This is a genomic window from Nocardiopsis tropica (genome assembly GCF_042660575.1).
GTDB lineage: Bacteria > Actinomycetota > Actinomycetes > Streptosporangiales > Streptosporangiaceae > Nocardiopsis > Nocardiopsis tropica.
Genome location: NZ_JBHSUF010000006.1, coordinates 228,563 through 286,233, shown reverse-complemented (window position 1 = coordinate 286,233; position 57,671 = coordinate 228,563). Strand labels below are relative to the sequence as shown.

General features: G+C 72.6%; 43 protein-coding genes (2 of these 43 running past the window's edge). 24 read left to right on the top strand and 19 right to left on the bottom strand.

All coding sequences use genetic code 11. The features are described 5' to 3' along the window. From ACFQBR_RS12200 to ACFQBR_RS12190, 3 genes are all read left to right on the top strand, one after another. On the top strand, nucleotides 1-263 hold the 3' portion of the coding sequence (locus ACFQBR_RS12200) for a hypothetical protein (RefSeq protein ID WP_267948651.1). It extends 238 nt beyond the left edge of the window; the window shows 263 of its 501 coding nt (coding positions 239-501); its start codon lies beyond the left edge, outside the window; the stop codon is at nucleotides 261-263. 198 nt (nucleotides 264-461) lie between these two features. Beyond that, nucleotides 462-1,748, top strand: a complete 1,287-nt coding sequence (locus tag ACFQBR_RS12195; RefSeq protein WP_344182930.1) for a sugar ABC transporter substrate-binding protein — start codon at nucleotides 462-464, stop codon at nucleotides 1,746-1,748. Nucleotides 1,749-1,856: 108 nt separating this feature from the next. Beyond that, nucleotides 1,857-2,762 (top strand): carbohydrate ABC transporter permease, encoded by a 906-nt coding sequence (locus ACFQBR_RS12190; protein ID WP_267950284.1) that lies wholly within the window; start codon nucleotides 1,857-1,859, stop codon nucleotides 2,760-2,762. Between the two features lie 38 nt (nucleotides 2,763-2,800). On the opposite strand, the gene ACFQBR_RS12185 is transcribed toward ACFQBR_RS12190, so the two are convergent. Next, a complete protein-coding gene (locus tag ACFQBR_RS12185) occupies nucleotides 2,801-3,088 on the bottom strand; it encodes a hypothetical protein (protein WP_267948653.1) in 288 nt (95 codons plus the stop codon). 297 nt (nucleotides 3,089-3,385) lie between these two features. Here ACFQBR_RS12185 and ACFQBR_RS12180 point away from each other — a divergent pair, with 297 nt between their 5' ends. Continuing rightward, nucleotides 3,386-4,168: a carbohydrate ABC transporter permease gene (locus ACFQBR_RS12180; RefSeq protein ID WP_267950285.1), complete on the top strand. Its 783-nt coding sequence runs from the start codon at nucleotides 3,386-3,388 to the stop codon at nucleotides 4,166-4,168. Nucleotides 4,169-4,246: 78 nt separating this feature from the next. On the opposite strand, the gene ACFQBR_RS12175 is transcribed toward ACFQBR_RS12180, so the two are convergent. Beyond that, nucleotides 4,247-5,824, bottom strand: a complete 1,578-nt coding sequence (locus ACFQBR_RS12175) for a long-chain-fatty-acid--CoA ligase (RefSeq protein ID WP_344182928.1) — start codon at nucleotides 5,822-5,824, stop codon at nucleotides 4,247-4,249. Between the two features lie 310 nt (nucleotides 5,825-6,134). On the opposite strand from ACFQBR_RS12175, the gene leuS reads away from it, so the two are divergent. The 3 genes from leuS (at nucleotide 6,135) to ACFQBR_RS12160 (ending at nucleotide 9,973) form a co-directional block, all read left to right on the top strand. Next, nucleotides 6,135-8,630 (top strand): leucine--tRNA ligase, encoded by a 2,496-nt coding sequence (gene leuS / locus ACFQBR_RS12170; protein WP_344182926.1) that lies wholly within the window; start codon nucleotides 6,135-6,137, stop codon nucleotides 8,628-8,630. A gap of 81 nt (nucleotides 8,631-8,711) precedes the next feature. Beyond that, nucleotides 8,712-9,302: a hypothetical protein gene (locus ACFQBR_RS12165; RefSeq protein WP_378553268.1), complete on the top strand. Its 591-nt coding sequence runs from the start codon at nucleotides 8,712-8,714 to the stop codon at nucleotides 9,300-9,302. Nucleotides 9,303-9,346: 44 nt separating this feature from the next. Continuing rightward, nucleotides 9,347-9,973 (top strand): hypothetical protein, encoded by a 627-nt coding sequence (locus tag ACFQBR_RS12160; RefSeq protein WP_344182939.1) that lies wholly within the window; start codon nucleotides 9,347-9,349, stop codon nucleotides 9,971-9,973. Nucleotides 9,974-10,013: 40 nt separating this feature from the next. On the opposite strand, the gene ACFQBR_RS12155 is transcribed toward ACFQBR_RS12160, so the two are convergent. Both ACFQBR_RS12155 and lexA read right to left on the bottom strand, forming a co-directional pair. Next, nucleotides 10,014-11,111, bottom strand: a complete 1,098-nt coding sequence (locus ACFQBR_RS12155) for an alpha/beta hydrolase family protein (protein ID WP_344182922.1) — start codon at nucleotides 11,109-11,111, stop codon at nucleotides 10,014-10,016. Between the two features lie 230 nt (nucleotides 11,112-11,341). Then, nucleotides 11,342-12,061, bottom strand: coding sequence for a transcriptional repressor LexA (gene lexA, locus ACFQBR_RS12150; protein WP_344182920.1), 720 nt, complete (start codon nucleotides 12,059-12,061; stop codon nucleotides 11,342-11,344). Between the two features lie 656 nt (nucleotides 12,062-12,717). Here lexA and nrdR point away from each other — a divergent pair. Then, the gene (nrdR, locus tag ACFQBR_RS12145; protein WP_267948659.1) at nucleotides 12,718-13,221 is read left to right on the top strand and encodes a transcriptional regulator NrdR; all 504 of its coding nucleotides are present in this window, start codon (nucleotides 12,718-12,720) and stop codon (nucleotides 13,219-13,221) included. Between the two features lie 154 nt (nucleotides 13,222-13,375). Then, a complete protein-coding gene (locus ACFQBR_RS12140) occupies nucleotides 13,376-16,210 on the top strand; it encodes a vitamin B12-dependent ribonucleotide reductase (RefSeq protein WP_344182918.1) in 2,835 nt (944 codons plus the stop codon). 119 nt (nucleotides 16,211-16,329) lie between these two features. Here the strand turns inward: ACFQBR_RS12140 and ACFQBR_RS12135 are convergent, their stop codons facing one another. Then, complete coding sequence (locus tag ACFQBR_RS12135) at nucleotides 16,330-16,635, bottom strand: hypothetical protein (protein WP_352983522.1); 306 nt, start codon at nucleotides 16,633-16,635, stop codon at nucleotides 16,330-16,332. Between the two features lie 314 nt (nucleotides 16,636-16,949). Here ACFQBR_RS12135 and ACFQBR_RS12130 point away from each other — a divergent pair, with 314 nt between their 5' ends. Both ACFQBR_RS12130 and ACFQBR_RS12125 read left to right on the top strand, forming a co-directional pair. Beyond that, complete coding sequence (locus tag ACFQBR_RS12130) at nucleotides 16,950-18,737, top strand: SPFH domain-containing protein (RefSeq protein WP_344182914.1); 1,788 nt, start codon at nucleotides 16,950-16,952, stop codon at nucleotides 18,735-18,737. Continuing rightward, complete coding sequence (locus ACFQBR_RS12125; RefSeq protein WP_344182912.1) at nucleotides 18,738-20,204, top strand: SPFH domain-containing protein; 1,467 nt, start codon at nucleotides 18,738-18,740, stop codon at nucleotides 20,202-20,204. Nucleotides 20,205-20,331: 127 nt separating this feature from the next. Here the strand turns inward: ACFQBR_RS12125 and ACFQBR_RS12120 are convergent, their stop codons facing one another. From ACFQBR_RS12120 to ACFQBR_RS12110, 3 genes are all read right to left on the bottom strand, one after another. Continuing rightward, nucleotides 20,332-20,523, bottom strand: coding sequence for a hypothetical protein (locus ACFQBR_RS12120; protein ID WP_330161659.1), 192 nt, complete (start codon nucleotides 20,521-20,523; stop codon nucleotides 20,332-20,334). Between the two features lie 243 nt (nucleotides 20,524-20,766). Then, nucleotides 20,767-21,423, bottom strand: coding sequence for a hypothetical protein (locus tag ACFQBR_RS12115; protein ID WP_267948665.1), 657 nt, complete (start codon nucleotides 21,421-21,423; stop codon nucleotides 20,767-20,769). A 74-nt stretch (nucleotides 21,424-21,497) separates the two neighbouring features. Continuing rightward, the gene (locus tag ACFQBR_RS12110; protein WP_267948666.1) at nucleotides 21,498-22,070 is read right to left on the bottom strand and encodes a DoxX family protein; all 573 of its coding nucleotides are present in this window, start codon (nucleotides 22,068-22,070) and stop codon (nucleotides 21,498-21,500) included. A gap of 505 nt (nucleotides 22,071-22,575) precedes the next feature. Here ACFQBR_RS12110 and ACFQBR_RS12105 point away from each other — a divergent pair. The 4 genes from ACFQBR_RS12105 (at nucleotide 22,576) to ACFQBR_RS12090 (ending at nucleotide 27,810) form a co-directional block, all read left to right on the top strand. Next, entirely contained in the window at nucleotides 22,576-23,274 is a 699-nt protein-coding gene (locus tag ACFQBR_RS12105) for a ribonuclease HII (protein WP_267948667.1), read from the top strand. A 206-nt stretch (nucleotides 23,275-23,480) separates the two neighbouring features. Next, the gene (locus tag ACFQBR_RS12100) at nucleotides 23,481-25,952 is read left to right on the top strand and encodes an AAA family ATPase (protein WP_352983518.1); all 2,472 of its coding nucleotides are present in this window, start codon (nucleotides 23,481-23,483) and stop codon (nucleotides 25,950-25,952) included. A 283-nt stretch (nucleotides 25,953-26,235) separates the two neighbouring features. Then, nucleotides 26,236-26,967, top strand: a complete 732-nt coding sequence (locus ACFQBR_RS12095; RefSeq protein ID WP_344182907.1) for a nucleotidyltransferase family protein — start codon at nucleotides 26,236-26,238, stop codon at nucleotides 26,965-26,967. Nucleotides 26,968-27,012: 45 nt separating this feature from the next. Then, nucleotides 27,013-27,810, top strand: coding sequence for a tyrosine-protein phosphatase (locus ACFQBR_RS12090; RefSeq protein ID WP_344182905.1), 798 nt, complete (start codon nucleotides 27,013-27,015; stop codon nucleotides 27,808-27,810). Nucleotides 27,811-27,851: 41 nt separating this feature from the next. Here the strand turns inward: ACFQBR_RS12090 and ACFQBR_RS12085 are convergent, their stop codons facing one another. Both ACFQBR_RS12085 and ACFQBR_RS12080 read right to left on the bottom strand, forming a co-directional pair. Then, the gene (locus tag ACFQBR_RS12085) at nucleotides 27,852-29,468 is read right to left on the bottom strand and encodes a hypothetical protein (RefSeq protein WP_344182937.1); all 1,617 of its coding nucleotides are present in this window, start codon (nucleotides 29,466-29,468) and stop codon (nucleotides 27,852-27,854) included. Nucleotides 29,469-29,689: 221 nt separating this feature from the next. Further along, the gene (locus ACFQBR_RS12080) at nucleotides 29,690-29,977 is read right to left on the bottom strand and encodes a three-helix bundle dimerization domain-containing protein (protein WP_344182903.1); all 288 of its coding nucleotides are present in this window, start codon (nucleotides 29,975-29,977) and stop codon (nucleotides 29,690-29,692) included. 570 nt (nucleotides 29,978-30,547) lie between these two features. Here ACFQBR_RS12080 and ACFQBR_RS12075 point away from each other — a divergent pair. Further along, a complete protein-coding gene (locus ACFQBR_RS12075; RefSeq protein ID WP_267948672.1) occupies nucleotides 30,548-32,599 on the top strand; it encodes a SpoIIE family protein phosphatase in 2,052 nt (683 codons plus the stop codon). Between the two features lie 238 nt (nucleotides 32,600-32,837). Next, nucleotides 32,838-34,535 carry an RNA polymerase sigma factor gene (locus ACFQBR_RS12070; RefSeq protein ID WP_378553255.1) on the top strand — a complete coding sequence of 566 codons (1,698 nt, stop codon included), beginning with the start codon at nucleotides 32,838-32,840 and terminating at the stop codon, nucleotides 34,533-34,535. A gap of 303 nt (nucleotides 34,536-34,838) precedes the next feature. On the opposite strand, the gene yaaA is transcribed toward ACFQBR_RS12070, so the two are convergent. Beyond that, nucleotides 34,839-35,636: a peroxide stress protein YaaA gene (yaaA, locus tag ACFQBR_RS12065; RefSeq protein WP_344186090.1), complete on the bottom strand. Its 798-nt coding sequence runs from the start codon at nucleotides 35,634-35,636 to the stop codon at nucleotides 34,839-34,841. Between the two features lie 281 nt (nucleotides 35,637-35,917). Between yaaA and ACFQBR_RS12060 the strand changes: the two genes are divergently transcribed. After that, nucleotides 35,918-36,607 (top strand): GNAT family N-acetyltransferase, encoded by a 690-nt coding sequence (locus ACFQBR_RS12060; protein WP_344186089.1) that lies wholly within the window; start codon nucleotides 35,918-35,920, stop codon nucleotides 36,605-36,607. 87 nt (nucleotides 36,608-36,694) lie between these two features. Here ACFQBR_RS12060 and ACFQBR_RS12055 read toward each other — a convergent pair whose 3' ends face one another. After that, entirely contained in the window at nucleotides 36,695-36,919 is a 225-nt protein-coding gene (locus ACFQBR_RS12055; RefSeq protein WP_267948676.1) for a DUF7455 domain-containing protein, read from the bottom strand. Between the two features lie 471 nt (nucleotides 36,920-37,390). Here ACFQBR_RS12055 and ACFQBR_RS12050 point away from each other — a divergent pair, with 471 nt between their 5' ends. After that, nucleotides 37,391-39,496: a DNA gyrase/topoisomerase IV subunit B gene (locus ACFQBR_RS12050; RefSeq protein ID WP_267948677.1), complete on the top strand. Its 2,106-nt coding sequence runs from the start codon at nucleotides 37,391-37,393 to the stop codon at nucleotides 39,494-39,496. Between the two features lie 68 nt (nucleotides 39,497-39,564). Here ACFQBR_RS12050 and cds1 read toward each other — a convergent pair whose 3' ends face one another. From cds1 to ACFQBR_RS12025, 5 genes are all read right to left on the bottom strand, one after another. Beyond that, nucleotides 39,565-40,707: an L-cysteine desulfhydrase Cds1 gene (cds1, locus tag ACFQBR_RS12045; protein ID WP_344186088.1), complete on the bottom strand. Its 1,143-nt coding sequence runs from the start codon at nucleotides 40,705-40,707 to the stop codon at nucleotides 39,565-39,567. Between the two features lie 192 nt (nucleotides 40,708-40,899). Further along, nucleotides 40,900-41,226 (bottom strand): tetratricopeptide repeat protein, encoded by a 327-nt coding sequence (locus tag ACFQBR_RS12040; protein WP_267948679.1) that lies wholly within the window; start codon nucleotides 41,224-41,226, stop codon nucleotides 40,900-40,902. Nucleotides 41,227-41,449: 223 nt separating this feature from the next. Continuing rightward, the gene (locus ACFQBR_RS12035) at nucleotides 41,450-41,980 is read right to left on the bottom strand and encodes a beta-class carbonic anhydrase (protein ID WP_267948680.1); all 531 of its coding nucleotides are present in this window, start codon (nucleotides 41,978-41,980) and stop codon (nucleotides 41,450-41,452) included. Nucleotides 41,981-42,062: 82 nt separating this feature from the next. Next, complete coding sequence (locus ACFQBR_RS12030; protein ID WP_267948681.1) at nucleotides 42,063-44,543, bottom strand: DNA gyrase/topoisomerase IV subunit A; 2,481 nt, start codon at nucleotides 44,541-44,543, stop codon at nucleotides 42,063-42,065. A gap of 279 nt (nucleotides 44,544-44,822) precedes the next feature. Next, nucleotides 44,823-47,717, bottom strand: coding sequence for a glycosyl hydrolase (locus tag ACFQBR_RS12025; protein WP_378553248.1), 2,895 nt, complete (start codon nucleotides 47,715-47,717; stop codon nucleotides 44,823-44,825). A 294-nt stretch (nucleotides 47,718-48,011) separates the two neighbouring features. Between ACFQBR_RS12025 and ACFQBR_RS12020 the strand changes: the two genes are divergently transcribed. Continuing rightward, nucleotides 48,012-50,177, top strand: coding sequence for a RecQ family ATP-dependent DNA helicase (locus ACFQBR_RS12020; protein ID WP_344184646.1), 2,166 nt, complete (start codon nucleotides 48,012-48,014; stop codon nucleotides 50,175-50,177). A gap of 102 nt (nucleotides 50,178-50,279) precedes the next feature. Here ACFQBR_RS12020 and ACFQBR_RS12015 read toward each other — a convergent pair whose 3' ends face one another. Then, nucleotides 50,280-51,215, bottom strand: coding sequence for a carbohydrate kinase family protein (locus tag ACFQBR_RS12015; protein ID WP_267950288.1), 936 nt, complete (start codon nucleotides 51,213-51,215; stop codon nucleotides 50,280-50,282). 320 nt (nucleotides 51,216-51,535) lie between these two features. Here ACFQBR_RS12015 and ACFQBR_RS12010 point away from each other — a divergent pair, with 320 nt between their 5' ends. The 4 genes from ACFQBR_RS12010 to ACFQBR_RS11995 all read left to right on the top strand — a co-directional run bounded on the left by ACFQBR_RS12010 (nucleotide 51,536) and on the right by ACFQBR_RS11995 (nucleotide 56,864). Next, entirely contained in the window at nucleotides 51,536-54,256 is a 2,721-nt protein-coding gene (locus tag ACFQBR_RS12010) for a bifunctional acetate--CoA ligase family protein/GNAT family N-acetyltransferase (protein WP_344184645.1), read from the top strand. Between the two features lie 86 nt (nucleotides 54,257-54,342). Then, nucleotides 54,343-54,918: a DUF5998 family protein gene (locus tag ACFQBR_RS12005; RefSeq protein ID WP_267950289.1), complete on the top strand. Its 576-nt coding sequence runs from the start codon at nucleotides 54,343-54,345 to the stop codon at nucleotides 54,916-54,918. A 355-nt stretch (nucleotides 54,919-55,273) separates the two neighbouring features. Continuing rightward, nucleotides 55,274-56,095: an enoyl-CoA hydratase-related protein gene (locus tag ACFQBR_RS12000; protein WP_267948685.1), complete on the top strand. Its 822-nt coding sequence runs from the start codon at nucleotides 55,274-55,276 to the stop codon at nucleotides 56,093-56,095. Between the two features lie 115 nt (nucleotides 56,096-56,210). Beyond that, nucleotides 56,211-56,864, top strand: coding sequence for an MBL fold metallo-hydrolase (locus ACFQBR_RS11995; protein WP_267948686.1), 654 nt, complete (start codon nucleotides 56,211-56,213; stop codon nucleotides 56,862-56,864). A gap of 61 nt (nucleotides 56,865-56,925) precedes the next feature. Here the strand turns inward: ACFQBR_RS11995 and ACFQBR_RS11990 are convergent, their stop codons facing one another. Continuing rightward, on the bottom strand, nucleotides 56,926-57,671 hold the end of the coding sequence (locus tag ACFQBR_RS11990; protein WP_378553242.1) for a CHAT domain-containing protein. Its footprint extends 1,363 nt past the window's final position; only the last 746 of its 2,109 coding nucleotides appear in the window; its start codon lies off the right edge, out of view; it ends in the stop codon at nucleotides 56,926-56,928.

The following is a 57,671-nucleotide window of genomic DNA, read 5'->3' as shown; positions in this document are numbered from 1 at the left end:
TGGTGTGGAAGCCCGCCGACTCCCGCGAGGCCGTCGCCCGTACCGTCGCCGAGATGCTCCCGCCCGAACTGGAGTTCGCGGTCGCCACCGCGTGGGAGGCCCACTCGGTCGGCGAGGAGGAGGCCGCCGAGCGCTTCACCCGGGGCGACCCCATGGTCTACGTCCACATGCTCGCGGCGTTCGGGGCCGCCATCGGCCTGGCCGTCTACAAGCGCGCCGAACTCCTGTCCGTCCTGCGCCAGGTCACCGGCCTGGCGGAGTAGGGCGGCGACACGCGGGTCCGGGACCCCGGTGACGGAGGGGTCGGGCGTGCCCCGGGGCGCGCGGTGAGCCGGTTCCCGGGCCCCGACCCCTAACGGGTCAGACACAAATCACAGTGGTTTACTTCACTGGAGGCCGTTCTTTACGTAGGTTTCCTACCAACCCTCAGGGGACCCTCGAAAGGAACGGGAGGCGTGCCGATGGCCCGCAGACGAACCCACAAGTACGTTCCACTCCCCGCCGCCGCGGTGGCGCTGGTCCTGGCCGCCACGGCGTGCGGTTCCGGCGGGGGCGGTGACGGCTCCGCCGCCGACGGGCTCACGGTGTGGATCATGCAGGGCACCAACCCCGACGAGACCGGGTTCTTCGAGGAGGCCAACGCCGCGTTCACCGAGGAGACCGGTGTCGAGGTCGACGTCGAGTTCATCCCGTGGCAGGACGCCCAGAACAAGATCTCCACGGCCATCGCCGGAGGGACCACGCCCGACGTGGTCGAGCTCGGCAACACGCTCACCCCCGGGTTCGCCGACGCCGGGGCGCTGCACGACCTGTCCGGGTACGACATCGACACCGACCAGTACATCCCCGGCCTCATGGAGATGGGCCGGCTCGGCGACGGCGTGTACGGCGTTCCCTGGTACGCCTCCATCCGCTCCGTGGTCTACCGCTCGGACATCTTCGAGGAGCACGGCCTGGAGGTGCCGGAGAACTGGGAGGAGCTGCGCGAGACCGCGACGGCCCTCGCCGAGGCGGAGGACGGCATGATCGCCTTCCCCGTGCCCGGCGACGCCCAGTACTCGGTCATGCCCTGGATCTGGGGCGGCGGCGGTGAGATCGCCGTCGAGCAGCCGGACGGCACCTGGGTGTCGGAGATCGACACCCCCGAGGGCCGGGCGGGGATCGAGTTCTTCACCGGCCTGGCCCTGGAGGACGGCACCTCCACCACGGGCGCGGTCAACTGGACCGAGATCGAGGTCATGGAGTCGATCGCCAACGAGGAGGCGGCGATGGCCATCCTCGGCAGCGCCAACCCGAAGGCCATCCTGGAGAGCAACCCCGAGCTGGAGGGCAGGATCGACTCCTTCACCCTCCCCGGCCAGGAGGAGGGGTACATGCCCTCCTTCGCCGGCGGCTCCCTGCTCTCGGTATTCGAGGGCACCGGCAACGAGGAGGCGGCCTGGCAGTACGTCCAGCACCTCACCGGCGACGAGTTCTCCATGCGGTGGTCCGAGGAGACCGGGTTCTTCCCCGGCGTCACCGCGAAGGTCGAGGAGTTCTCCGAGTCGGCCGACCCGATCCTGGGGCCGTTCGCGGTCCAGCTCAACGAGGCGAGCCGCGGCGTTCCGGTGACCCCGGCCTGGACCCAGGTCGAGGCCGAGAAGCTCCTGGTCGGCATGCAGCAGTCCATCCTCAACGGCGAGGCATCGGTGGACGAGGCCACCGCGGACACCGCCGCGGAGATCGAGCGCATCCTCAACGGGGGTTAGGCAGTGGGAACACCGGTCGGGCTGGGAACCAGTGGACCGGGGCAGGGCGTCCGCCGCCCCTCCGGACCGTCCCCGAGGCGGTCCGGGGCCGGGCGGCGGCCCCCGCTCCTGGGCCGGCGCGCACGGAGGACCCTCCTCCCGTGGGTGCTGCTCGCCCCCGCGCTGACGGTCATCGGGCTGCTCCTGCTGTTCCCGCTCGGCCGGATCCTGTGGCTCTCCTTCCGCGACTTCAAGCTGCGCAACCTGATGTCCGGCGAGTCCGACTTCATCGGCCTGGACAACTACGTCGCGCTGCTGACCGACCCCTACCTGTGGCAGGTCGCCATGGTGAACACGGTCGTGTTCGCCGTGGTCGCGGTCCTCACCACGATCGTCGTCGGCACGCTCGTGGCACTGCTGCTGTCGACGCTGTCTACGGTCCCCCGGCTCGTCGTGGTCTCCTGCATCATGGTCGCCTGGGCCATGCCCGCCGTCAGCGGGACCTACGTCTGGGTCTGGATCTTCGACGTCGACAACGGCGTCGTCGCCCAGGCGCTGACCTCCCTCGGGCTGCTCGACCCCTCGGGGCACAACTGGTTCGCCGACCGGCTGTTCTTCTACGCCATCGTCACCCTCAACGTGGTGCACGGCGGTTTCCCGTTCGTGGCGGTCACCGTCCTGGCCGGACTGCTCACCGTCCCCGCCGAACTCCACGAGGCGGCCCGGATCGACGGGGCCGGCGCCTGGAAGCGCTTCTGGCACGTCACGTTCCCGGTGCTGCGGCCCGTGTTCGCGGTGGTCACGGTGCTGTCGACGATCTGGGACTTCAAGGTGTTCGCGCAGATCTACCTGATGCCCGGCGGCGACGTGGGCGGCTCGGACATGCTCAACCTCGGCGTGTGGTCCTACGTGAGGTCCTTCGGCCACAACGACTACGGGCTGGGCGCGGCCATCGCCGTCCTGCTCACCCTGCTGCTGCTGGTGGTCACGGTGTTCTACCTCAGGGCGCTGTTCCGAGAGGACGGGCTGAGGTGACCGGGCGCGGCTGCGGGGCGCGCACGGGGGACCGCGGCTCAGTGGACGCCCGACACCAGCTTGTCCCGCACCCGGCGCCAGTCCACGGAGGCCAGGGAGCGCCGGTTGAGGTCCTCCCGGACCGCGGACATGGTGCGCAGGTCGTACTCGTCGAGCGGGCGCCCGTCGTCGTTGTCCTGGTTGACCAGGTTGTCCACGTACGCGAACAGCAGCCGGCCGCCCGTGTCGGCGAGGGCGTGCCGGACCGCCCTGTCGCGGAACCGCGCGTCGTGCGGGATCCAGCTGATGACGACCTCGGTGGGGGAGGGGCCCGGGGAGTCGTGCACGGCGCTACCCCGCCGCTTCCGGCGGTCCCGACCATCCTGGCGACACGGCCCTCACCCCTCCTCGCCCGCCGGGGCCGGACAGGCGTCCCGCACCGGGCAGAGGTGGATTCTAACGGCCCGTCCCGGCCGCCGGACAACCCGATCCCGCCCTACGGGCGCCGCTGACGAGGAGGACCGTTGGGCACGACCGCACACGTATCGGCCGCCACCGACCGCGACTGGGAGGAACGGGTCCGCCGGGCCAGGCGCAGGGGCGGCGCAGTTCGCTCAGGCCGCCTCCTGGCCAAGGGCGCCGCGGTGGGCGCGCTGCTGCTGTTCACCCTGTTCCCGGTGTACTTCATGCTGACGAGCGCGTTCTCGGACCGGAGCACCTCGGGCACCGGGGCGCTGCTGCCGACCGCGCCGACCCTGGACAACTTCGCCTACGTCCTGACCGAGGGCAACTTCGACACGTACATGGCCAACTCGCTGGCGGTCGCCTGCATCACGGTGGTGGGCGCGTGCGTGCTGTCGCTGCTGGCCGCGGTGGCGGTGGCCCGGTTCCGCTTCCGGTTCCGCACCGCCGTGCTGGTCATGATCCTCATCGTGCAGATGGTGCCGCTGGAGGCGCTGGTCATCCCGCTCTTCCTCCAGGTGCGCGACCTCCAGATGCTCAACACCCTGCTCGGCCTCGGCATCGTGTACGTGGCCCTGTCCCTGCCGCTGGCGGTGTGGATGATGCGGGGCTTCGTCGCGGCCGTGCCCGTGGAGGTGGAGGAGGCCGCCTACATCGACGGCGCCTCCTGGCTCCAGATGTTCTGGAGGGTCCTGTTCCCGCTCGTCGCGCCCGGCCTGGTGGCGACCGCGATCTTCTCGTTCATCGTGGCCTGGAACGAGTTCGTGCTCGCCCTGACCTTCATGACCCAGAGCGAGAACTACACCGTCGCGGTCGGCCTGCGCCAGTTCTTCGGCCAGTACGCCAACGAGTGGGGGCACGTGATGGCCGCGTCCACCCTCATCACCCTCCCGGTCATGGTCTTCTTCATCCTCGTCCAGCGCTTCCTGGTCTCGGGCCTGGTCCAGGGCGCGGTCAAGGGGTAGGGGCGGGGCCGGCCCCGGGAGGACCGGTCCCGCGCTCCCGGCGGCCGTCCCCGCGCGCACGCTCGGGGACGGCGCGTGTCAGCCGCGCAGCTCGCGTTTGAGGATCTTCCCGGTGGACGTCATCGGCAGCTCGGTGCGGAACTCGACCTCGCGCGGGTACTTGTAGCCCGCCAGGCGCTCCTTGGACCAGGAGACGAGTTCGTCGGCGGTGAGGTCGGAGCCCTCCTTGGGGATCACGAACGCCTTGACCTCCTCGCCGTGGGTGTCGTGCGGGACGCCGACGACCGCGGCGAGGCTGACCGCGTCGTGGGTCATCAGGACCTCCTCGACCTCGCGCGGGTACACGTTGTACCCGCCGCGGATGATCATGTCCTTGGAGCGGTCGATGATGAAGTAGAAGCCCTCCTCGTCCCGGCGGGCGATGTCGCCGGTACGGAACCATCCGTCCCGGATGACCTCGGCGTTCACCTCGGGACGGTTGTGGTAGCCCTTCATCACCAGGTGGCCGCGGACGGCGATCTCCCCGACCGGCTCCCTGTCCTCCTCCTGGACGACCTCGTTCCAGTCCGGGTCGATCAGCTTCATCTCCACACCCCACACCGGGCGGCCGATCGAACCGGTCTTGGCCTTGACCCGGGGGTTGTTGAAGGAGGCGACCGGCGAGGTCTCGGACAGGCCGTAGCCCTCCTTGATGCCGACGCCGAACACCTTGGTGAAGTCCTCGGCGAGCCGGCCGGGCAGGGCGGCGCCGCCGGAGACGGCGTCGACCATGTTCGCGGCGATGCCCTCGAGGTCGTACTCGCCGGCCCCGGCGCCCTGGACCGCGTTGAGCAGGCCCCAGTACATGGTGGGCACGCCCGCGAACCCGGTGACGCCCTCCTTCTCCATGAGGCGCAGGGCCTCGCCCCCGTCGAAGCGCGGCATGAGGACCATGGTCCCGTGGCGGTACAGGCAGGCGTTCAGCATGACCGTCTGGCCGAAGATGTGGAACAGAGGGAGGACCACCAGGGAGACGTCGCGGCCCTCCGGGTGCGCGTTCACCAGCTTGGCCGAGCCGATGGCGTTCATCATCAGGTTGTTGTGGCTCAGCTCGGCGCCCTTGGGCTTGCCGGTCGTGCCGCTCGTGTAGATGATGACCGCCGTGTCCTCGGCGCTCGTCTGCACGCTCTCGAACTCGCCGGACCGGCCCTCCAGCGCCTTCCAGAAGGTCTCGGCGCCGTCGATGGTGGACTCGGTGGCGCCCGGCACGGCGGGGAGGTCCACGTAGATGTCGCAGCCGTCCGTCTGCTGGAAGGCCTCGTGGGCGCGCGGGCCCAGCGGCAGTTCCGGGGTGCCGGTGAACGCGAACAGCGCCTTGGCCCCGGAGTCCTCCAGGTGGTAGGCGATCTCACGGGGGGTCAACAGCACGTTCAGGGGGACGACCACCGCGCCCGCCTTGAGGGCGCCGAAGTAGACGAACGGGAAGTAGGGCACGTTCGGACTGGCGAGTGCGACCCGGTCGCCGGGTCTGATCCCCCGGGAGACGAGGAGGTCGGCCACCTGGTTGGCGATCATGTCGGTGAGGGCGTAGTTCAGGCGCAGGTCCCCGAAGACCAGGCACTCCTTCTCGGGCGCCGAGCGGGCGCCGTCCTCCAGAAGCACGGACAGGTTGAACATGGGGGCCTCCCGCAGGCAGGTGAATCCGGTGGATCCGGATAAGTCAGGACACGCACGAAGGGAGCCGGTGTGACCGGGATCGCGTGTTCTGTGCCACTTTCACGGCAGAGTAACAAACCGAACAGTCGGTGTGGAGAGGACGCGGGTCCGTAATCTCACCGATCTTTTCGCTACGCTCCGTCACGGTTCCCGGCTCCCGGGCGGGCGGGGGCCGTCCGCGGTCCGAGGGGCGCGAACGCGTCCTGCGCCCGACCCGCCAACCGCTAACCTGTGGGAAGTACACCCGGACGCGGCTAAGGAACCTTCAGCGATGACAGCGGTAGACGGCGACCAGACGACGGGCGACACCTACGACGCCCGCGCCCTCCAGGACAAATGGCAGGCGCGCTGGGCCGCCGAGCTCCCGTTCCAGGCCGAGGAGGATCCCGAGGACACCCGTCCGCGCTCCTACATCGTCGACATGTTCGCCTACCCCTCCGGCGACCTGCACATGGGTCACGCGGAGGCGTACGCCATCGGCGACGTCATCGGCCGCTACCGCTTCCAGCGCGGCGACAACGTCCTGCACCCCGTCGGCTGGGACTCCTTCGGGCTGCCCGCCGAGAACGCGGCGATCAAGAACGACTCGCACCCGGCCGAGTGGACCTACGCCAACATCGAGACCCAGGCGGCCTCGTTCCGGCGCTACGGCATCGGCGTGGACTGGTCGCGCCGCCTGCACACCTCGGACCCCGAGTACTACAAGTGGAACCAGTGGCTGTTCACCCGCTTCTTCGAGCGCGGGCTGGCCTACCGCAAGGACGGCCAGGTCAACTGGTGCCCCAAGGACCAGACGGTGCTCGCCAACGAGCAGGTCGTCCAGGGCAGGTGCGAGCGCTGCGGCTCCGACGTCGTCCGCCGCAGCCTGAACCAGTGGTACTTCAAGATCACCGACTACGCCCAGCGCCTGCTGGACGACATGGACCAGCTCGACGGAGGCCGCTGGCCCGACGAGATCCTGGCCATGCAGCGCAACTGGATCGGCCGCTCCACCGGCGCCGACGTGCACTTCCGGATCGAGGGCCGCGACGAGCCGGTCACGGTGTTCACCACGCGCCCGGACACCCTCTACGGCGCCACGTTCTTCGTGGTGGCCGCCGACGCGGACCTGGCGGAGGAGCTGTGCGCCCCCGAGCAGCGGGAGGCCTTCGACGCCTACCGCGCCGAGGTCGCCAAGCTCTCCGACATCGAGCGCCAGGCCACCGAGCGCCCCAAGACCGGTGTCTTCCTGGGCCGCTACGCCGTCAACCCCGTCAACGGCGAGCGCATGCCCGTCTGGGCCGCCGACTACGTCCTGGCCGACTACGGCCACGGCGCCATCATGGCGGTGCCCGCGCACGACCAGCGCGACCTCGACTTCGCCCTGGCCTTCGACCTGCCGGTCAGGGTCGTGGTGGAGACCGGGGAGCCCGACCCGGCGGAGACCGGCGTGGCCACCGCGGGCGAGGGCACGCTGCGCGACTCCGGTCCGCTGGACGGCCTGGCCAAGGCCGAGGCGATCGAGCGCATCATCGGGGTGCTCGCCGAGCGCGGCACCGGCGAGGGCACGGTCAACTACCGGCTGCGCGACTGGCTGCTGTCCCGCCAGCGCTACTGGGGCACGCCCATCCCGATCGTCCACTGCCCCTCGTGCGGCGAGGTCGCGGTCCCCGACGACCAGCTGCCCGTCACCCTCCCCGAGCTGAAGGGCGCCGAGCTGGCGCCCAAGGGCGTGTCGCCCCTGGCCTCGGCCGAGGAGTGGGTCAACGTGGACTGCCCGTCCTGCGCGGGCCCCGCCCTGCGGGACACCGACACCATGGACACCTTCGTGGACTCGTCCTGGTACTTCCTGCGCTACTGCTCGCCCCGCCTGGACACCGCCCCGTTCGACGTCGAGGCGGTCGACAAGTGGGGGCCGGTCGACCACTACATCGGCGGCAAGGAGCACGCGACGCTCCACCTGATGTACGCCCGCTTCTTCACCAAGGTCCTGCACGACCTGGGCATGGTGTCCTTCACCGAGCCCTTCCGCCACCTGACCAACCAGGGACAGGTCATCAACCAGGGCCGGGCGATGTCCAAGTCCCTGGGCAACGGCGTCGACCTGGGCAAGGAGATCGACGCCTACGGCGTGGACGCCGTCCGGCTGACCATGCTCTTCGCCTCCCCCCCGGAGGAGGACGTCGACTGGGCCGACGTGTCCGCCGTCGCGGCGCAGAAGTTCCTCAACCGCGCCTACCGGGTGATGAGCGAGGCGGGAGCGGCCAGCGAGCCCGGCGCCGACCCCGCCGGGGGCGACACCGCCCTGCGCAGGGTCACGCACCGCACCATCGACCAGATCACGAACCTGGTCGAGTCGCGGCGGTTCAACGTGGCCATCGCCCGCACCATGGAGCTGGTCTCGGCGACCCGCAAGGCCATCGACTCCGGCCCCGGGGCGGGCGACCCCGCGGTGCGCGAGGCCGCCGAGTTCGTGGCCGTCGCCCTGTCCCTGTTCGCGCCCTACGTGGCGGAGGAGGGCTGGGAGAAGCTGGGCCACGTGGGCACCGTCGCCGTCGGCCACTGGCCCGAGGCGGACCCCGGCCTCCTGGTGCAGGAGACCGTGACCTGTGTCGTGCAGGTGCAGAGCAAGGTCCGTGACAAGCTGTCCGTGGCGCCCGACATCGACCCCGCCGAGCTGGAGAAGCTGGCGCTGGCGTCGGAGCGGGCACAGGGCTTCATCGGCGACAAGCAGATCCGCAAGGTCATCGTGCGCGCGCCGAAGCTGGTGAACATCGTCGTCGGCTGACCGGAACGGGACGGCGGCCGCCGGGCGCGGCCGCCGTCCCCCGCGGTCGGCTCGGTGACCGACAGGGAGGCGGGTGGCCGGGTGGGTCCCCTCGTGCGGGTGGCCGTGATCGGTGCGGGCGCGGTGGTGCTGTCCGCGGCCGCCGTCGGCGGCGGGCTGTGGCTGTCCGGGAACGACCCGGACGTCCCCGAGAGCGGTGACGTTCACGCCGCGGCGACCGGCTGCGACGCCGTCACCGGCGAACTCCTCGCGGAGCGCCTGCCCGGGGCGGTCGCGCAGCCCCGGGAGCAGGGCCCCCTGGAGGGCGGCGACAACCTCGTGTGCGCGTGGTCCTCGCCCGGGGCCCCCGGCGGCGACGGGGGAGCACTGCGCGTCGACGTGTCGGCGCTCTTCACCGACGCCACGGGAGAGGAACCGGTGACCGGGGCCGACCGCGCCGCGGAGGCGTACACGGCACTGCTGCCCGTGCGCGCCGAGGAGGTGGACCTGCCGACGGGCGAGGGCGCGGTGTGGCACGGGCAGGTGCCCGGCACCGCCGAACTCGCCTTCCACAGCGACAACCTGTTCGTGCGCGTGTCCTACGCGGGCCTGACCGGGCAGGAGCCGGTCGACCCCGAGGACGCGGCCGACCTGGCCGCCGAGTTCGCCGGACGGATCGGGGAGTCCCTGTGAGCCCGCAGTACCCCGCCCAGCCCCCGTACGGCCCTCCTCCCGAGGTGGTGCCGTCGGCGCAGCCGCAGAGCAGGGGCTGCGCGACGGCGGGAGTGGTCGCCGCCGGCCTGGCCCTGCTCCTGCTCGCGGCCGGCGCGATCTGGTACGTCGTCACGCGGGACTCCCCGGAGACGGGCGAGTACGAGTCGGCCCCCGGGTGCGCCGCCGTCGCGACGGAGACGCTGGACGCGCTGGTGCCGGGGCACGAACTGGAGCTGGAGGAGCCGGTCGGCGGTCCGGAGGACCCGGCCGGGTCCGGGTGGCAGTGCCGCTGGGCCACCCCGGAGGGCCCGGGAGAGGCGGTTCCGGCCACGGCGACGCTGGTGATGGTGGCCGCTCCCAACCCGGGCGGGGTGACGACCGCCGCCGACAATCTGCGCGCGACCACGGAACAGCACGACACCACCGGGCTGGACGGTGTCGGCGAGGAGGCGGTGCGCTGGACCCGCGGGGCGCCGTTCACGGTCGGCTGCGTGGGGACGCGGGTCTCCAACCTGTACCTGGAGTCCTGCTACAGCGTGGCGTCCCGCTACGACGCGACCGAGCCGGCCGACGAGGAGCGTATCGTCGCCGACGCGGAGGAGCTCGCCCTGGCGGTGGTCGGGGCCCTCCCGGAGTCGATCCCCGAGTGACGGGCCGGCGCCCCCCGGGCGCCCCCGACGGCCGGGAGCCCTACCAGGCGGTGTCGAGGAACTCCTCCAGCGCCGGGGCGACCCCCTCGGCGAAGGGTCTGTCCGAGTCCAGGACCGCCGCTCCGGGCTCGTCCTCGAAGGCTCGGAGGATGTGGTCGGTACCGGGCAGGTCCACGCGTTCGGCGCCGTCCAGACCCGTCATGAGCCGGTCCACGTCCTCCCGAGAGACCTGGGCGTCGTCCTCCCCCCACAGGACCAGGACCGGTGTGCCCTCGGGCAGGTCGCGACCGAGTTCGACGGGGTCGAGGCCGTCCATGAACGCGAGGAAGTCGGCGTTCCACGGTGTGTAGACGCCGAACCGGTCGCTCTCCTGCGACGTGAGGTCGCGTCCTCCCCTGACCGCGGCCCGCCCGGCGCGCATGTCCGAGAGGAGCTGCACCGCCTCCGCCTCCTCGATCTGGCCCGCCCCCTCCGCCATGCGGACCTGCTCGGTGACCTGGCGGTCGAGGAGGTCCAGGTAGCGCGTGCCCGGAGGGGCGGTCAGCACCAGCGCGGGCGAGGGGTGCCCGGAGCCGATGAGCTCGTGGGCGCGCAGGGCGTAGAGGGCGCCCTCGCTGTGGCCGACGACGACCACGCGCCCCGGGTCCACCTCGGGCTGCGCGACGAGCTCCTCGTACGCCGCCACGACCTGCCGGTCGAAGACCCCGGGGTCCACAGGGGCGATCGTCCGGACGCCCCCGGGGCCGGTCTCCTCCCCGGTCTGCGGGTCCGGGCCGCTGCCGAACTTGTCGTAGCGCAGCGAGGCCACGCCGGCTTCGGCGAGTACGCGGGAGAGGTTGCGGTTGGTGTCGGCGTCGGGCCGCGCGGGCGCGTTGCCGTCGCGGTCGGTGGGACCGCTGCCGGAGATGATGAGTGCGCCGGGGACCCTCCCGGACGCGTCGTGCGGTGTGCGGAAGCTCGCGGAGACCTCGTGCCCGCCGCCCTCGAAGGCGAGTTCGCGCTCGACCCCGCCGGCACCGGGGGGCTCGGCGCCGCCTGTGTCGGCCGGGGCGCAGGCGGCGGAGAGCAGGACCGCGAGGGCACCGCCGACCAGTGCGGCGCGCGGTCGGGCGGAGGGGGAGGAGAGTGGTGTGGACACGGTTCCAGCCTAGCGGCCCCGCCCGGCGGGCCCCCGTCGTCCACAGGCCCTCCCGCGACCGTGAGCCTGCCGGGCGGCCCATGCCCGGGAGGCCGGGGATGCGCCGAGGTTCCCGCGACCGCGCGCGTGCCGAGCGGCCCCGGCCGCCGGGCGCCCGCGCGCACGGCACGGCGCCCCCGGGCCGTCGCAGGACGGCGCCGGGGGCGCGGGGCAGTGGGGCCGGACCGGGGTCAGACGCGTCGCATGACCGCGACGACCTTGCCCAGGACGGTGGCGGCGTCACCGTTGATCGGCTCGTAGGCCTCGTTGCGCGGCATCAGCCAGACGTGGCCGTCCTCCTCGCGGCGCAGGACCTTGACGGTCGCCTCGTCGTCCAGCAGGGCCGCCACGATGTCACCGTTGTTGGCGTCCTGCTGCTGGCGGACCACGACCAGGTCGCCGTCGGTGATGGCGGCGTCGATCATCGAGTCGCCGACCACGGTGAGCATGAACAGGCGGCCCTCCCCGACCAGCTGGCGGGGCAGCGCGAGCACGTCCTCCACCGACTCCTCGGCCAGGATGGGCCCGCCGGCGGCGATGCGGCCGACCAGGGGCACGGCCGCGGCGCGCGAGGGGTCGATGTCCTCGGGGGTCACGGTCCGGCCGGCGGAGCGGCCGGGCGAGCGCAGCTCCACCGCCCGGGGCCTGTTCTGGTCCCGGTGCAGGTAGCCCTTGCGCTGGAGGACCTTGAGCTGGTGCGCCACGCTGGAAGGGCTGGAGAGGCCGACCGCTTCCCCGATTTCCCTTATCGACGGGGGGAAGCCCCGCTCGCGCACATACCGCTGGATGCAGTTCAGGACGCTCTGCTGTCGGGCGGTGAGTTTGGGGGCTTCGGGCGTGGATCCCCCCGTGTTCCCCACTGCGGTGAGAACGGCGGTGGAATCTGCGGTTCCGGGATTCTCCTCCGGCACGGCCGGGCCTCCTCGGCATTCGGTTCGGTCAGGGCCTGATTGCGTGACTGGCCACCACCGGTCCGCAACCGCGCCGACCTGGGGTCCGCGTGATGGCGAAACCAGCGTGAAATCACAGTCAACATTAGACGTTGCGCACGGTGATATCAAACAAGCGTTCGATGGCTCGGTCCATTGTCCCGCGTGTTTTCGCGGTCAATTTCCGGCCTCTACCGACGTGTGTACACGTGTTCACGTGGTGTTGTCCCCGGAATGCGCGAACACGTCTCCCCGAGGGCGGTTCCGGGGGATGTGGGACTGGTCTCCCGGATCCCGGGGGCGATGCCGGAACCCCCTCGTGGGACGTGCTTCCGGGCGCGGCGGGCCGCCGGTCGCAGCGGGCGCCGGGGGCCTCCGCCGCTATTCTTGTCGACGGAGCCGGACGCCCCCGGGGCGGCCCGGCGCCCCCGCGCCCCCCTGTCCGCCCCCCTGCCTCCGCCGCGGGTCCCGTCGCGTGTCCGCGTGCGGGACACGCGGGCCGCGGAGTTGCGGGCCACCCCTTGGTGCGCCTAAGTTCGACCACAACATCTGGTGCTCTCGCGGGATGGATTGCCCAGGAGTTGTGGTTTAGTAGAGATACAGGGTGTCGATTCGGTGAGGGAAGCAGGTGAACCAGGATGCACTGTCCGTTCTGCCGCCATCCGGACACCAGGGTGATCGACAGCAGGTCCACCGACGACGGCGCGGCCATCAGGCGCCGCCGGTCCTGCCCGGTGTGCGAGCGCAGGTTCACCACGCAGGAGACCGTCCTGCTGATGGTCGCCAAGCGCTCCGGGGTCACCGAGCCCTTCAGCCGTACCAAGATCATCGCCGGGGTGCGCCGGGCCTGCCAGGGCCGCCCCGTCTCCGAGGACGCGCTCGCCAAGCTCGGCCAGCAGGTCGAGGAGGAGATCCGCGGACGCGGCGTCGCCGAGGTGCCGGCCCACGAGATCGGCCTGGCCATCCTCGGCCCGATGCGTGACCTGGACGAGGTGGCCTACCTGCACTTCGCCAGCGTCTACCGCGGATTCGAGAGCCTCGCCGACTTCGAGGCCGAGATCGCCAGCCTGCGGCAGGACCGGGAGGACGGCGACGGCGGCGCGGCCGGCCCCCTCCCCGAGAGCAGCACCACCACCGGGTAGCGCCCCCGCGGCCGGGAGAGGGCCGCGGGCGGGGCACCGCAGGGGCCGGCCGGACACCGCGGGACACGTCCTCCCGTGACCGGCCGTCCCGTATTCCAAGGACGCCGTGCACGGTTGGGCAGGCCGTGCCCACGAGGTAGGGGGAGAATCCACGATGACGGAAACCGCCAGCGGTTCCACGGGGCGCAAGGGCAAGGGGAGCCGCAAGGGCCTGAAGATCAAGCGGGTCTTCACGACCCCCGGGACGCACCCGTACGACTCCCTGGAGTGGGAGCGCCGCGACGTCGTCATGACCAACTGGCGTGACGGCACGGTCAACTTCGAGCAGCGCGGCGTGGAGTTCCCCGCCTCCTGGTCCATGAACGCCACCCAGATCGTGGCGAGCAAGTACTTCCGCGGAGCCGTCGGCACCCCCGAGCGCGAGTGGAGCCTCAAGCAGCTCATCGACCGCGTCGTCGGCGTCTACACCGCGACCGGCGTCGAGCACGGCTACTTCGCCGGCGACGAGGACGCGGAGATCTTCGACCACGAGCTCAAGCACGCCCTCGCCAACCAGCTGTTCAGCTTCAACTCGCCGGTGTGGTTCAACGTCGGGACGGCCTCGGCGCAGCAGGTCAGCGCGTGCTTCATCCTCTCCGTCGACGACACCATGGAGTCGATCCTCGACTGGTACAAGGAAGAGGGGATCATCTTCAAGGGCGGGTCCGGCGCGGGTGTGAACCTCTCCCGCATCCGCTCCAGCAAGGAGCTGCTGTCCTCGGGCGGCACGGCCTCCGGACCCGTGTCCTTCATGCGCGGAGCCGACGCCTCGGCCGGGACCATCAAGTCCGGCGGAGCCACCCGCCGGGCCGCCAAGATGGTCGTCCTGGACGTCGACCACCCCGACATCGAGGAGTTCGTCGAGACCAAGGCCCGCGAGGAGCACAAGATCCGCGCCCTGCGCGACGCCGGCTTCGACGTGGACCTGGGCGGCGCCGACATGTTCAGCGTCCAGTACCAGAACGCCAACAACTCCGTCCGCGTCTCCGACGCGTTCATGCGCGCCGTCGACACCGGCTCCGAGTTCGGCCTCACCTCCCGCACCACCGGCGAGGTCGTCGCCACCGTGGACGCCAAGGACCTCTTCACCCGGATGGCCAGGGCCGCCTGGGAGTGCGCCGACCCCGGCATCCAGTACGACGGCACCATCCAGGACTGGCACACCAACCCCGAGACCGGGCGGATCAGCGCCAGCAACCCGTGCAGCGAGTACCTGTCCCTGGACGACTCGTCCTGCAACCTGGCCTCGATCAACCTGCTGAAGTTCCTGCGCGAGGACGACACCTTCGACGTCGAGGGCTTCACCAGGCTCACCGAGCTGGTCATCACGGCGATGGACATCTCCATCACCTTCGCCGACTTCCCGACCGAGAAGATCGGTGAGACGACCCGCTCCTACCGCCAGCTCGGCATCGGCTACGCCAACCTGGGCGCCCTCCTCATGGCCACCGGCCACGCCTACGACTCCGACGGCGGCCGTGCCGTCGCCGCCGCCGTCACCTCGCTGATGACCGGCACCGCCTACCGCCGCAGCGCGGAGCTGGCCGGGGTGGTCGGCCCCTACGACGGCTACAAGCGCAACGAGCAGGCCCACAAGCGCGTCATGCGCAAGCACGCCGCCGCCAACGACGACCTGCGCACGGTGACCTCCCTGGAGGAGTCCGTCCACGCCGCGGCCACCCGCGAGTGGGCCGAGTGCCTCAGGGTCGGGGAGCGCAACGGCTGGCGCAACGCCCAGGCGAGCCTGCTCGCGCCCACCGGCACCATCGGCTTCATGATGGACTGCGACACCACCGGCATCGAGCCCGACTTCTCGCTGGTCAAGTTCAAGAAGCTGGTCGGCGGCGGTTCGATGCAGATCGTCAACCAGGCCATCCCGCGCGCGCTCGCGAACCTGGGCTACCAGGACGAGCAGGCCGAGGCGATCGTCGAGTACGTCGCCGGGAACGGCCACGTCGTGGACGCCCCCTCCCTGCGTCCCGAGCACTACGAGGTGTTCGACTGCGCGATGGGCCGCCGCTACATCAAGCCCATGGGCCACGTGCGGATGATGGCCGCCGTGCAGCCGTTCCTGTCCGGCGCGATCTCCAAGACGGTGAACGTGCCGGAGGACGCCACGGTCGAGGACTTCGAGCACATCTACTTCCAGGGCTGGAAGCTGGGCCTGAAGGCGCTCGCCGTCTACCGCGACAACTGCAAGGTCGGCCAGCCGCTGTCGACGGGCGCGTCGGAGAAGGAGGAGGCGGAGCCCGAGGTGCGGACCGTCGAGGTGGCCCGCCCGGTCCGCCGCCGCCTGCCCAAGAAGCGTCCGAGCGAGACCACCTCGTTCTCCGTGGGCGGCGCCGAGGGGTACATCACGGCGGGCTCCTACCCGGACGACGGCCTGGGCGAGGTCTTCATGAAGCTCGGCAAGCAGGGTTCGACCCTGGCCGGGGTCATGGACGCGTTCTCCATCGCGATCTCCATCGCCCTCCAGTACGGGGTGCCGCTGGAGACCTACGTGGACAAGTTCACCAACATGCGGTTCGACCCGGCGGGCATGACCGACGACCCGGACATCCGCATGGCCCAGTCGGTGGTGGACTACATCTTCCGCCGCCTGGCCCTGGACCACCTGCCCTACGAGGAGCGCGCGGCCCTGGGCGTCCTGTCGGCCTCCGAGCGCCAGGCGCAGCTCGCGGGCGAGGACCCGGCCCAGGTCGCCGCCCAGGTGGAGTCCTACGCCCAGTCCGCCGCCACCCACGGGGCGGAGGCGCCCGGGACCCCGGCCGCGCCCGCTCCGCAGGCGTCCCCGGCGGAGCCCGCCGAGGTGCACTCCACGGCGGACCTGCTGGCCGGCCAGGGGTTCGTCGCCGACGCGCCGCTGTGCGTCACCTGCGGCACCAGGATGCGGCCCTCCGGCAGCTGCTACGCCTGCGAGGGCTGCGGCTCCACCAGCGGTTGCAGCTGATCGCACGACGGCCCCGAGCGGGGCCGGGACACGCCCGCCGGGGGCGGGGGCCGTACGGCCCCCGCCCCCGGCGGCGATTCCGGAGGGGCCCGCCCTCCGGCCCGGCGGCGGCCGGGGCCTCAGCCGCGGTCGCGGTCGCCCGCGGCGACGGCGACCGCCGCGGTGGCGGCGGTCACGCCGAGCACGGCGGGCCACGAGCCGACCTTCCGGGCCAGCGGGTGCGCCAGGCCGAACGCTCCCACGTACACCGCGGTGAGCGCCACCGCTGTTCCCACGCCGGACCGGCGGCGCCACGTCTCGAACGCCGCGGCGCCGAAACCGGCCAGCACCGCCCCGCCCAGCGGCCGGTTGCCGGTGGCGCGGGCCACCGAGTACCCGCCGACCAGACCCGCGGTGGTGAGAACGGCGCTGGGCACTGCTGGCATCGTGCTTCCTTCCCTCGTCCCGGCCGGAGCCGGCGCGGTGCGTGCGGGACCGACGTTATCCCCGCGCCCGTGGGCGCGCCACGCGGCGCGCATGCGTCGGGGGAGGGGAGCGGCGTTGACCTGGGAGGTGACAGGAGGGCCCGCCCGTCACACTCCGGACACGAGGGCTGGGTTTCGGGCATAGCTCATGACAGGGTTGATGCTGTCCCCTAACGCCTCGCAGCGCACGGAACCGGTCCCGACCTGGAACCGGACCGCGGTACGCGGCGTCGAAGCGGATAGTTCCCCGACCCCTGACCAAGGAGTTCCCGCCTATGTCGTTCGCGCAGACCGTGCGCGGCGCGGCCGGCGCCGTCGCCCAAGGGGGCGATCCGCGCCAGGCCGTGTCCGACGCGCTCCACCAGGCCTCCTCGCAGGTCACCGAGGGCAGTGGCCTCGACCCCCGCGACTTCGTCGCCGCCCGAGAACAGGGCGACTCCGTGGGCACCCGGATCGAGCAGAAGAGCACCTCGCTCAACAACGCGGGCGAGGCGCTCAACCGCAGCTACTACGAGCGCGGCAGCGGCGGCCCGGTCCACGTCATCTGCACGATGGTGATCCCCAAGGGCCGCACCCTCGTGACGATGCTCCCCGCGATCCTGCTCCTCGTCCTGGGGGTCCTCGGCGCCTTCACCGTGCTCCTCCCGCAGGCCATCGCTGGCGGAAACCCGCTGATCAACCCGTTCTTCGGCCTCCACTACTGGATCATCACCCTCGCGATCGCCGCGTTCATGTGGTGGCGCCAGGGCATGGTGATGGTGCCGGAGGGCTGCGAGGCGATCGTCACCCGGTTCGGCAAGATGGAGAACATCTACCAGCCCGGCCGGGTCACGCTCCTCAACCCCTGGAAGCGCGTCTCCTACATCGTCAACACCACCCGGGAGTACCCCTTCAACGCGCCGATCCGCTCGGCCCCCACCAAGAGCGGCGTGCAGGCCTCCATCGACCTGTTCGTGCAGTTCAGGATCAAGAACGCCACCGACTTCGTCTACACGCTGGGCGGGGTGAACGGCTTCCAGGAGAAGCTCAACAACGCGATCAGCGAGACCACCCGGAGCCTCGTCTACGAGCAGGAGGCCTCGGCGATCTACGACATGGTCGGCGACAACACGCAGAGCCTCGTGGAGCAGCTCAACCGGCAGTTCAGCGGGATCGTCGAGCTGACCAGCGCCAACATCACCCACGCCGAGCCCTCCAACCAGGAGTACCGGATGGACCTGGCGGCGCCGGAGATGGTCCGCGTGGCCAAGGACGCCTACACGTTCGAGTACGAGCTCCAGCTGCGCAAGGAGCAGAACGAGGGCGACCTGAACAAGGAGCTCGCGACCCTCAACGAGACCCTCTCCGCGATCCAGGCCGACATCGCGCAGTACCAGGCGCAGATGGACACCGCGCTGGAGCGGGAGACCAACAGGGCGCGGGCCACCGCCCGCCAGCGCTTCGTCGAGGCCGAGTCCGAGGCCAACGCCAACGCCGCGCTCCTCCAGGCGCAGGCCCTGGACATCCGCGCGGTCAGCGCGGCCGAGGCCCCCGAGATCCTCAACTACCGCTTCCGGGAGAACCTCCTGGACAAGCTGGAGTCGGTCGCCGACAGCCTCCCGCAGGTCCTGCGGATCGGCTCGGGCGACGCCGCCAGCGTCGACTACCTGCGCATCGCGCAGGAGATCATCGGCCAGGCCGACACCGCCCTGTTCTCCCAGGAGGACATGGAGGCCATCCGCTCCCGGCTGGGCGACATCCGGGGCCGCATCGTCGAGCGCCAGCAGGAGATCGACGCGCTCCTCGCGGAGGACGGTGACGCCGCGGGCCGGCCGGCCGGGGAGGACCCGGGCGAGGACCTGGTGGAGGAGATCCGCCAGTCCGTCTCCGAGCAGGCCATCGACGAGCGCCTCGCCGAGGCGCCCCGGCAGCCCCGGGGGGACGGGGAGGCGGACGCCTTCACCGCACCGTCCGACGCCCCGGCGCCCTCCGGCGGACCGCGCCACGACCCCGAGCACCCGCCCCCGCCCCCGTGGTCGCAGCACGGTCCGCAGGGGTCCGGCCCGAACCAGGGAGGTCAGTAGATGAGCCAGTCCGTGAACGCCGGCAGCGGCTCCAGCATCAAGGAGTCCCTCGCCTCCTGGGGCGACCTGGCAGGCCTGCTGCGCGGCGGCGACCAGGGCGCGATCGTCCCGGTCGTCATACCGCGCGACAACCGGGGCCTGCGCTGGACGGTCCTGCTCTGGTTCGGCTTCTTCGCCCTGTGCTCGGCGCTGATGATGACCCTCAACGCCTTCGTCGGCGGGGTCGCGGCCGGTGTCGCCTACAGCGTCCTGTCCGTCCCGACGCTGATCGTCGGCGTGCTCAGCATCGCCGCCGCCGGGCTGTGGTGGTGGCGCGGCTCGATCATCGAGATCGAGGAGGGCACCCACGGCATCCTCACCAGGTACGGCGCGATCGTGCGGCCGATCGGCCCGGGCCGCCACTACCTGTGGCACCCCTGGTCGCGCGTGGACTTCGTGGTGGACACCCGGACGGAGATCCCCTACACGGCTCCGGTCCTGGCCTGCCCCACGCGCGAGAACGTGCCGCTGAAGTCGATCGAGTTCTTCCTCAAGTTCCAGATCACCGACCCGATCCGGTTCGTGACGATCATCGGCGCCAGCAACTTCGACCTGGTCCTGTCCAGCGCGGTGCAGGACGCCATCCGCCAGCGCAGCCGCCAGGTCAACACCGAGTCGGCCTACGACCTGCGCGGCTCCAACGTCGAGGACATGCGCCGCCTCCTCAACGGCCAGCTGGAGAAGTACGGTGTGCGGATCACCGGCTGCAACATCCCCGACGTGCAGCTGCCCAACCAGTACCAGCAGCACCTGGCCACCCGCGAGCGGGTCGCCAAGGAGCTGGTGGCCTACGAGCAGGAGTGGGAGCTGACGCGCAAGCGCCGCATCGACACCCTGCTGATGGACATCGAGCGCTCCAAGAAGACCCGCGACGCGAAGATCGTCGAGGTCAACGCCTCCCTCAACAAGGCGCGCAAGGACGTGGCGCAGATGCTGGAGGAGCAGGTGACCGAGGCCCAGCGGGTGCGCTACGAGATCGAGACGCGCGGCCGGGCCGACCTGGTCGCCGCGGAGAACGAGGCCAAGGCGCAGCAGCGCCTCGCCACTGCCTACCGGGACAACCGGGCCGTGCTGGAGTACGAGCTGGCGCGCCGCCGACTGGACGTCGGCGCGGTCCTGGCCGAGCGGGCCCCGCGCCCGGTCGTCGTGCAGACCGAGGCGGGCTCCGGTGACGGTTCGGCGCTGTCGACGCTGATCACCGCGCAGCTGCTGCCCCAGGTGCTGAACGGCGCGGGGTCCCCGCGCACGCCGCTGGGCCCGTCTTCGGACGCCGCGCGAGAGGCGATGGAATCGGCCCAGGGGGCGGTCGCCGCCGCGGCGGAGCGCCAGCAGCAGATGGCGGACGAGTACCAGCGCCGGCAGGAGGGCGCGATGCGCCGGCAGTTCGAGAACGGCGAGGGCTACGGCGGCCAGGGCCGCCGGGGCTAGCCCCGGCCGTACCGCCGACCCGGGTGGGGAACCCGGGGACGGAGGCGGAAGCAGGGGAGGACCCGCGCCCGGGGCGCGGGTCCTCCTCGTGCGTGCGGGGCCCGGACGGGGCCGCGGCGGTCCGGGCTCAGCCCGCGAGGGTGAGGTCGGCGTAGCCCGCATCGATGTCGATCCCGTGGCGGGCCGCGATCTCCACCAGCCCCTGGATCTCGCCCGCCTGCGCGCTGGCCAGGTCGTCGTCGCCGACGGCGTGCGCCCGGTGCAGCGCGGTGACGGAATCGTGGATACGCAGGTGAAGGGTGAGCATGAACTCGCGCATGAAGCATCTCCTCGGTGTTGGCGACGCTGCCACGGGAGGAGCCGCGCTCCTCTCCGGGGGGATGCCCCCTGTGTACACGGTGAGGGTGAGAGCAGTGTTGGAACGGCACAGGGGGCGGCAAAGAACGGGGTGGGAACACCTCGGACCGCCGGGCGGAGCCGGACATCCCGGGCGGGGGACGACGGCGCCCCGGGCCCCCGGGAGCCGGGGGCGCCGGGGCGCCGCGGGTGCGGATGGAGCGGGTCAGTGGTCGACCCACACGTACCAGTCGCCGGAGACGTGCTCGTAGATCTTCGACCCCTGCCCGGGGACGAAGACCCCCTCGGGCACCTCGCCCGTGCTGTAGGCCAGGCCGGAGGGGCCGAAGAGCCCCGAGCCCTCGACCGCGAAGTGCGTGATGTCCTCGGAGACCGAGATGCTGCGCAGCGAGTACAGGCCCACCTGCTCGCCGTTGAGGGGGATGGTGGTGGGATCCTCCGCCTCCTGCCGCAGGGCCAGCAGGTCCTCGGAGGACGCCTGGATCCGCGCCTGGAGCGGGAGGTCGGCCGCGGACACGCCGATCGCCGCCGCGGCGATCAGTGGCGCGGAGATCCAGCGGAGCCAGTAGTGGCGGATCATCGGCCGGGCGACGGCCAGGGCGATTCCCAGGCGCAGGGCGCCCATCCCTGCGAGCAGGAGCCCGCCGACCAGGCCGACGAGGAACGTCGGCAGGTGCCCGGCGGGGACGCTGTCCTCGAACAGCAGGAGGAGGCCGACCACTCCGCAGGCGGGGATGTAGAGCCGGCCGGGCGGGCGCGAGGCCCAGCTGATCATGCGCTGGCCGAGCGTCGGCTTGCCGGCGATCTCGATCAGTTTGGCCACGGACCCGTCAGGGGTCGGGCCGGGAGCTGCGGCGGACATGGCGTTCTCCCCCACCGAATCCGTGTGGAGACGCGAGCCCGCGGCACGATGGAGAGGGGCCGGGCGGGGCCGCGTCACAGGCGATACGGCCGTCGTAGCGCGGCCTGTCCCACAGGATAGAGCAGTGGCGGCGCGTGTTCGGGGCGGCGCGGGGAATCGGCGGTGGATTTCCTCGGTGTTACCGGGTGTTTGCGGTCGTGTCCCCGGCGCCTCCCGACCGCTTTCGGAGCCAGGACGAGATAGTCCCAGGACCACCGGCCGGCGCTGACGGCCATCAGCAGGCACACCGCTGTGACCAGGGACGTCGTGGCCCATGAGGAGAACGGGGACAGGTCGGGGGAGCCCGCCGTGAGGGTGCCGAGCACCGCCGCCCCGGCGAGCACCGGGCCGGTGAGCCATGTGAGCAGACCCACGGCGAAGGCGAGTGAGAGGGAGACGAGGAGCGCGGGGACGATCTGCGCGCCGAAGGACACCCCGGGCATCCCCGAGGCGGACAGGTGCTCGGCCACCGCCTCCTCCCGCCCCCGCAGCGCGAGGCCGTACTCGGCGAACATCCCTCCCACCCCCACCCGGGTGAGGGCGGCGACGACGTCGTAGAGGCGTCCTCGGGGGATCCGCGGCCGGGGGTACGGCTTGGCGCGCTGCATGTCCATTCCTCCCGGGCGACCCGGTACGGCAGTCCTCACAAGCGGAAACTACCTAAAGTAATCACTCATGACTCGTTGTGACGTACGGCGAGTCGTGCAAAGAACGCCGGAGGCGGACCGGGCCGCCCCGGCCACGGAGCCGATCGCCCCGGGACCAGCCCCGCCCCGTGCCCGCGCACGCGGGTGGAGCACGGCAGCAGGGAAGACCCGGACCCGCGAGAGGGCCCCGAGCCCGCGCACCCGGGGGGAGCACGAGCCGGCGTTTGACAACGGGGTCTCCCCGTCTCCCCGAGCCCGCGCACGCGGGTGGAGCGCCGGTTCGCGCGGTGGGGAGGCGCCCGGGGAGGACGCGGCGCCGCCGGCGGCCCCGCCCCCGGGAGCTCCCGACGGCCCGCGGGGCCCCGTGCCCTCCGCGGTCGCCGCCGCGCCGACGGCCGCCCTGCCGCTGTCCGCCCCCTCCCGGGAACGGGCACGAAGGGGTCCCCTCCCGTCCTAGGCTGGGAGGGTGCCGACGACTTCCAGGACAGCCACGCCGCCCGCCGCCCCCACGTTCGACGTCGAGAACGAGCTCCGCTCGCTCGGGGCGCGGGTGGTCGCCGGTGTGGACGAGGTGGGCCGGGGCGCCTGGGCCGGGCCCCTCCTCGTCTGCGCCGCCGTCCCGGGCGAGGGGGAACCGCCCGCCGGGCTGACCGACTCCAAGCGCCTCACCCCCAAACGCCGCCGGGAGCTCGCCGAGCAGCTCCGGCCCTGGGTCGCCGACCACGCCTTCGGATGGTCCGCGCCCGAGGAGATCGACGAGTGCGGCATGACCGAGGCCCTCCACCGGGCCTCCCGCCGGGCCCTGGACGCCCTCGCGCCGCGCCCGGACGCCGTCGTCCTCGACGGCGTCCACGACTTCATCGGCCGCCCCTGGAGGGTCCGCACCCAGGTCAAGGGCGACCTCACCTGCGTCAGCGTCGCCGCCGCCGCGATCCTGGCCAAGGTCTGCCGCGACGACCTCATGGCGGAACTCGCCGCCGACCACCCCGGGTACGGGTTCGAGAGGGCCGCCGGGTACCCCTCGCCCGTGCACCGGGCCGCGCTCGCCGAGTCCGGGCCCACCCCCCACCACCGCATGAGCTGGGCCTACCTGGACGACCTGCCCCGATGGAAGCACCTGCGCCGGATCCGCCCCGCCCCGGGGGGACAGATCCCCCTCCTCTGAGACCGCCAGACCGGGCGGAACCACCCCGCGGCGAGGGTCCGCGGGCCCGGCCCGCCGCACACGACACGCCGCCCCGCACTGGACATCCGCCCCACTTGGGGCAAGGCTTTGGCTGTGGACGTCGGTCCCCCCGACGCCGACCGGCCCCTCCCTCCACGGCCAGGAGAGCCGACCGCCCACGGACCCCCACGCAGGAAGGGGCACGGATGACGCGCGAGATGCGCTCCACCGCCGCCGCGGAGCCGGGACGCGCCTCGGGGCTCGACCGCATGCGCGCGCTCTACCACGGCGTGCCCCTCCCCAGGAGGCTCGTGGCGGCGCTGGTCCTCGTCACGGTCGTCGCCGTCACCGCCCTGGTCACCGGCTTCGCCGTCCCGGGGGCGGTCGGCACGACCCTCGTCCTGCTGATGGCGTTCGCCGCGCTCATGCGCTCCCTCGACTCCTTCGTCACCGTCCTGGTGTGCGTCGTGTGGCTGGCGGTGACCGTGCCCCTCTTCCAGATCCCCCTCACCGGCGAACCCGTCACCCTGCTCGTGCTGCCGCTGCCGCTGCTCGTCGTGCTCGCCGCCGGGCGGGCCAGGGAGTTCCCCGTCTGGCACACCGCCCTGCTCTCCCTCACCGCGGGGCTGATCGCCGGGTTCTCGGTGGCCCTGGCGGGGATGGTCGTCGACCCCTTCTCCGCGTCCTGGGGCGTCGTCGCGCTGTACGCCGCCGCGGGCGCGTGCCTGCTCTGGCGCCTCTCCGCCTCCCGCCAGATCACCCGGGAGAGCGAGGCCAACCGGCGGGAGGCGGCCTCGTCCATGCCCGTGTCCCGCTCCGACCGCCCCCGCCGGGCCGACGGACCGGAGCGCAGGGGCCGTCCGCAGCCGCTGCGCGGCCGCTCGGACGCCGGCGCCGGCACGGCCCGGCCGACCGGGGGCGGCGCCCCCGACGACGAACCGGTCCCCGTCGACCAGGCCCTGGCCGAGCTGGAGGACATGATCGGCCTCGACCCGGTCAAACAGCAGGTGCGCGGCATCGCGGCCTCCATCGAGGCGGCCCGGCTGCGCGCGGACGCCGGGTTCCCCGTCGAGCGCCCGCTGCGCCACCTGGTCTTCTCCGGGCCGCCCGGCACGGGCAAGACCAGCGTCGCCCGCACCCTGGCCACGATCTTCCACTCCTTCGGCCTGCTGCCCACCTCCCGGGTGGTCGAGGCCCAGCGCGCCGACCTGGTCGGGGAGTACCTGGGCGCCACCGCCATCAAGACCAACGAGCTCATCGACCGCTCCCTCGGCGGCGTCCTGTTCATCGACGAGGCGTACTCGCTGGTCAACGAGGGGGACGGTCAGTCGGACCGGTTCGGCAACGAGGCGGTGCAGACCCTCCTCAAGAGGGCGGAGGACGACCGCGACCAGCTCGTCGTGGTCCTCGCCGGGTACGAGAAGGAGATGGACGCCTTCCTGGCCTCCAACCCCGGCCTGGCCTCGCGCTTCGCCACCCGGATCAGCTTTCCCAGCTATTCCGCCGACGAGCTGTTCCGCATCGCCGAGTCCCTCGTCCACCAGCGCGGCGACACCCTCGAGGCCGACGCGGCGCGCGCCCTCAGGCGAAGATTCGACCAGGTGGTCCAGCGGGAGGTGGTCGACGACCTGGGCAACGGCCGCTTCGCCCGCTCCGTGGTGGAGAAGGCCGCCCAGGCCCGCGACGTGCGCGTGGTTACCACCGGGGTGGACGGGGACACGCCCGCGCCGCGCCCCGAGGCGGAGGACCTCATCACGGTCCGCGCCGCCGACGTCGAGGCGGCCCATGCCGAGCTGACCTCACGCCTGCCGGGGTTCGGGGCCGCTCCCGGGATCGACGAGGCACTGGCCGAACTGGACGCCATGATCGGGCTGGAACCGGTCAAGCAGCAGGTCCGCTCCATCGTGGCCCAGCTGAGGGTGGCCAAGCTCCGCGAGGAGCAGGGCCTGCTCAACCAGGCGCCCATGCGGCACTTCGTGTTCTCGGGGCCGCCCGGCACGGGCAAGACCACGGTCGCCCGGGTGCTCGGCCGGGTGTTCTCCGCCCTCGGCCTGCTCGGGCGCGCCGACGTGGTCGAGGCCCAGCGGGCGGACCTGGTCGGCGAGCACCTGGGGGCGACCGCCGTCAAGACCAACCGTCTGGTGGACCGCGCCCTGGGAGGGGTGCTGTTCGTGGACGAGGCGTACTCCCTCGTCAACCCCGGCTACAGCGGCGGGGACGCGTTCGGGGCCGAGGCCATCCAGACCCTGCTCAAGCGCGCCGAGGACGACCGCTCGCGGCTCGTGGTGGTGCTCGCCGGCTACCCGGCCGAGATGGAGCGCTTCCTGGCCTCCAACGCCGGCCTCTCCTCCCGTTTCAACGTGCGGGTGCGCTTCCCCTCCTACAGCGCGGACGAGCTCACCGAGATCGCCGAGGCGGTGGCGGCCCGCACGGGCGACACCTTCGACGACACCGCCCGCGAGGACCTGCGCAGCATCTTCGGGCACGTGTGCGGGGCCGGGTGGATCGACGACCTGGGCAACGGGCGCTTCGCGCGCTCCCTGTTCGAGAAGGCGTGCTCCCACCGCGACCTGCGGGTGTCCCAGGAGAGGGGAGAGGACGCCACGGCCGTCGAGCTCACCCTCGTCACGAGCGCGGACGTCCGCAAGGCCTACGCCGAGGCCACCCAGCAGACGTAGGCCTGCTCCGCGGACCGTTCCGCGCCCGCGCCGTCCGGCGCGGGCGCCGGGCCCGCCGGGAGCACCCGCGGACCGCGCCCCGGCGGTGGCCGGGAGGGTTCGGCCCCGCCCCTTCCGCCGCGACGCCTCCCCGCCGGGCGGCAGGCCGGTGAACCCCTCCGGCCCGCCGCCCGGCCTCCGGGCCGGGTCCCCCGCGCCCCGCCGGCGACGTGTCCGGTCGGCCCGTGGAGACGGCCTCCGGGCGCTCCGGGGCGCCCGGAGGCGTGGTGCTAGTGTCCGACGCATGACCGCTGCACCCTCATCCTCCGCGTCCCCCGTCACCCAGGCGCTCATCCTCGCCGGTGGGCAGGCCACCCGGCTGCGGCCCTACACCGACACCCGCCCCAAGGCGATGGTGGAGGTGGCCGGACGGCCCATCATCGACTACCAGCTGGAGTGGCTGGCCGGCCACGGCGTCGAGCAGGTCGTGGTGTCCTGCGGATACAAGGCCGAGGTCCTGCGCGAGCACCTCGCCGCACGCCGGGGCGGGCCGGAGGTGACGCTCCTGGTCGAGGACGAGCCGCTGGGGCGCGGCGGCGCCCTGCGCTACGCCGCGACCGGCCTGCGCGACCAGGACGCCGCCTACTTCGCGCTCAACGGCGACGTGCTCACGTGGTTCCCACTGGACGAGCTGGCCGCCCACCACCGGGCCAAGGACGGCCTGGCCACCCTCGCCCTCGCCCAGTTCCGCACGACCTGGGGCATCGTGGACGTGGACGACCAGGACCGGATCGAGGGGTTCACCCAGAGCCCGCTGCTGCCGGTGTGGATCAACGCCGGCGTGTACCTGTTCGAGCCGGGCATCACGCCGCTGCTGCCGGAGAAGGGCGACCACGAGTCCTCGACCTTCCCCGAGCTGGCCGCGGAGGGGCGCCTGACCGCGTACCGGATCGACGGGTTCTGGCGCGGCGTGGACACCGCCAAGGACGTCAAGGAGGCGGGGGAGGAGATCACCGCCATGCGCGGCGGGGAGTGACCCCGCCCGGCAAGCCGGGCACGGGCCGACGGGACGCCGGGGCGGGTGGGTATCGTCGCGGACGTGACGAATGACGGTTTCATCCTCTCCAGTGTCCCCAACTTCCGCGACCTGGGCGGGCTCCGCACCGCGACCGGGCGTACGGTGCGCCACGGCCTGCTGTACCGCTCCGACGCCCTCCACTCGGTCTCCGAGGAGGAGGTGGCGGTCTACAACGGCCTGGGCATCCGGCAGCTCGTGGACCTGCGCACCCCCCACGAGCGGGAGAGCCTGCCCGACATCACGCCCGAGGGCGCCGCGTACACCGCCGTGTCCGTGCAGAACCCGGAGGCGGCGGGCGCCAACTTCTCCGCCGCGCTCAACGATCCCGAGGTCGCCCGGCGCATGTTCGCCGACGGCGCCGCCGAGCGCTTCATGCACGGCGTCTACCGCGAGCTGGTCACCGACGCCGAGGCGCTCACCGGCTACCGCGACCTGGTCGAACGGGCGGCCAAGGGCCCGACCGCCCTCGTCTTCCACTGCAGCGCGGGCAAGGACCGCACGGGCTGGGGCGCCGCACTGCTGCTCGGCCTGCTGGGGGTGGACCGCGAGACGGTGGTCACCGACTACCTGGCCAGCAACGAGCGCCAGGCGAACACCGACAAGTGGATGCGGCTGCTGGCCGAGAACAGCGGCCTGCCCTGGGAGGAGGTCGTGCCGATGACCCGGGTCCGGGCCGAGTACCTGGACACCTCGTTCCGCCACATCGACGAGGTGTACGGCTCCTTCGACAACTACGTCGTGGACGGCCTGGAGCTGTCCGGCGGCACCGTGGACCTGCTCCGGGAGCGCATGCTCCGGTAGCGCCCTCCGGGGCCGCGTCCGGACGGCGCGGGAGGGCCGCCCTACAGGGAGTCCAGTCGACGGCGCAGGTCGCTCTCACAGGTCGCCGTGTCCAGGACCTCGCCCAGGGCGGCCAGCACCGCGGGGCGGGCCACACCGCGGTCCAGCATCCGCCGGGCCGCGGCCCACAGGTTCGCGGGCCTCCCGTGCCACAGCCGCCGGGCCAGGCGCTCGTGGCGGTCCAGCTCCCTCTCCCGTTCGGGGTCGTCGCCGGTGACCGGCCGGTACCACCGGTCCCGGCCGCTGGAGTGGCGGCCGCTGTGCGGCGTGGCCGCCTCGTACTCGCCGTAGTGGTCCAGCCGCAGCAGCGCCCGGCGGCCGTGCGGGGTGTCCGGGTCGAACTCCTCCGGGGCCCAGGTCACCATCTCGCTCGCCAGCAGGGGGAACGCGAACATCCGCCGGGCCAGCGAAGCGAAGTCGCCGTCCGGCAGCAGCCGGCGCACCGCCTCCTGGCGCAACCCCAGCGGGCGCGCGGGGTCGCGGTAGACCCGGGCGAACTCCGCGGTGGACTCCCACACCGCGTCCAGGGTGGCGCCCACGGCCACGTCCGGAAGCCCGCCCCGGGCGCCCGCCCAGCGCACCCACGCGGCCAGCACGTGCGGCATGGCCTCCTGCTCCTCCGGCAGCAGCACCACGCGGCCGGGCAGCCAGTGAAGGAGGAAGGACTCCACCTTGCGCGGGCTGATCCGCGTCGGGCGGCCGCTGTCGACGTCGCAGCCGTGCGCGATGATGTGGTCGGCGCAGCGGCTCGCCGCGTACGAGTCGGAGAGCTCGGCCGCCTCGTCCGAGGCCAGGAAGCGGGCGGCCAGCACGGCGCGCCGGTCGCGCCGCCACACGGGGGCCTGTGGGGCGCCGGCCCCGGAGTGCGGGCCGGGCAGCGTGCGCACCCGTGCGCTGGCCAGGGCGAAGTGGGAGGCCAGCGAGCCCCCGGTCAGATCGGAGACGGTCAGGCCGATCGGCTCGACGGTCGGCCCCGAGGAGCGGTCGGCCGACGCCCCCGCCACCATGCGCTCGGTGCGCTCCAGGGCCCGGGTCAGCAGGGCCCGCGCCTCCGTGAGCTCGACCTGGGAGAACCGGGCGAACTCGTCCGCGTCGGCCCGCTCGCGGCAGCGGTCGAGCAGCCGGTCGACCTTGGTGGTGACCCAGGCGTCGCGGAGGACGCCGCCGCCGTTGTGGTCCAGGACCAGGATCAGCGCGTGCTCGGCAGGGGGCGGCCCGGCGTCGGGGGCGCGGTCCCCGTCGCGGCTGAACACGCACACCACGTCGTCGGTGTCGCCGAACTGGTCGCTGTTGACATAGGCGGCCACCGGGGTGACCGCGCCCAGCTGGGACGCCCAGCCGGGTACCTGGAGACCGCGCTCCTGGAGGGCGATCACGCCCTGCCCGGCGAGCTCGCGCTGCTCGGAGGACGTGCCCAGCGCGGCGACCGCCGCCAGGACGCCGAGGCCGGCCGACTTGCCGGAGGCGGTGGCGTGCGCGATCAGGCCCTCCCCGAGCAGCCGTCCGACGTCCACGCCCGGCATCCGCTCGCCCCACCAGCTGCCGAGCAGTTCGCTGAACGCCAGTTCGGCGTCGAGGGGATGGCGCATGGCGAGCATGGCCCGGGAGGCGCGCAGCATCTCGTCGAAGACGGCGCCGGGCACCGGTTCCGGACCTGTGGGCGTGGGAGGTGTAGGGGAGGGCACCGTCCGAGCGTATGACAGCCCCGGGCGTGGGGCTCCCCGTCCGCGCGATCCGGCGGCGGGCCCCTCCGCGGCCGGACGCGGACGGGGCGCCGCATCCCCCGGGGCGCCGCATCCCCCGGGGCGCGGCGCCCCGGGGTCCGGGCCGGGGGAGGGGTTCAGCGGGGCCGGGGGGCGGTGCGGTGTCCGGCGAGGAGCGTGGCCCCGGTCCTGAGCGGCGCCTGCCGGACGGCCTGGGAGGGCGGCACGGAGTTCACCATCGCCCGCAGGTGCTCCCGGGCGACCCGCTCGACCAGGTGGGGCGTGACCGTGATGCCCAGGTGCTCGAAGCACTGCCAGGTGTCGCGGACCCGGCGCTCGACACAGCGGTGGGACAGACCGCCGAACTCGTCGTGGAGCCGTGCCGAGATCTGTCTGAGATCCTGGACCGGGAAGGTCGGGAGCATGCGTGCTCACACCCCTAGCTGGAGATGGCCTGGACGGTGACCTCCACCCATTCCACTTGTTCTGGACGTACTGTCAACCCCTCCTACGGCACGCGGTCGATAAAAAAACATGGACGCACCGTTTACCCGTGACCCGCAGTTCCCCCAGGTCAAGGTGGTGAAAGGGATCAATCGGACGGATAACGTTCGCGTTTCGGGGTTTCGAGATCAAACCGACATCCAACACCCATTGCCGGTAATTGCGGGAAAACACGCCGGGAAAACCGCCGGTCCACCGTGTCCGGACCGCCCGGTGACCTAGCATTTACCTTCTCGCCGCCACGGGCGGCCGCCGGCGCGAGGGCCGTTGCGCGCGGGCGGGTGTGTCTTATGCTTGAGCCGTGACAGCGGCCGAGAGGGGTCATGGAGCGTGACTCCCGGGAGCCGCGGAGCCTCCGATCCCCCTCGGCGCCGCACCCTCCGGTTCCACCCCGTGGACGGCCCGCGCGGTCGACGGAGGCCACGCGGCCAAGGCAGAAGCCCCAGCGAAAAACGGGTGGGGAATCCGACGGTTCCGGAGGTGTCGAGCAGTTGAGCGCCGAGACGTCCATTCCCCCGCCCCGGCTCAGCAGGGCGCAACTCCCCGACGCGGTGAAATCCCTTCTCACCGACTCCCCGATCGGATTCGCCCTCCTCGGCCCCGACGACGTCTTCGGCACGGTCAACCAGCGGCTCGCCGTCCTCCTCGGACGGACCCCCGCCGAATGCCTCGGCCGGACGCCCGACGACCTCCTGGAGGAGAGCGGCGACCGGGTCGCCGCCGCCAGCCACCGCGCCTCGCTGGCCGGCGTCCGCGAGAGCGGGCACGCGATCCGCGACCGCCACCGCACGCCCTCCGGGCAGGTCTGGGACCTGACCTGGTTCCCCGTCACCGACCCCGGCACCGGGGACGAGCACGTCGCCCTCATCGCCGCGCACGACGGCGGCACCACCCGCCGGGACGAGCAGCGGCTGCGGGCCCTGCTCCAGGCGGGCAACCAGATCGTCTGGGCCGCCGGCTCCGGCGGCGACGTCCACGAGGACTGCCCCCAGTGGAGGGCCGTCACCGGCCAGGACCTCGACCGCTACCTCGGCCGCGGCTGGCTCGACGCGCTCCACCCCGACGACCGCCCCCGCGTCGAACGCGCCTGGGACGACGCCGTCCTCGACATCACGCCCTTCGACGCCATGTTCCGGGTGCGCACCCGCTCCGGCGCCTACAGCCACTACCGTGCGCGCGCCAACCCGATCATGGACGGCGCCGAGACGGCCGAATGGGTCGGCACCCTCGTCGACATCACCACCGAGCGCGAGGCGGACGAGCTGCGCCAGCGTCTCAACCAGCAGCTCAGCGAGGCGGCCATGCGGACCGCACGCCTCCAGAAGGCCACCTCCGACCTCGCCGAGGCGCTCACCGCCGACGAGGTCGTCAACGCCATGTCGGAGATCGGCCGCTCCGGAGTGGGCGCCGACCACACCTGCGTGGTCCTGCTCGACCGCGACCGCCTGCGCCTCCGCACGATCGCCGCCGCGCAGGCCCACCCCCTGCCCAGGCCCGCGTTCCCCCTGGACCACCCGGACGTCGCCGCCCGTGCGGTCGCCGACGGCCAGCCCCGCCTGGCCGCCAACCCGGCCGAGCTCGCCGCGCTGCTCGACGACGCGCCCATGGCCGCCGAACTCGTCCGGTCCACATCCGAGCGCGCCTGGGTGGCGCTGCCGATGATGGTCGCCGGACGGCCCATCGGGGCGCTGCGCTTCGCCTTCTCCACGCCGCGCGAGGTCACCGACGAGGAGCGCGTGTTCCTGGAGGCCCTGGCGGGCCAGTGCGCGCTCGCGATCGGCCGCGCCACCCTCTACGAGCAGGAGCACAGCACCGCGGAGGAGCTCCAGCGCAGCCTGCTGCCGGAGGAGCTGCCGGCGATCCGGGGCCTCCGGCTCGCCGCCTACTACCGGTCCGGCTCCCAGAACGTGCAGGTCGGGGGCGACTGGTACGACGCCTTCCCGCTGCCCGACGGACGCGTGGCCGGGGTGCTCGGCGACGTCATGGGCAAGGGGATCCCGGCCGCGGCGGGAATGAGTCGCATCCGGAACGCGTTGCGGGCACTGGCGTTCTCCATGCCGGAGCCCGCCGACGTCCTGACCGGACTCGACCGCATGTTCACCGCGACGGAGGGTATGGACCAGGTCACCACACTGGTCTACTTCGTCCTCGACCCCGTCACCGGCCAGCTCGACCTCAGCAACGCGGGACACCTCCCGCCGCTGGTCGTGGCCGGCAGCGCCGGGCCTTCGCTGCTCGACACCGAACCCGACACACCACTCGGGATCAGCTCGCCACGAGGTCACCACAAATTCTTCGTGCAACCCGGTAACACCGTCGCCCTGTACTCCGATGGACTGGTTGAGAACCGCAAACGGTCCGTCGACTCCGGACTCGACGAGCTCGTCAGCGTGGCGGCGTCGGCTCCTCCGGAGGTGGTGGGCGATCCACAGCAGATGCTGGAGTACCTTGTTGAGAGCATGCTCGATGGGTATGAGCAGGACGACGACGTCACTCTGCTCGCCGTTCAGCTTCCGGTGATCGATCCCGTGTCGGAGCGGTAGACCGTACGAACAAGTCCATTGCCTTGCCTACAGTGAAGAAGCCGTTCCGCCCCGCGACGCGGCGGTGATCCCCCAGGGGGATGACCTCCGGGAGCGCATACGCTTGAAAGACAAACGGCTTCCCCGCCCCAGTGGGGACGATCCCAGGCCGCAGGTGGGAGAGGGTGTCGTGCCCGGTCCCGACCGGGCGGACCACCGGGTCCGACAATCTCGCCACACGTCCGTTCGAGAGGTGTTTGTGTCATCTGCCAGTTCGACTCGCTCGAAGCAGTCCGAGTCACTGCAAGAGCCCGTCATTCAGCAGCTGATCGAGCGTGGGCGGTCCCAGGGCTTTCTTGAGCCCGAGGACGTGCGCCGTGCCTTCGAAGAGGCCGAAATTCCGATGTCGCAGGCGCAGTCCGTGCTCCGCAGCCTCGCCAAGGAGGGTGTGACCGTACTCGTTCCCGAGTCGGCCTCCTCCCGGCGCAAGGCCCCGCGGCGCAAGACGGCGACCACGCGGTCCACCTCGACCAAGTCCACCACGACGACCACGACGAGTCGGGCCGCCAAGCCCGTGCGCGCCGCGGCCGCCCACGAGCAGCCCGAGACGGTCACCGCGGTGGTCGACTCCGCGGAGGGCGCCTCCGGCACCGCCCGCAAGCCCGCGGCCAAGAAGACCGCGACCGCCAAGAAGGCGACCGCCCCCAAGAAGGCCGCGGCGGCCAAGAAGACGACCGCGTCCAAGGGCCCGGCGGCCAAGAAGACCGCGACCGCCAAGAAGGCGGGCAAGAAGGACCTCGAACTGGCCGCGGAGGGCGAGTTCGAGGACGACGACGAGGTCCTGGACGACCTCGAGCACACCGGCGCCGAGCTGGAGCTGGTCGAGGACACCCCGGACACCCCGGACCCCTCGGACAAGGACGCCAAGCCGGCCAAGCCCGAGGCCGTGGGCGCGCCGAGCAAGAAGCCCGACAAGGAGGACGAGTCCTTCGTCCTCTACGACGATGACGACGACGCCCCCGCAGCCCAGGTGGTCGCGGCCGGAGCCACCGCGGACCCGGTCAAGGACTACCTGAAGCAGATCGGCAAGGTGCCGCTCCTCAACGCCGAGCAGGAGGTCGAGCTCGCCAAGCGGATCGAGGCCGGCCTGTTCGCCGAGGAGAAGCTCTCCGACGAGGCCGACATCCTCACCTTCGAGCTGCGCGACGAGCTGGAGTGGATCGCCGAGGACGGCGGCCGGGCCAAGAAGCACCTGCTGGAGGCCAACCTCCGGCTGGTCGTGTCGCTCGCCAAGCGCTACACGGGGCGCGGCATGCTGTTCCTGGACCTGATCCAGGAGGGCAACCTCGGCCTTATCCGCGCGGTGGAGAAGTTCGACTACACCAAGGGCTTCAAGTTCTCGACCTACGCCACGTGGTGGATCCGCCAGGCGATCACCCGCGCGATGGCCGACCAGGCCCGCACCATCCGCATCCCGGTGCACATGGTCGAGGTCATCAACAAGCTGGCCCGCGTCCAGCGCCAGATGCTCCAGGACCTGGGCCGCGAGCCCACCCCGGAGGAGCTGGCCAAGGAACTCGACATGACCCCGGAGAAGGTCGTCGAGGTGCAGAAGTACGGTCGCGAGCCGATCTCCCTGCACACTCCGCTGGGCGAGGACGGCGACAGCGAGTTCGGCGACCTCATCGAGGACTCCGAGGCGATCCAGCCGGGCGAGGCCGTCAGCTTCACCCTGCTCCAGGAGCAGCTGCACTCGGTGCTGGACACCCTGTCCGAGCGCGAGGCCGGCGTCGTCTCCATGCGGTTCGGGCTCACCGACGGCCAGCCGAAGACTTTAGACGAGATCGGCAAGGTCTACGGGGTCACCCGTGAGCGCATCCGGCAGATCGAGAGCAAGACGATGTCGAAGCTCCGTCACCCGTCGCGTTCGCAGGTGCTCCGCGACTACCTGGACTAGGTCCCCCGGGTAGTCCCGACCGAAGCAGGACCGAGACCGTTGTGCCGTCCCGCCCGCGTGCGGGGCGGCACAACGGCTTCCGGCACCGCGTCGGCTCACGGGCGTGGCGACCCCCGCGTGTCCTCCGGCGTCCGGTGGGAGCGTCCCTTCCCGCGCGCGGGTCCGGCCTCCCAGGGTGTGTCCTTCATCCATCCGACGCCGCCCATGGTGTCGTACGCGCTGTAGGTGCGGCATAAAGTTGCGATACCGAGTCGTTATGTCGCGGGGAGTGACTTTGGGTCACCCCCGCCTCACGCTTCCGCCTCAGTCGCGGACGACCACGTCCATGACGCGAGGGGCCCCCGCCCGCGCCGCGGGCGCCAGCTCCGCGGTGTGCCCCAGGTCCCGCAGGGCCGCCACCAGCTCCTCCGGGGTGCCGGCGTCCACGCCCTCCACCAGGAGCGCGCGGGCGATGTCGCCCCGGGTGGCCTTGGCCATGTGGCTGACCACCGACCGCTCGACGGTCCCGCCCACCTCGCGCTCGCGCAGCACGCGCACCGCGACGGTGCGCCCGGCCGCCGCGCCGGTCGGCCTGAAGGCCGCCGCGTAGGCGGCCGAACGGCAGTCCACCAGCAGCCGCCCCTCGGCGAGCCCGCCCAGGGGGCCCGCCAGCGCACGTCGCCAGTGGGCGCCCAGGCCGCCCAGAGGGGGCAGCCGCACCCCCATGGACAGCCGGTAGGGCGGAAGCCGGTCGGCGGGGCCGACGACACCCCACAGGCCGGAGAAGACCAGCACCCGCTCGCGGACGCGGCCGACCGCGGGGGAGTCGAGGAGGCCGGGCAGTCCCAGCCGCTCGTAGAGGACACCCGTGTACAGCTCGGCGGCGCGCAGCGTCGGCGCGGTGGCCGCGTCCAGGTTGCGCTTGAGGGCGTCTGCCTGGTTGGCGGTCAGGCCCAGCACGTCCATGGCGACGTCCTCGGGGCCCGCGCACAGTTCCGTCAGCGCCGCCAGCACCTGTTCGCGGGCCGGGGCGAGCTCGGGCAGCGTGAGCGAGCCCGGGTCCAGGCGCGGTCCCTCCCCGGAACCGGCCTTGCCCTCGGACGGCGGCAGCAGGACGAGCATGGTGCGGACTCCAGAAGGGGCGGGGCAGTGGGTTCCCGCCCATGTTAGGGCGTGTTCGGCGGTGCCGGGCGGATCCCCCGGGGATCCGCCCGCGAGGTCGGCGGCGCCCGGTCCCGGGGCGGACCACCGGCGCCCGCACGGGGAGCGCCGTCCTGCCGGGCCCGCCGCCGCGGGCGCGGAGCGGCGTGGACGCCGGGCCCGTGCCCTCGGGGCCGCGCGACCGCCGCGGCGGGCCGCCCGGTAGCATCGTCCGCTTCCGACGAGGACTCCGGGGAGCGGGCATGCACGAGTGGGCGGCGAGGGTGGCGCGGGACTGGCCCGCGTTCACCGCGGAGACGCGCGGGGGCTGGAGGCTCGGCCTCGCCGACGGGGTGACCAAGCGGGCGAACTCCGCGCTGGTCCTGGACCCCGGCGCGGACGTCGCCGAGGTCACCGCCTACTACACCGGGCACGGGGTGAGGCCCTGCGCACAGGTGTGGCCGGGGGAGGAGGCCGTGGACGCCAGGCTGGCGGAGCACGGCTACGAGGTGGTGGAGCCCACCCTCGTCCTCGCCCGAGGCCTGGACGAGCGCCCCGCCGCCGAGGGCGCCTCCCTGATCACCGCGCGTCCCACCCCCGCATGGTCCGCCCTGTTCGGGCGCACGGGCGTGGACGCGCGCACGGCGGACACCGTCACGCGCATCCTCGGACAGGTCGGCACGGCCTACGGTGTCGCCGCCTCGGGGGAGGGCCGGGGCTGCGCGGTCCTGGACGGGGAGTCGGTCGGGATCTGCGCCATGGTCACCGACCCCGGGGCCCGCGGGAAGGGCGTGGCCACGGGCCTCCTCGCCGACCTGCTGCGGTGGGCGTACGACGAGGGGGCGCGGAGCGCCTACCTGTGCGTGGTGGAGGGCAACGAGCCGGCCCTGCGGCTGTACGGCGGCGCCGGGTTCGCCCCGGTCTCCCGCTACCACAACCGGGTCCTGGGCTGAGGGGGAGGAGACCCCGCACACAAAGGGACGGCGGCCCCTGGCGGGGCCGCCGTCGCTGTCGGGCCGTCTTCTCTTGTGCTCGTGTGGCTAACGCTCGTCCGCGGAGTTCTTGCTCTCGGTGAGCTTGTCGGTCTCGTCCTGGATGTCCGAAGCGATCTTTCGGAGAGAGTCGTCGTGCTTGCGCATGTGGTGTGCGCAGAACAGGAGTTCGCCGCCGGAGTTCAGCAGCACCCGGACGTAAGCCTGTGCACCACAGCGGTCGCAACGGTCAGCAGCCGTCAGCGGCTGGGTGGGGGCAAGGGTTCCAGTCACTTCGCCATCCTCAATACTCGGCGTTAGTCACCTCTGACAACATCTAACCCGACCCAGACGTTCCCAACCAGCCGCCGTGTACGCCGACAGCGGAATCTGCCTGGTTGGTGCCTGGAAGGAACGCTTTGGGACCTTTCTCGTCGGTCGTCTGCTCTCGGTCTCGTTCTACCCCGGGGAGGGCCCTGCATCCCCGGAAAAGGGGAGTATCCAGGTCGCATCCACCAGAGGTGGTAGTCTCGCGCGGGGCGGGACCCGTGCTCCCTTCGCCCCTGTACCAGCGGAACACGCTCGTGCGCTCCCGGCGACGACGCCGGACGGCGCCCCGGCGGCGCGCGCCCGCCCAGCCCGCCACGTGCGACGGAAAGCGACCGGCGCGCCGCGGCCAGGCCCCCCTTTCGTCGGTGCGGCGCGGTACAAAGGGCACGCACCGCATCAGACCCCGATGGCCCTCGAAACGCAGGAGATGTCCGAGTGACCGCCTTGACCGCAGCCGTCCACGACCCGGGGGACTACTCAGCCCGGCACCTGTCGGTCCTCGAGGGTCTGGAGGCGGTGCGCAAACGCCCGGGCATGTACATCGGGTCCACCGACAGCCGCGGCCTCACCCACTGCATGTGGGAGATCATCGACAACTCCGTGGACGAGGCCCTGGGTGACTTCTGCGGCCGGATCGACGTCACACTCCACGCCGACGGCTCGGTGGCGGTGAGCGACGACGGGCGCGGCATCCCGGTCGACCTCGAGCCCAAGTCCGGGCTCTCCGGCGTGGAGCTGGTCATGACCAAGCTCCACGCGGGCGGCAAGTTCGGCTCCGGCTCCTACACCGCCTCCGGCGGTCTGCACGGCGTCGGCGCCTCGGTCGTCAACGCCCTCTCCGCCCGGGTCGACGTGGAGGTGGACCGCCAGGGCCGCACCCACGCGATGAGCTTCCGCCGGGGCATCCCCGGCCGCTTCGCGGGCCCCGGGCCCGACGCCGAGTTCACCCCCTCGTCCGGCCTGGACCAGATCCGCAAGGTCGCCCAGAGGACCACCGGCACCCGCATCCGGTTCTGGCCGGACATGCAGATCTTCCTCAAGGACGCGGAGATCGCCCGCGAGAACCTGCTGGACCGGGCCCGCCAGACCGCCTTCCTCGTCCCGGGACTGACCATCTCGGTGCGCGACGAGCGCGCGGAGGGTGAGCCCGCCCACGAGGAGGAGTTCCGCTTCGACGGCGGCATCGGCGAGTTCTGCACCTTCCTGGCGCCGGACGACCCGATCAGCGACGTCCTGCGCATCCAGGGCAGCGGGAGCTTCACCGAGACCGTCCCCGTCCTGGACGACGCCGGCCACATGGTGCCCGCCGACGTCGAGCGCCGCCTCGACGTCGACGTCGCCCTGCGCTGGGGCACCGGCTACGACACCACCGTGCGCTCCTTCGTCAACGTGATCGCCACCCCCAAGGGCGGAACCCACATCAACGGCTTCGAGCGCGCCCTGGTGCGGGTCGTCAACGACCAGCTGCGCGCCACCAAGCTGCTCCGGAACAGCGACGACCCCGTCACCAAGGACGACACGCAGGAGGGGCTCACCGCGGTCGTCACCGTCCGCCTGCCCGAACCGCAGTTCGAGGGCCAGACCAAGGAGATCCTCGGCACCTCCGCCGCGACCCGCATCGTCTCCCAAGTGGTCGGCAAGGAGCTCCGCGAGTTCCTCACCTCCACCAAGAAGCCGGAGAAGGCCAAGGCCCGCACCGTGCTGGAGAAGGTCGTGGGCGCCGCCAAGGCGCGCCTGGCCGCCCGCCAGCAGAGGGAGACCCAGCGGCGCAAGAACGCCCTGGAGAACTCGGCGCTGCCCGCCAAGCTGGTGGACTGCCGCAGCGAGGGGCTGGAGCACAGCGAGCTGTTCATCGTCGAGGGGGACTCCGCGCTGGGCACCGCCAAGCTCGCGCGCAACTCGGAGTTCCAGGCGCTGCTGCCGATCCGGGGCAAGATCCTCAACGTGCAGAAGTCGTCGGTCACCGACATGCTCAAGAACGCCGAGTGCGCCGCGATCCTCCAGGTCATCGGGGCGGGGTCGGGCCGGACCTTCGACATCGACGCCGCCCGCTACGGCCGGATGATCCTCATGGCCGACGCGGACGTGGACGGCGCGCACATCCGCTGCCTGCTGCTCACGCTCATCTACCGCTACATGCGGCCGATGCTGGAGGCCGGCCGGGTGTTCGCGGCGGTGCCGCCGCTGCACCGCATCGAGCTGACCAACGTCCGGCGCAAGCGGGGCGCCAAGCCCGAGGACCGCTACATCTACACCTACTCCGACGCCGAGCTCCAGCGCACGCTGCTGGACCTGGAGAAGCGCAAGATCGGCTGGAAGGAGCCGGTGCAGCGGTACAAGGGCCTGGGCGAGATGGACGCCGACCAGCTGGCGGAGACCACCATGGACCCGCGCCACCGTACCCTGCGCCGGATCCGGGTCGAGCAGGCCGAGGAGGCCGCGGCCGTGTTCAACCTGCTGATGGGCAACGAGGTGGCGCCGCGCCGCAAGTTCATCCAGCAGGGCGCCCAGGAGCTGGACATCGCCCGCGTCGACATCTGACCGGGACGAGGGCCGGAGAGGCCCTCGCGCGAAGGGCCCGCACCCCGGTGCGGGCCCTTCGCGCGTCCTCAGGGGGCGGCGGGGGGCTCCCACACGCCGTCCCCGAGGAACCGGTCGATGGAGGCCCGGTAGGGGGCGGGGTCCAGGCCCTTCTGCGCCACCCAGCCGTCGTCGTAGTAGCTGTGCTGGTAGCGTTCGCCGCCGTCGCAGATCAGGGTGACCACGCTGCCCCTGCGGCCCTCACGGAGCATCCTGGCGACGAGGTGCCACACCCCCCACAGGCTGGTGCCCGTCGAGCCGCCGGCGGACAGGCCGGTGTGGTCGTACAGGTGCCGCATCGCGGCGATGCTCGCCGCGTCGGGCACGGGGATCATGAGGTCGATCACGGAGGGGACGAAGCTCGGCTCCATCCGGGGGCGGCCGATGCCCTCGATCCTGGAGGGCATCCCCGTGGCGTAGTCCGGGGCGCCGGTGACCCAGCCGGGGAAGAACGCCGAGTTCTCCGGGTCCACGACGGCCAGCCGGGTGTCCATCCGCCGGTACCGCAGGTACCGCCCGATGGTCGCGGACGTGCCCCCGGTGCCCGCCCCCACCACGATCCAGTCGGGACAGGGGTAGCGCTCCATGCCGAGCTGCTCGAAGATCGACTCGGCGATGTTGTTGTTCCCGCGCCAGTCGGTGGCCCGCTCGGCGTAGGTGAACTGGTCCATGTAGTGGCCGCCGCTCTCCGCCGCGAGCCGCTCCGCCTCGGTGTACATCGCGGGCGGGCTGTCCACGAAGTGGCACCGGCCGCCGTACCGCTCGATGAGGGCGATCTTCTCCGGGCTGGTCCTGCGCGGGATGACCGTGATGAAGTCCAGCCCGATCAGCTGCGCGAAGTAGGCCTCCGAGACCGCGGTGGACCCCGAGCTGGCCTCCACGATCGTGGTGCCCTCGCGGATCCACCCGTTGGCGAGCCCGTACAGGAACAGCGAACGCGCCAGCCGGTGCTTGAGGCTGCCGGTGGGGTGCACCGACTCGTCCTTCAGGTACAGGTCGATGCCCCATTCCGGGGGCAGGGGGAACACGTGCAGGTGGGTGTCGGCCGAACGGTTCGCGTCCGCCACGACCTTGCGGACCGCCTCGTCGACCCAGGCGCGGGTACCGGCGTCGCTGCGGTCCACCCACGGGGCGGCGTCGTCCGGTTCCGGACCGGTTGGTGAGGATGCCATGGTCAGCAGGGTAGCCCTCCCGGGTCCCCGGCCCCTCCGCGCCCCGGGGGCCGGGAGCGCGCCGGGCGGGGGCGCCGGTCCACCCGGGGGCGCCCCGGCACACGGGAGGCCGGGCCCCTCGGGCCCGGCCCCGGGTCGCGGCCGCCCGGCCGGCGGCCCCGGTGCGGGGGAGGGCGCGCCGGGCGGCGCCCCTCAGTCCAGCGATCCCCCGGACATCACCGAGTACATGCGCCGGTAGGTGGCAGCCTCGTCGTGGCGGCTCTGGCGCTCCAGCGTGCGGGCGAGCGCGATGTGCGCCCAGTTGTCCACCGGGTCCAGCTCGATGATCCTGCGGAAGGTCCTCTCGGCCTTGTTGAGCTGAGCGGAGTGGAAGTAGGCGCGTCCGAGCAGCTCCAGCAGCGACCTGCTGTCGGGATCGTGCTCGACGATCGGTTCGAGGGTGCGGGCCGCGTAGATCGGGTCGCCCAGTTCCATGAACATGCGGGCGCGGTTGTAGGTCTCGTAGGTGCTCTCTTCCACGGTGCTCCTTCCGACGGCGCGAACCGTCCCGGATCACAACGGCCAGGGGTCCGGCCGCATTCCCTGGTGTGGCGTGTGGGGTGGAGGCGCTTTGTGAGGTCTGGTGTGACCCACTGGCGCCACCACCCCCATCAGAGAGATCCCCGCACACGGGGCCCGCACACGCGGTCCGCCCCCCGGGCCGGGGCCCCGGGAGGCGCGGACGGCGCTCCGCGCCGCGTCGTCACAGGTCCGTGGGGGAGATCCGCCCGGTGTCCACGTCGTAGATCGCACCCGCGACGGGCAGGCCGGCGGGGAGCAGCGGGTGGTGGCGGATGCGCTCCAGGTCGTGCCCCAGCGCGCCCAGCTGGTCGCTGTTCGTGTGGAACTCCAGGCTCCGCGTGTCGACCCCGTACTCCTGCTGGATGAGGTCGTGGACGGCGTCGTCGCCGGGCACCGACGCCATCTTGCAGCGGGTGTGCGGAAGGACCAGCACCCGCTCGACCCCGAGCAGGTACACCGCCAGCACCAGGGTGCGCAGCGTGTCGTCGGTCACCCGGGCGCCCGCGTTGCGCAGGATCTTGGCGTCGCCCGGCTCCAGGCCGAGCATGTCCAGGGGCTCGATTCTGGAGTCCATGCAGGTCACCAGGGCGAGGCCGCGCCCCGCGACCGGTTTGAGCCCGGCCAGCGAGAAGTCGGCCGCGTAGCCCGCGTTGGCCGCGAACACGTCGTCGAAGGCGCCTGCGGAGGGGACGGCACCGTTGTTGTCACCCACGTGGAGTCACTCCCTTGTCCTTGGTCACAGCTGTGCCGTGCACACCGGAGCACTCCGGTGTGCACGGCACGGGATGGAGGGGTCAGGCGCCGGGACCGGTGATCCCGGAGTCGGTCTGACCGCTACCAACAGTAACGATCGCCCTCGGGAGGGCGTCACCCGACCCGTCCCGACGGTCGCTGGTGTCGGGAAGCCGGACGGGCTTGCCGTCCGCCCGCGAGGCGCGGGCCGGTGCCCGGCCGATCCAGCCGAACAGCAGGGTGTCCTCGCCCTTCAGGTAGCGGTGGCACCGCACGCCGCCCGTGGCGCGGCCCTTCGTCGGATACGTCTCGAACGGCGTCACCTTGGCCGAGCCGGCCTGTGTGCCCTCCAGCGCGCTGGAGGAACCGGAGACGGTGACCACCACCGAGTCCTCCGGGCTCGGGACGGCGCCGAACCAGAGCACGCGGGCCTCCTCCGACAGGCGCACGCCCGCCACGCCCCCCGCCGGCCTGCCCTGCGGGCGCACGGTGCTCGCGGAGAAGCGCAGCAGCTGGGCCTCCGAGGTGATGAAGGCGAGGTCCTCCTCACCCGAGGAGAGCTGCGTGACGCCGATGACGCGGTCGTCGTCCTTGAGCGCGATGACCTCGAAGTCGTCCTTGTTGGGCGGGTAGTCCGGGGCGACGCGCTTGACCACGCCGCCGACCGTGCCCACGGCGAAGCCGGGGCCCGAAGTATCCATGGCCACCACCGACACGACGCGCTCGCCCTCCTCGAGCTGGACGAACTCCCCGACGTCCAGGCCCGAGGCCAGGGGCGGGCGCTCGTCGTCGCGGTCCGGCAGCTCGGGCAGCTCCACCACCGGGACGCGGATCATCCGGCCGAGGTCGGTGACCAGGCCGACGTCCGAGCGCGAGGTGGTGGGCACCGACACGTGGATGGCGTCGTGCCGGGTGCGCAGCCCCTCGTAGACGCGCGGCACCGCGGCGCCCTTGCTGCGGCCGATGGCGCCGTCGACGCCGAACAGCACGTGGCAGGGCTGGTCGGCCATCTCCAGCGGGACGACCGCGCTGCGGGCCGCCCCGTCGCTCTCCCGCAGCTGGGTGCGGCGCGGGGTGGCGAACTCCTTGGAGACGTCGGCGAGCTCCTTGGAGACCACGCGGCGCAGCTTCTTGTCCGACTCCAGGATCGCGGTGAGGGAGTCGATCTCCTGGTTGAGCTTCTCCCGCTCGGTCTCCAGCTCCAGTCTGTCGAACCGGGTCAGGCGGCGCAGCGGGGTGTCCAGGATGTAGCGGGCCTGGGTGTCGGACAGGCCGTAGGCGCCCATCAGGGACTCGCGGGCCGCCGCCGTGTCGTCGGCCTCGCGGATGAGGGCGATGACGCGGTCGATGTCCAGCAGGGCCGTGACCAGGCCGTCCACCAGGTGCAGGCGCTCCTGCCGCTTCGTGCGGCGGAACTCGCTGCGGCGGCGGACGACCTCCAGGCGGTGGTTGACGTACACCTCGAGGAGTTCGCGCAGGCCCAGGGTCTGGGGCTGGCCTTCCACGAGGGCGACGTTGTTGATGCCGAAGGACTCCTCCATCGGCGTGAGCCGGTAGAGCTCCTCCAGCACGGCCTCGGGGTTGAAGCCGTTCTTGAGCTCGATGACCAGGCGCAGGCCCTGGGTGCGGTCGGTGAGGTCCTTCAGGTCCGAGATGCCCTGGAGCTTCTTGGACTGCACCAGCTCCTTGATGCGGCTGACGACCTTCTCGGGGCCCACGTTGTAGGGGAGGGCCGTCACGACCAGGCCGGTACGGCGGGCGGAGACCTTCTCGATGGCGACGGTGGCGCGCGTCTTGAAGGTGCCCCGGCCGCTGCGGTAGGCGTCGCGGATGCCGTCCAGCCCGACGATGGTGCCGCCCGTGGGCAGGTCCGGGCCGGGCACGAACTCGGTGAGCTCCTCCAGGGTCGCGTCGGGGTGGGAGATCAGGTGGCGTGCGGCGGCGATGACCTCGCCCAGGTTGTGGGGGGCCATGTTGGTGGCCATGCCCACGGCGATGCCGGACGCCCCGTTGACCAGCAGGTTGGGGAAGGCGGCGGGGAGGACCTCGGGTTCGGTCTCCTGGCCGTCGTAGTTGGGCTTGAAGTCGACGACGTTCTCGTCGATGGACGAGACCAGCAGCTCGGCGGCGCGGTCCAGACGGGCCTCGGTGTAGCGCATGGCGGCGGGGGCGTCGTCGCCGCCCAGCGAACCGAAGTTGCCGTGGCCGTCGACCAGGGGCACGCGCATGGCGAAGGACTGGCTGAGGCGGACGAGGGCGTCGTAGATGGCGCTGTCACCGTGGGGGTGGAGCCGTCCCATCACGTCCCCGACCACACGGGCGCACTTGACGTGCCCGCGGTCGTGGCGGAGCCCCATCTCGTTCATCTGGTAGAGGATGCGCCGCTGAACCGGCTTCATGCCGTCGCGGGCGTCGGGGAGCGCGCGTTGGTAGATGACCGAGTACGCGTACTCCAGGAAGCTGCCTCGCATCTCCTCGGAGACGTCGATGTCGATGATCTTCTCGGCGAGATCCTCGGGGGGACGGGAAGTAGTACGGGCCATGTCCGTAATTCTGGCCTGTGCCGGAGACTGAAACGTACGCGGACGCGTGGTTGGACGTGTGTGAGTCGCGCGACTGAGGGGTTTTGACCCCTTGCGACGTGGTTTTCGCCCTGGAAGCAGAGAGGGGTGAAAAGCACCGTGGTGCGACGGGGTGACGGGTCCGGGCCCTCTTCCCCGGAGGGGGACCTGGCCGACGGGGGTTGGTTCGGGCGCCCGGGCGCGGGCCGGGGCGGGGCCCGGAAGAGCAGGCTCTGACCGCCGGTCAGAGCCTGCCCGCCGTCAGTCGCTGAAGGGGATTGTGACCGAGGCACCGTCGTCCGGGCCGACCAGGATCCGTGAGCTGTCGCTTCCCAGGGCGCTCCACAGTTCGACGCGGACCGAGCCGTCGACCATGTCGCCGAGGGCGCCGTCGCTGTCGGCCGCGCCTCCTCCCTGCGTGTACTCCTCCCAGCCGGACTGGTCGTTGGTGGCGAAGTAGCGGTAGGTCTCCGTCCGGTCGTCGGTGCCGTCGCCGTCCAGGTCGTAGACCACGCGGACCTGGACCGCGTTGGCGATCGCGTTTCCGGAGTCCACCGGCAGGGAGAACGCGGTGGCGTCGCCGTTGTGGGAACCGGTCAGGCCGTCGACCCGCAGGACCACCCGGTCCTCCGGCGGCAGGCCGTCCTGGTTGCGTCCTCTGGCGGAGGCCACGGTGATCTCGTCGGCGGACCCGTGCGGGGTTCCGGAGAGAGCAGAGGGGGTCAGGTGGAGGTCTCCGTCACCGACGTTGCCCTCCCCGGGGTCGCCCGGGTCACCGGGGTCTCCGGGGTCGCCCCCGCCGCCCTCACCCCTGGTGGAGGCCAGGGAACCGGGCTCCACGCTCAGTTCGACGCCGTCGGAGAACGTGACCGTCACCGGGTCGGTGCCCGGGTTGAAGGCGGTGTGGGTGCGGGTCCCGCCGTCGTCGAACACCGCGTAGTGGGCGGTGTCGGCGGTGACGGAGGCGTCTACGGTGCCGACCTCGGCGAGGGTGGAGACCCACTGGTAGGTGTGCGGCTTGGAGCCGCCCGCCTCCGGTTCGTAGGTCTGCCACTGCTCCTCGAACATGCGCAGGGCGTCGTCGCCGTCGGAGAGGGCGCGGTGCGCCCAGTGGATGTCCCTCCAGATCTCCGGCTCGCGGCCCAGGCGGTCCACGAGCGACCGGTAGACGGCGCCGGCGTGTTCGGGGTCGTGCCCGAGGTACAGCGAACCGGCGGTGATGGGCAGGTAGTTGATGCCGTAGTGCTCCTCGTCGCCGCCGTCCCACCAGATGCGGTAGTCGCCGCCGTCGCCCCACACCATGCCGACGACGTCGTGCTCGTAGTCCTCCGGGAACGTCCCGCCGCCCTGGTCCTGCCAGTAGCGGGGGATCGCGGAGGCCTGGGTGGTGTGCAGGTACACGCCGAGGTCGCGGATCTCCTCGTCGCCGGCCAGGGAGCCGAACAGGGCGGTGGCGGCGGCGAAGTGCATGCCCTCGGAGGAGGACTCCTGGTTGTTGCCCGCCGCGAACCCGGCGTGCCCGGACGCCCAGCCGTGCCCGGCGTAGGGAGAGAAGGAGCGCAGGCGCGGGAACATCGGGTCGTCGGGGTCGGTGGCGGCGACGTCGCGGATCAGGAGACGGATCATCCCGCCCCAGGCGTCCTCGGCCGCCCAGGCGCGGTCGTAGCGGGCGACGACGGCGGCGGCCGAGACGAAGTAGCCGTAGTGGAAGTCGTGGTCGTTGAGCTCCTGGGCGGCCCCGAAGCTGTCGGGGTAGCCGAGCATGGTCCCCCACTCGGCGTCGTAGTGGAACTGGCGCGTGCCGCCGGCCGTCAGCCAGTCCTCCAGGCGCCCCCTGACCAGGTCGAGGAGCTCGTCGCGGGCCTCGGTGTGGCCGATGGAGTCGGCGATGGGGACGAGCTGCGCGAGACGGCCCATGGCCTTGCCGTCCCAGTAGGTGTCGCCGGGCTCGGGGAAGAGCTCCTCCCCGGCGAGCACCTCGTCGATGAGCTGCCGCATGCGGTCGTGGTCGGCGCCGTCGACCGTGGGCAGGCTGGGCAGGACGCCGTTGGTGGTCAGCTCCGTGGTGAAGCTGCCGCCTTCTGCGACGCGCATCTCGCCGCGCGGGGACGTGTAGGACAGGCCGGTCACGTCGGTGACGGCGTTGTCCCACTGGTGGGGGTAGAGCGCCATGAGGGTGCCGGTGCGGTCGCCCTCGACCGCCTCGGTCTCCACCCGGTAGGTGCTGGTCAGGGTGGCCCCGGCCTCGTCGTAGTCGTAGTCGACCACGGAGCCGGTGACGACGGAGTGGGCGTAGGGGGCGAAGGCGTCCAGGTCCCCGGGGGAGGGGAGGACGGCGACGGAGTAGTGGCCGCCGTCGCCGGTGGCGGCGGTGAAGGTGTCGCCCGACCGGGTCCAGGGGGAACCCGACGGCGCGAACAGCGCGTAGTGGCGGCCGCCGACGCTCGCGCCGACGACGGAGCCGTCCTCGTGCCAGACGTCGGGTGCGCTGCTGAAGCTCACCTCGGCGTCGCCGCCGCTGGTCTCGGCGTAGGCGAAGGGCAGGCCCTGCCCGATGGTGACGCGGAGGGTGGGGCCTCCGCCCGCCCACTCGGCGGTGACCGTCCAGTCGCCGCTGTCGGCGACCCGGGTGTCGGGGGAGTCGAGGCCGACCGCGCCCAGGGAGAGGTCGGGGACGTGGGGGAACTCGTACTTGAGGCCGTCGGCCACGAGCCGGGGGGTGTCGGGGTAGCCCATCTCCAGGCCGCCCTCGTGGGGGTGGTAGCTGGCGGGGTGGGCGAAGAGGTTCTCGCCGTGGGGGTTCTCCGGATAGCGCTGGAAGATGAGGGAGGACCACCACTCGTTGGTGGGGGCCGCGCCCTCGTAGTCGTCGGTGACCTTGGGGGAGGCCGGTGCGCCGCTGAGGTCGGAGGGGCCGGAGGCCCCGGCCGGGAGGGTGTCGGTGTAGCTGCCGGACCCCACGGGGACGGCTGCGGCGCCCGTGGCCGCCGCGGTGGTCGCGGGGACGGGCCCGGTGAGCGCCGGGAGGGCGGCGCCGGTGAGGAGGAGGGCGGCGCCGGCCGCCAGGAGCGCGGGCCGGGCGGGCCCTCCCCGTCGTCGGGCCGGGGCCTCGGGGGAGGCGTGTCGGGGGCCGGTCCGGCCCCGTGGTCGGTGCATGTCATTGTCCTTCCGCCGTGCGTGTCGCGAGAATGCGGGAGCGCTCCCAGACGCGAGCGCCCCAGACGTGAGCCCTGGCGTCGAGTGTTCAGATACCGGTTCGGGAGTGCAATGCCGGGAAGACGGATAGTTTCCGTTTCGTTACGCGGCGTGTTCTGCGGCTCTTTTCGGACGCGGTCCCCCCGGGGACCGGGTGCGGCGGGCGCCCCGGCGCCGCGCCGGAGCGGAGGCCCTCGCGCGTCCGTCCTGTGGACGACCCCTCCGATGTCCCCCGGCTCTGGTACCAAGGAGGACATGGCCACACCCACCGCTGACACCACCGTCCCCGCCGACGCCTCCGGCGGCGCGCTCCGCGAGCAGGCCGAGGCGCACCTCCGGGCCCTGGCCGGGGACTCCGCACGGCTGCGCGAGGACCAGTGGACCGCCATCCGCGCCCTGGTCGCCGAACACCGCAGGGCACTCGTCGTCCAGCGCACCGGCTGGGGCAAGTCGGCGGTGTACTTCGTCGCCACCGCCCTGCGCCGGGCGGAGGGCGCGGGCCCGACCGTCATCGTCTCGCCCCTCCTGGCCCTGATGCGCAACCAGATCTCGGCCGCGGAACGGGCCGGCATCCGGGCCCGGACCATCAACAGCGCCAACACCACCGCGTGGGAGGCGACCTACGCCGACGTCGCCGCGGGCGAGGTCGACGTCCTGCTGGTCAGCCCCGAGCGGCTCAACAACCCGGAGTTCCGCGACCGGGTCCTGCCGGAGCTCGCCGCGGGCGCGGGCCTGGTCGTCATCGACGAGGCCCACTGCGTCTCCGACTGGGGCCACGACTTCCGCCCCGACTACCGGCGCATCCGGTCCCTGCTGCACGACCTGCCGGACGGGGTGCCCGTCCTGGCCACCACGGCCACGGCGAACGAGCGGGTCACCCGCGACGTCGCCGAGCAGCTCCAGGCGGGCGGCGAGCGCCAGGACACCCTGGTGCTGCGCGGCTCGCTGGAGAGGGAGAGCCTGCGGCTGGCCGTGGCGCGGCTGCCCGACCCCACGGCCAGGCTCAGCTGGCTCGCGGAGCACCTCCCCAAGATCCACGGATCGGGGATCGTGTACACGCTGACCGTCAGCGCCGCCCAGGAGACCGCCCGCTTCCTCCGCGAGCAGGGGCTGGAGGTGCGCGCCTACACCGGGCAGACCGACCCCGACGAGCGCCGGGAGGCCGAGGACGACCTCCTCGCCAACCGGGTCAAGGCGCTGGTGGCCACCAGCGCGCTCGGCATGGGCTTCGACAAGCCCGACCTGGGGTTCGTCGTGCACCTCGGTGCGCCGCAGTCCCCGATCTCCTACTACCAGCAGGTGGGCCGCGCCGGACGTGGCGTGGAGCGCGCCGAGGTGGTCCTGCTGCCCGGCCGCGAGGACACCCAGATCTGGGAGTACTTCGCGGGGCTGTCGTTCCCGCCGGAGCAGACCGTGCGCCAGACCCTGGACGTGCTCGCGGCGGAGGGCCGGCCCCTGTCCGTGGCCGCGCTGGAGACCCGGGTGGACCTGCGCCGCACCCGGCTGGAGCAGATGCTGAAGGTGCTGGACGTGGACGGCGCGGTCCGCCGGGTCCGCGGCGGGTGGGAGGCCACCGGCCGGCCGTGGAGCTACGACGCGGAGCGGTACGCGGCCGTCACCGAGGCGCGTGAGCGGGAGCAGCGCGCCATGCTCGACTACATCGACCTCGACACCTGCCGCATGGAGTTCCTGCGCCGCCAGCTGGACGACCCCGAGAGCGTCGCCTGCGGGCGCTGCGACGTGTGCACCGGCGAGTACTGGAACACCGACGTGGACCCCGGGCGCCGTGAGGCCGCGGCGGAGCACCTCGACCGGCCGGGCACGCCCATCGCCCCGAGGCGGCAGTGGCCGTCCGGCATGGACACCCTGGGCGTGGGGCTGACCGGGAAGATCAAGGACGACCTCCGCGCGGGCGAGGGGCGGGCCCTGGGCCGCCTCACCGACATCGGGTGGGGCAACGAGCTGAGGCGCGTGCTCGCGGACGACGCGCCGGACGCCCCGGTGGACGAGCGGATGCTCCAGGGCGTCGTACGGGTCCTCGCCACGTGGGGCTGGGAGCGCCGGCCGGTCGGCGTCGTCGTGATGCCGTCCCGCACACGGCCCGCCCTGATCAACGACCTCGCCTCCCGCCTGTCCCGGCTGGGGAGGCTGACCCCGATCGGGGCGCTGGAGTACGGAGGGGCCGTGGAGCAGAGGAAGCACAACAGCGCCATGCGCCTGGCCCAGGTGTACGCGTCCCTGCGCGTCGGCGACGAGCTGCGCGAGCGGCTGGCGGCGGTCCAGGCCGAGACGCCCGGACCGGTCCTGCTGGTGGACGACTACACCGACACCGGCTGGAGCCTGACCGTGGGCGCCGCCCTGCTCAGGAGCGCGGGCGCCCCCGAGGTGCTGCCGCTGACCCTGGCCACCACCGGGGGCTGAGCGCCGCCGCGGCGGGGTGCGGGTCCGCCGCCCCCCGACGCGGACCGGCGGGTGTGCCGCGGCAGCGCCGCGGCACACCCGCCGGAACGAAGGCGTGCGGGGTCAGCGGATGCGCTGGCCGCGGGGGGCGCCGCGCCGGACGGGCTGGCCCTCCCCCAGGTCGGGTCGGGCGCCCGGCTGGTGCAGGGCCCGCGCGGCCAGGCGGTGGGCGCGGCCCAACGCCTCCTTGGGATGGCGGCCGGCGAGCCACGCCGGGAGGAACCCCGCGATGAAGGCGTCGCCGGCCCCCACGGAACCGGGGGAGGGCTCCACCGGCTCGGCGGGAGCGGTCACGCAGTCGTCACGGGTCTTGGACGCCCACAGTCCGCCGCCCTGGCCCAGCTTGAGCACCACGTTGGGGAACCAGGCGGTCAGCACCTTCGCCGCGGCCTCGGGGTCCTCCCGGCCGGTCAGCACCCTGGCCTGGTCGACGTTGGCGAACAGCAGCCGCGCGCCCTGGGTCCAGTCCAGGAAGTTCTCGGCGCCCGCGCGCTCCAGCGGCGCGTGCGAGCCGCCGTCGACCGAGATCGACATCCCGCTCTCGCGGGCCATCCGCAGCGCCACCCGGGCCGCGCGCCGGGAGTCGGCGTTGATCAGGGTGTACCCCGACACGTGCAGGTGCCCGTCGGGGCCGAACACGTCGCGGGGGAGGTCCTCGGGCTGGAGGCGGGCGTTGGCGCCGGGGTCGCTCAGCATCGTGCGGTCGCCCCGGTGGGTGATCATCACCACGCAGGTCCCCGTGGGCCGCTCCGGGTCCATCACCATGCGCGAGTCCAGACCGTAGCCCATGAGCTCCATCTCACGGGTCCGGCCGGTGATGTCGGAGCCGCGGCGGCCGACGAAGGTGGTGTCGGTACCCTCCACGGCCAGCCACGAGGCGATGTTCGCCCCGGAGCCCCCGCCATACATGATCACGGACGCCGGAGTGTCGCTGCCGCGGGCCAACGGGTGGAACGCGCGCGCGACGGCGTCGGTCATCAGGTCACCGATCACGACCACTCGTGTCATTTCGCCAGCCACCACCGAGGGTTATAAGAATCCGTGCTCGCACGACGTTAACAGGTGAACCGTCAGCGGCGTGTAACGAACTGAACGCGCCCCGGCCACACGTCGGCGGAAGGGCGCCGATCGCCGCTGTGGAGGGCGTCGCCGCGCCCCGGGAGCCCCCCGCGATGAGCATTGCGTCACGTGGGGCCGGTAGCCCGCACGGGCCGACCGGGGGCCGGGGAGGGCATACCGTGCGGACGCCCCGGGGCGTTTTCGCGGTGCCCGCATGGACTTTCCCCGGATTCGACCGATTGTCGTCTAGTCTCGCAGTCGTGCAGTCCTACCCGAATCACTGGGAAGCCGACGTCGTCCTGACCGACGGAGGCACCGCGCACCTGCGCCCCATCACCCCTGAAGACGCCGACCTGCTGCGCGAGTTCCACGCACGCCTCTCCCCGGAGACGATCTACTACCGGTTCTTCGCGCCCTACCCCAAGCTCTCCGACCGCGATGTGAAACGGTTCACGACGGTCGACTACGAGGACCGCGTGGCCCTGGTCGCCACCATCTCCGACTCCCTGGTCTCCGTGGTGCGCTACGACAAGGTCGCGCCCGAGGAGGCCGAGGTCGCCTTCGTCGTGGAGGACGGCCACCAGGGCCGCGGCCTGGCGTCGGTGCTGTTGGAGCACATCGGCGCGGCCGCGCGCGAACGGGGGGTGCGCCGCTTCATCGCCGACGTGCTGCCCGAGAACCGGCGGATGATCAACGTCTTCCGCGAAGCCGGGTACACCGCCCAGCAGACCTTCGACGAGGGGGTCATCCGCCTCACGCTGGACCTCCAGCCCACGGACGACTCCACCGAGGTCATGCGGGCCCGCGAGCAGCGCGCGGAGTCGCGCTCCATCGCCCGGCTCCTCTTCCCCGACTCGGTCGCCGTCATCGGCGCGAGCCGGACCGCCCACACCATCGGCCAGACGGCCCTGCGCAACCTCCTCGGAGGCGAGTTCCAGGGGCCCGTCTACCCGGTGCACCCCGAGGCCAAGGCCGTCGTGGGCGTGCGCGCCTACCCCTCGGTCCTGGACATCCCCGACCAGGTGGACCTCGCCGTCGTGGCGGTCCGCGCCGACATGGTCGTCGACGTCGTCGAGCAGTGCGCGGACAAGGGCGTGCTCGGGCTGGTCGTGGTCAGCTCCGGGTTCGGCGAGACCGGACCGGAGGGCCGCGCGCGCCAGGACGAGCTGGTGCGCACCGCCCGCGCCGCCGGCATGCGCGTCGTCGGCCCCAACTGCCTGGGCATCGCCAACAGCGACCCCCGGGTGTCGCTCAACGCGACGCTGTCGCCCGACCTGCCCCCGGTGGGCTCGATCGGCTTCTTCTCCCAGTCCGGCGCCCTGGGACGGGCCATCCTCCAGCGGGTGGCCGAGCGCGGGATGGGCCTGTCCACGTTCGTCTCCGCGGGCAACCGCGCCGACGTGTCCGGCAACGACCTCATGCAGTACTGGCAGGAGGACCCCGCCACCGAGGTCGTCCTGCAGTACCTGGAGTCGCTCGGCAACCCGCGCAAGTTCACACGCCTGGCCCGGCGCCTCGCCAAACAGAAGCCCGTCGTGGCGGTGCGCAGCGGCGGTTCCGCGCAGACCACCCCCACCGGCCACGCGGCGGGAGGGCTCGCCCTGCCCGACTACGCCGTCACCTCGCTGTTCCAGCAGGCCGGGGTGGTCCGGGTCGACGACATCACGCAGATGTTCGACGCCGCCCAGGTGTTCGCCTACCAGCCCCTGCCCAAGGGGCCGCGGGTGGGCGTCATCGGCAACTCCGACTCCCTGGAGCTGCTGGTCAAGGACGCCGCGGTGCGTCAGGGCCTCAAGCCCCACGACCCGGTCAACCTCGGCCCCCAGGCCACCGCCGAGGACTTCGACCTCGCGCTGGAGACGGCCCTGGCGGCCGACGACGTGCACTCGGTCGTGGTCGTGTTCATCCCCGCGCTCCACCCCATCTCCGACGACGTCGCGCGGGTCCTCAGAGCGCGCTCGCTCAACTCCGACAAGCCCATCGTGGCCACCTACCTGGGGCGCCAGGGGCTCCCCGAGGAGCTGCGCCACGTCGGCGACAGGGGCGAGACCCTGCGCGGATCGGTTCCCTCCTACCCCTCGCCCGAGGACGCGGTCCGCGCCCTGGCCTACGCGACCCGCTACACGCAGTGGCGCAACCGCAAGCCGGGACGCCACCCCGAGCTGCCCGACATCGACGGTGCCCGTGCCCGCGCGACGCTGGTCCGCGCGCTCAGGAACGCCAAGCCGTCCGCGGACGACGTCGCCTGGTTCGGCGGCGAGCGCCGCTACGACGAGGAGACGGCGATCTCCGGCGAGGACGCCCGCGACCTGCTGTCCTGCTACGGCATCACCGCCTACCCGGACATCCCGGTGTCCTCGGCGGAGGGCGCCGTGGTCGCCGCCGGGCACCTCGGCTACCCGGTGGTCGTCAAGGCCGACTCGCCCGACCTGCGGGTCCGTGCGGGGGGCGCGTTCGTCCGGGCGGACCTGCGCACGCCGGAGGACGTGCGCAGCGCCTTCCTGTCGCTGTACGACCGGTTCGGCGCCGAGGCGGGGCTCGTCGTCCAGCGCATGGCCGCGCCCGGCGTGCCCACGGTGATCCGCGCGGGGGACAACCAGTCCTTCGGGTCGGTGGTCTCGTTCGGCCTGGCCGACGTGACCGCCGAGCTCCTGGACGACCGGGCGTTCCGCCTGGCGCCCCTCACCGACATGGACGCCGCCGACCTCATCCACGCGGTGCGTGCGGCGCCCCTGCTGTTCGGCCTCCCCGCGGGCGCGACCTCGCTCGCGGAGCAGCCCGACGTGGAGGCGCTGGAGGAACTCCTCATCCGGGTGTCGCGCCTGGTGGAGGCATTTCCCGAGATCGGCTACGTGGACCTGGACCCTGTCCTCGTCAACGCCACCGGAGCCCACGTGCTGGGCGCGCGCATGTGGCTGCGGGAGGCGCCCGAGGTACGGCCCGACGCGGGGCCGCGGAGGCTGCGCGGGGTGACGTTCTGATCAGGGGGTGGTCCGCCCGCTTCTCGGCCCGGTCGCGAAGTGTCACGGGAAAGGGGCAGGATAGGGGTATGAGGAAAACACGTGCCGTGTCCACGGACTGGCGACTGGAGATCGAACGCAGCGGGTACTACCCCGCGCTGGTGATCGACGCCGTCGCCCAGGCCCTGGGCGGCGAGAGCGCCGAGGCGTTCATCGTGCACCACGAGGCGACCTTCGACCCGGCGATGGAGATGCGGCGGCACATCACCGTGATGCTGCTGACCGCGACCCGGCTCGTGGTGTGCCACACGGACGAGCACCCGCCGAACGAGACGGAGGGCACCTCGCACGCGTCCACCACGACGGACAGCATCCAGATGGGCAACATCCAGTCGGTCGCCCTGACCAGGGTGGTGCCCAACCCGGCCCAGTACACCCCGGGCAGCCTGCCGAGCGAACTGGTGCTCAGCGTCAACCTGTCGGTCAACTGGGGCGCCGTCGCCAACATCGACCTCGAACCGGCCGCCTGCGCCGACGAGACGTGCGAGCTCGACCACGGCTACACCGGCGCGATCACGGCGGAGCCCCTCACACTGCGGGTGAGCGAGGCCGCCGACGGCGCCGCGGCGGTCTCCGCGATGATGCACTTCGCCGAGGCCCTGTCCACGGCCACCACGCGCTGACCCGCAGGGCGGGACGGGCCGTCCTCCCGGGGGCGCGGACCGGCCCGGTCCGCGCCCCCGGGAGTGCGTGCGGGGCCGGGGGCGCCGGTCGGCGACGGCGCAGGGCCGGCTCCGCCGGTTCGTGTAACACTCCCGCGTCGGGGTGTGACGGGGACTTAACGAACCGGGCGTGACGAAGCGTGGTGCCTCGGCGATCGGTCCGTCTAAGGTGGAAGCGGATTCGCGCATACCGCCACAAGCGAGACGCGACCGGTCACGAACCGCCTGCGTACGCGCGCCGGGTCCGACAGGTCCGCGCGCGGTTCACCCCCTCTCCGCGCACGCGGGGATGGACACGGAGAAAGGTCAGCCTGCGATGACGCAGCACCCGTCCCCGATGCCCCCGGACGACGCCCCCCTGGTGCGCCTGTCCGTCGACCGCGCCATCGCCACGGTCACCCTCGACTCCCCCGGCAACCGCAACGCGCTCTCCGCGCGGCTGCGCTCCGAACTGTCCGCGGCCCTCGCCGAGGCGGTGGCCGACGACGGGGTGCGGGGGATCGTGCTCACCGGCACGGGCCCCGTGTTCTGTGCGGGGGCCGACCTGAAGGAGGTCGCGGCGGCGCTCCAGGGCGCCCCGACCGAGCCGGCCCCCGAACTCCCCGAGATCTTCGAGCAGGTCATGGGCGCCCCCAAACCGGTGATCGCCGTCCTCAACGGCGCAGCCCGCGCCGGGGGGATCGGGCTGGTGGCCGCCGCCGACATCGCGCTCGCCCCCAAGAGCGCCACCTTCGCCTTCACGGAGGTGCGGATCGGCGTGGTCCCCGCCGTCATCTCCGTGCCGGTGTCCGCGCGCATGCACTCGCGCCAGCTGAGCCGCTACTTCCTCACCGGCGAGCTGTTCGACGCCTCGGCCGCGGCCAAGGCGGGCCTGCTCACCCAGGCCGTCCCCGACCGCGACATGGCCCACGCCGTGGACGCGGTCCTCCAGGGGCTGAGGGGGGCGGCCCCGCGCGCGCTGTCCCGCACCAAGGAGCTCCTGGGGGAGCTCGGCTCGGGAGCGCTGGCCGCACCCGAACGGCGCAAGGAGGCGTTCACGCGGATGGGCGAGCTGTCCGCCGAGTTCTTCTCCGGGGAGGACGCCGCCGAGGGGCGGGCGGCCTTCTTCGAGAAGCGCGCCCCCCGGTGGGCGCGGTAGCGGATGCCAGGGACGGGGGCGGACCCCGGCCGTGAGGCGGGGCGTCCGGACCGCCGGCCGTCCGGCATGCGCGGGCCGGGTGCGCCCGCTCCCCCCGGCAGGCCACAATGGTCGGGTGAGCTACTCCGGAGATACGAGGGTCGGCGGCCCCGCCGACCTGCGACGACTGACCAACCTGACGATCAGCAAACTCACCGTCGGCCCGATGGACAACAACGCCTACCTGCTGCGTTGCCACTCCACCGGTGAGGCGGTACTCATCGACGCCGCCGCGGAGCCGGACCGGATCCTGGACATGGTCGGCGAGGGCGGACTCGCGCGGGTGATCACCACCCACCGCCACCAGGACCACTGGACGGCCCTCGCGGAGGTGGTCGGCCAGACCGGGGCCCGGACGGTGGCCCATCCCGACGACGGGGAGGAGCTCCCGGTGTCGGTGGACGAGCCCGTCGTCCACGGGACCCGGGTCCCGGTCGGCGAGAGCTCCCTCACCGTCATCCACCTCCGCGGGCACACGCCCGGGTCGGTCGCCCTGCGCTACGACGACCCGGACGGCCGCACCCACCTCTTCACGGGCGACTCGCTCTTCCCGGGCGGCGTCGGCCGCACGTGGTCGGACGAGGACTTCCGCACCCTCTTCGGGGACGTGGAGGAGCGCGTGTTCGGAGCGCTCGCCGACGACACCTGGGTCTACCCCGGGCACGGCGCCGACACCACCCTGGGCGCCGAGCGGCCCCACCTCGGGGAGTGGCGCGAACGCGGCTGGTGAGGGCGCCCCCGCGGGGGAGCGGCGGCCGTCGGCCCCGGGGCGCACTGCCCCGCGGCGCGGCTCAGGCGCCGAAGCAGCAGAAGCCTGCCCGCCCGAGGTGGACGGCCACCGCCTCGGGCGCGGGCACGCCGCCGACCAGGGCGCGGTGGAAGCGGCGCATGGCCTCGCCGGTCCCGGAGTCGCCCACGGGGACGGGGCTGGCCACGACGGTGCGGGCCCCGGCGGCCAGGAGGACGCCGGCGAACCCCAGCGGAGCGCCCGTCCGTCCGGCGAAGTCCCTGCCGCTCCAGCAGGTGGACAGGACCACGGTGTCCGGCACACGCGGGAGGGCCGACAGGTCGCAGGCGAGCATCGGACCGTCGGAGAGGCCGACGGAGGCCAGCATGGGCGAGCGGTCGGGTACGCGCCCGTGCCCGGCCACGTGCGCCAGGTCGGCCCGCCCGATCCCGGCCAGCACCTCCCCGCGCCTGGCCCGGTCGCCGGCGAGCACCCGCGCCCCCGGGTAGAGGTCCGCCAGCCGGGAGACCTCGCGGACGGCTCCGCCGGGTTCGGGAGCGGCCACCAGGAGGACGCGCCCGGGGCGGGGAGCGCCCGGACCGGGCTCCCGTCGGCGGTCCAGCCAGAAGCGGGCGGTGGGCACCAGGTTCACGGGGCGTCCGCGCAGCGCCGGCAGCATGCCCCAGGGCGGGTCGCCCAGGAAGGGGTCGCTGGCCACGACCAGCGGCCGGTCCCCGATCAGCGGCAGGGCGGGGCCGAGCAGGGCCCGGGTGGCGAGGGCGGCCGCCTCGCGCGCCGTCGCGCCGGGCG

Bases quoted from the DNA above. Each gene is read 5' to 3' on its own strand.
- ACFQBR_RS12195 (WP_344182930.1), top strand. From the start codon at position 462: ATGGCCCGCAGACGAACCCACAAGTACGTTCCACTCCCCGCCGCCGCG.
- ACFQBR_RS12175 (WP_344182928.1), bottom strand. From the start codon at position 5,824: ATGTTCAACCTGTCCGTGCTTCTGGAGGACGGCGCCCGCTCGGCGCCC.
- leuS (WP_344182926.1), top strand. From the start codon at position 6,135: ATGACAGCGGTAGACGGCGACCAGACGACGGGCGACACCTACGACGCC.
- nrdR (WP_267948659.1), top strand. From the start codon at position 12,718: ATGCACTGTCCGTTCTGCCGCCATCCGGACACCAGGGTGATCGACAGC.
- ACFQBR_RS12140 (WP_344182918.1), top strand. From the start codon at position 13,376: ATGACGGAAACCGCCAGCGGTTCCACGGGGCGCAAGGGCAAGGGGAGC.
- ACFQBR_RS12135 (WP_352983522.1), bottom strand. From the start codon at position 16,635: ATGCCAGCAGTGCCCAGCGCCGTTCTCACCACCGCGGGTCTGGTCGGC.
- ACFQBR_RS12130 (WP_344182914.1), top strand. From the start codon at position 16,950: ATGTCGTTCGCGCAGACCGTGCGCGGCGCGGCCGGCGCCGTCGCCCAA.
- ACFQBR_RS12125 (WP_344182912.1), top strand. From the start codon at position 18,738: ATGAGCCAGTCCGTGAACGCCGGCAGCGGCTCCAGCATCAAGGAGTCC.
- ACFQBR_RS12120 (WP_330161659.1), bottom strand. From the start codon at position 20,523: ATGCGCGAGTTCATGCTCACCCTTCACCTGCGTATCCACGATTCCGTC.
- ACFQBR_RS12115 (WP_267948665.1), bottom strand. From the start codon at position 21,423: ATGTCCGCCGCAGCTCCCGGCCCGACCCCTGACGGGTCCGTGGCCAAA.
- ACFQBR_RS12110 (WP_267948666.1), bottom strand. From the start codon at position 22,070: ATGCAGCGCGCCAAGCCGTACCCCCGGCCGCGGATCCCCCGAGGACGC.
- ACFQBR_RS12100 (WP_352983518.1), top strand. From the start codon at position 23,481: ATGACGCGCGAGATGCGCTCCACCGCCGCCGCGGAGCCGGGACGCGCC.
- ACFQBR_RS12095 (WP_344182907.1), top strand. From the start codon at position 26,236: ATGACCGCTGCACCCTCATCCTCCGCGTCCCCCGTCACCCAGGCGCTC.
- ACFQBR_RS12085 (WP_344182937.1), bottom strand. From the start codon at position 29,468: ATGCTGCGCGCCTCCCGGGCCATGCTCGCCATGCGCCATCCCCTCGAC.
- ACFQBR_RS12080 (WP_344182903.1), bottom strand. From the start codon at position 29,977: ATGCTCCCGACCTTCCCGGTCCAGGATCTCAGACAGATCTCGGCACGG.
- yaaA (WP_344186090.1), bottom strand. From the start codon at position 35,636: ATGCTCGTCCTGCTGCCGCCGTCCGAGGGCAAGGCCGGTTCCGGGGAG.
- ACFQBR_RS12060 (WP_344186089.1), top strand. From the start codon at position 35,918: ATGCACGAGTGGGCGGCGAGGGTGGCGCGGGACTGGCCCGCGTTCACC.
- cds1 (WP_344186088.1), bottom strand. From the start codon at position 40,707: ATGGCATCCTCACCAACCGGTCCGGAACCGGACGACGCCGCCCCGTGG.
- ACFQBR_RS12030 (WP_267948681.1), bottom strand. From the start codon at position 44,543: ATGGCCCGTACTACTTCCCGTCCCCCCGAGGATCTCGCCGAGAAGATC.
- ACFQBR_RS12025 (WP_378553248.1), bottom strand. From the start codon at position 47,717: ATGCACCGACCACGGGGCCGGACCGGCCCCCGACACGCCTCCCCCGAG.
- ACFQBR_RS12020 (WP_344184646.1), top strand. From the start codon at position 48,012: ATGGCCACACCCACCGCTGACACCACCGTCCCCGCCGACGCCTCCGGC.
- ACFQBR_RS12000 (WP_267948685.1), top strand. From the start codon at position 55,274: ATGACGCAGCACCCGTCCCCGATGCCCCCGGACGACGCCCCCCTGGTG.